This window comes from Janthinobacterium sp. TND4EL3, from assembly GCF_900156175.1.
GTDB lineage: Bacteria > Pseudomonadota > Gammaproteobacteria > Burkholderiales > Burkholderiaceae_D > Janthinobacterium.
Window position 1 is genome coordinate 230687 of record NZ_FTMV01000006.1, and the last position, 50956, is coordinate 281642.

At 62.3% G+C, this 50956-nt stretch carries 49 protein-coding genes and 3 tRNA genes (1 of these 52 only partly in view); 20 read left to right on the top strand and 32 right to left on the bottom strand.

From position 1 onward, the window contains the following. On the bottom strand, nucleotides 1-1028 hold the 5' portion of the coding sequence (locus BXA07_RS12145) for an MFS transporter (RefSeq protein WP_076568179.1). The gene continues 175 nt to the left of window position 1, outside the view; 1028 of the gene's 1203 nt are visible here — the first part of the coding sequence; its start codon is at nucleotides 1026-1028; its stop codon lies off the left edge, out of view. A 110-nt stretch (nucleotides 1029-1138) separates the two neighbouring features. On the opposite strand from BXA07_RS12145, the gene BXA07_RS12150 reads away from it, so the two are divergent. Next, the gene (locus BXA07_RS12150; protein ID WP_076568180.1) at nucleotides 1139-1939 is read left to right on the top strand and encodes a helix-turn-helix transcriptional regulator; all 801 of its coding nucleotides are present in this window, start codon (nucleotides 1139-1141) and stop codon (nucleotides 1937-1939) included. A gap of 47 nt (nucleotides 1940-1986) precedes the next feature. Here the strand turns inward: BXA07_RS12150 and BXA07_RS12155 are convergent. Together BXA07_RS12155 and BXA07_RS12160 are read right to left on the bottom strand one after the other, a co-directional pair. Further along, nucleotides 1987-2063 (bottom strand) — tRNA-Met (locus BXA07_RS12155). 141 nt (nucleotides 2064-2204) lie between these two features. Continuing rightward, a tRNA-Met gene (locus BXA07_RS12160) sits at nucleotides 2205-2281 on the bottom strand. Nucleotides 2282-2467: 186 nt separating this feature from the next. On the opposite strand from BXA07_RS12160, the gene BXA07_RS12165 reads away from it, so the two are divergent. Genes BXA07_RS12165 through BXA07_RS12175 form a run of 3 tightly spaced genes read left to right on the top strand, consistent with a single transcriptional unit; the run spans nucleotide 2468 to nucleotide 4576 of the window. Next, a complete protein-coding gene (locus tag BXA07_RS12165; RefSeq protein WP_076568181.1) occupies nucleotides 2468-3046 on the top strand; it encodes an NUDIX hydrolase in 579 nt (192 codons plus the stop codon). Nucleotides 3047-3076: 30 nt separating this feature from the next. Continuing rightward, the gene (gene aat, locus BXA07_RS12170; RefSeq protein WP_076568182.1) at nucleotides 3077-3793 is read left to right on the top strand and encodes a leucyl/phenylalanyl-tRNA--protein transferase; all 717 of its coding nucleotides are present in this window, start codon (nucleotides 3077-3079) and stop codon (nucleotides 3791-3793) included. Nucleotides 3794-3853: 60 nt separating this feature from the next. After that, nucleotides 3854-4576 (top strand): arginyltransferase, encoded by a 723-nt coding sequence (locus BXA07_RS12175; protein ID WP_076568183.1) that lies wholly within the window; start codon nucleotides 3854-3856, stop codon nucleotides 4574-4576. 30 nt (nucleotides 4577-4606) lie between these two features. Here the strand turns inward: BXA07_RS12175 and BXA07_RS12180 are convergent, their stop codons facing one another. After that, nucleotides 4607-7918 carry a S41 family peptidase gene (locus BXA07_RS12180; protein WP_076568184.1) on the bottom strand — a complete coding sequence of 1104 codons (3312 nt, stop codon included), beginning with the start codon at nucleotides 7916-7918 and terminating at the stop codon, nucleotides 4607-4609. Between the two features lie 203 nt (nucleotides 7919-8121). Between BXA07_RS12180 and BXA07_RS12185 the strand changes: the two genes are divergently transcribed. The 3 genes from BXA07_RS12185 to BXA07_RS12195 all read left to right on the top strand — a co-directional run bounded on the left by BXA07_RS12185 (nucleotide 8122) and on the right by BXA07_RS12195 (nucleotide 12980). Further along, complete coding sequence (locus BXA07_RS12185; RefSeq protein ID WP_076568185.1) at nucleotides 8122-9171, top strand: quinone-dependent dihydroorotate dehydrogenase; 1050 nt, start codon at nucleotides 8122-8124, stop codon at nucleotides 9169-9171. Then, complete coding sequence (locus BXA07_RS12190; RefSeq protein WP_076568235.1) at nucleotides 9171-10217, top strand: aldo/keto reductase; 1047 nt, start codon at nucleotides 9171-9173, stop codon at nucleotides 10215-10217. The genes BXA07_RS12185 and BXA07_RS12190 overlap by 1 nt, the downstream gene beginning before the upstream one ends. A 294-nt stretch (nucleotides 10218-10511) precedes the next feature. Next, nucleotides 10512-12980, top strand: coding sequence for a TonB-dependent receptor plug domain-containing protein (locus BXA07_RS12195; protein WP_076568186.1), 2469 nt, complete (start codon nucleotides 10512-10514; stop codon nucleotides 12978-12980). Nucleotides 12981-13071: 91 nt separating this feature from the next. On the opposite strand, the gene BXA07_RS31300 is transcribed toward BXA07_RS12195, so the two are convergent. Next, the gene (locus BXA07_RS31300; protein ID WP_244556256.1) at nucleotides 13072-13629 is read right to left on the bottom strand and encodes a PEP-CTERM sorting domain-containing protein; all 558 of its coding nucleotides are present in this window, start codon (nucleotides 13627-13629) and stop codon (nucleotides 13072-13074) included. Nucleotides 13630-14051: 422 nt separating this feature from the next. Here BXA07_RS31300 and BXA07_RS12205 point away from each other — a divergent pair, with 422 nt between their 5' ends. After that, nucleotides 14052-14405, top strand: coding sequence for an MmcQ/YjbR family DNA-binding protein (locus BXA07_RS12205; protein WP_076568187.1), 354 nt, complete (start codon nucleotides 14052-14054; stop codon nucleotides 14403-14405). Here the strand turns inward: BXA07_RS12205 and BXA07_RS12210 are convergent. From BXA07_RS12210 to BXA07_RS12245, 8 genes are all read right to left on the bottom strand, one after another. After that, a complete protein-coding gene (locus BXA07_RS12210) occupies nucleotides 14402-15334 on the bottom strand; it encodes a CysB family HTH-type transcriptional regulator (protein ID WP_076568188.1) in 933 nt (310 codons plus the stop codon). The genes BXA07_RS12205 and BXA07_RS12210 overlap by 4 nt on opposite strands. A 12-nt stretch (nucleotides 15335-15346) precedes the next feature. Next, complete coding sequence (locus BXA07_RS12215; protein WP_071075790.1) at nucleotides 15347-16417, bottom strand: sulfate/molybdate ABC transporter ATP-binding protein; 1071 nt, start codon at nucleotides 16415-16417, stop codon at nucleotides 15347-15349. A gap of 1 nt (nucleotide 16418) precedes the next feature. Further along, nucleotides 16419-17345, bottom strand: a complete 927-nt coding sequence (gene cysW / locus BXA07_RS12220) for a sulfate ABC transporter permease subunit CysW (RefSeq protein ID WP_083708185.1) — start codon at nucleotides 17343-17345, stop codon at nucleotides 16419-16421. Continuing rightward, the gene (gene cysT / locus BXA07_RS12225; RefSeq protein WP_083708179.1) at nucleotides 17342-18205 is read right to left on the bottom strand and encodes a sulfate ABC transporter permease subunit CysT; all 864 of its coding nucleotides are present in this window, start codon (nucleotides 18203-18205) and stop codon (nucleotides 17342-17344) included. Before cysT ends, cysW begins: the two co-directional genes overlap by 4 nt. Before the next feature lie 268 nt (nucleotides 18206-18473). Continuing rightward, nucleotides 18474-19112: a peroxiredoxin gene (locus tag BXA07_RS12230; protein WP_076568190.1), complete on the bottom strand. Its 639-nt coding sequence runs from the start codon at nucleotides 19110-19112 to the stop codon at nucleotides 18474-18476. A 43-nt stretch (nucleotides 19113-19155) separates the two neighbouring features. Beyond that, nucleotides 19156-19722: an RBBP9/YdeN family alpha/beta hydrolase gene (locus BXA07_RS12235; RefSeq protein ID WP_076568191.1), complete on the bottom strand. Its 567-nt coding sequence runs from the start codon at nucleotides 19720-19722 to the stop codon at nucleotides 19156-19158. 44 nt (nucleotides 19723-19766) lie between these two features. Beyond that, on the bottom strand, nucleotides 19767-20771 hold the full coding sequence (locus BXA07_RS12240) for a sulfate ABC transporter substrate-binding protein (RefSeq protein WP_076568192.1): 1005 nt from the start codon (nucleotides 20769-20771) through the stop codon (nucleotides 19767-19769). A gap of 130 nt (nucleotides 20772-20901) precedes the next feature. Beyond that, a complete protein-coding gene (locus BXA07_RS12245) occupies nucleotides 20902-21285 on the bottom strand; it encodes a diacylglycerol kinase (RefSeq protein ID WP_070281337.1) in 384 nt (127 codons plus the stop codon). Between the two features lie 154 nt (nucleotides 21286-21439). Here BXA07_RS12245 and BXA07_RS12250 point away from each other — a divergent pair, with 154 nt between their 5' ends. After that, nucleotides 21440-22219 carry an IclR family transcriptional regulator gene (locus tag BXA07_RS12250; protein WP_046685991.1) on the top strand — a complete coding sequence of 260 codons (780 nt, stop codon included), beginning with the start codon at nucleotides 21440-21442 and terminating at the stop codon, nucleotides 22217-22219. A 107-nt stretch (nucleotides 22220-22326) separates the two neighbouring features. Here BXA07_RS12250 and BXA07_RS12255 read toward each other — a convergent pair whose 3' ends face one another. From BXA07_RS12255 to BXA07_RS12265, 3 genes are all read right to left on the bottom strand, one after another. After that, the gene (locus BXA07_RS12255) at nucleotides 22327-23400 is read right to left on the bottom strand and encodes a serine hydrolase (protein WP_076568193.1); all 1074 of its coding nucleotides are present in this window, start codon (nucleotides 23398-23400) and stop codon (nucleotides 22327-22329) included. Nucleotides 23401-23577: 177 nt separating this feature from the next. Beyond that, nucleotides 23578-24297, bottom strand: a complete 720-nt coding sequence (locus BXA07_RS12260) for a nitroreductase (RefSeq protein WP_076568194.1) — start codon at nucleotides 24295-24297, stop codon at nucleotides 23578-23580. Nucleotides 24298-24311: 14 nt separating this feature from the next. Next, nucleotides 24312-25163 (bottom strand): DMT family transporter, encoded by an 852-nt coding sequence (locus BXA07_RS12265; protein WP_244556260.1) that lies wholly within the window; start codon nucleotides 25161-25163, stop codon nucleotides 24312-24314. 415 nt (nucleotides 25164-25578) lie between these two features. Between BXA07_RS12265 and BXA07_RS12270 the strand changes: the two genes are divergently transcribed. Then, the gene (locus BXA07_RS12270) at nucleotides 25579-26145 is read left to right on the top strand and encodes a phasin family protein (protein WP_076568196.1); all 567 of its coding nucleotides are present in this window, start codon (nucleotides 25579-25581) and stop codon (nucleotides 26143-26145) included. A gap of 143 nt (nucleotides 26146-26288) precedes the next feature. Here the strand turns inward: BXA07_RS12270 and BXA07_RS12275 are convergent, their stop codons facing one another. From BXA07_RS12275 to BXA07_RS12305, 7 genes are all read right to left on the bottom strand, one after another. Next, entirely contained in the window at nucleotides 26289-27011 is a 723-nt protein-coding gene (locus BXA07_RS12275) for an ABC transporter ATP-binding protein (protein WP_076568197.1), read from the bottom strand. Beyond that, entirely contained in the window at nucleotides 27008-27781 is a 774-nt protein-coding gene (locus BXA07_RS12280) for an ABC transporter ATP-binding protein (protein ID WP_076568198.1), read from the bottom strand. The genes BXA07_RS12275 and BXA07_RS12280 overlap by 4 nt, the downstream gene beginning before the upstream one ends. Before the next feature lie 15 nt (nucleotides 27782-27796). Beyond that, complete coding sequence (locus BXA07_RS12285) at nucleotides 27797-29014, bottom strand: ABC transporter permease subunit (protein ID WP_076568199.1); 1218 nt, start codon at nucleotides 29012-29014, stop codon at nucleotides 27797-27799. A gap of 22 nt (nucleotides 29015-29036) precedes the next feature. Next, on the bottom strand, nucleotides 29037-29966 hold the full coding sequence (locus BXA07_RS12290; protein ID WP_076568200.1) for a branched-chain amino acid ABC transporter permease: 930 nt from the start codon (nucleotides 29964-29966) through the stop codon (nucleotides 29037-29039). 301 nt (nucleotides 29967-30267) lie between these two features. Next, nucleotides 30268-31215, bottom strand: a complete 948-nt coding sequence (ispH, locus tag BXA07_RS12295; RefSeq protein ID WP_076568201.1) for a 4-hydroxy-3-methylbut-2-enyl diphosphate reductase — start codon at nucleotides 31213-31215, stop codon at nucleotides 30268-30270. A 9-nt stretch (nucleotides 31216-31224) separates the two neighbouring features. Beyond that, nucleotides 31225-31680: an FKBP-type peptidyl-prolyl cis-trans isomerase gene (locus BXA07_RS12300; RefSeq protein ID WP_076568202.1), complete on the bottom strand. Its 456-nt coding sequence runs from the start codon at nucleotides 31678-31680 to the stop codon at nucleotides 31225-31227. 153 nt (nucleotides 31681-31833) lie between these two features. Continuing rightward, a complete protein-coding gene (locus BXA07_RS12305) occupies nucleotides 31834-33075 on the bottom strand; it encodes a hypothetical protein (protein WP_076568203.1) in 1242 nt (413 codons plus the stop codon). A gap of 315 nt (nucleotides 33076-33390) precedes the next feature. Between BXA07_RS12305 and radC the strand changes: the two genes are divergently transcribed. The 3 genes from radC (at nucleotide 33391) to rpmG (ending at nucleotide 34738) form a co-directional block, all read left to right on the top strand. Further along, nucleotides 33391-34065, top strand: coding sequence for a RadC family protein (gene radC / locus BXA07_RS12310; protein ID WP_076568204.1), 675 nt, complete (start codon nucleotides 33391-33393; stop codon nucleotides 34063-34065). A gap of 246 nt (nucleotides 34066-34311) precedes the next feature. Then, nucleotides 34312-34548: a 50S ribosomal protein L28 gene (gene rpmB / locus BXA07_RS12315; RefSeq protein WP_010400928.1), complete on the top strand. Its 237-nt coding sequence runs from the start codon at nucleotides 34312-34314 to the stop codon at nucleotides 34546-34548. 22 nt (nucleotides 34549-34570) lie between these two features. Beyond that, entirely contained in the window at nucleotides 34571-34738 is a 168-nt protein-coding gene (gene rpmG, locus BXA07_RS12320) for a 50S ribosomal protein L33 (protein WP_010400929.1), read from the top strand. Nucleotides 34739-34881: 143 nt separating this feature from the next. Here rpmG and BXA07_RS12325 read toward each other — a convergent pair whose 3' ends face one another. The 5 genes from BXA07_RS12325 to BXA07_RS12345 all read right to left on the bottom strand — a co-directional run bounded on the left by BXA07_RS12325 (nucleotide 34882) and on the right by BXA07_RS12345 (nucleotide 40209). After that, nucleotides 34882-36090 (bottom strand): DesA family fatty acid desaturase, encoded by a 1209-nt coding sequence (locus BXA07_RS12325; RefSeq protein ID WP_076568205.1) that lies wholly within the window; start codon nucleotides 36088-36090, stop codon nucleotides 34882-34884. 133 nt (nucleotides 36091-36223) lie between these two features. Beyond that, entirely contained in the window at nucleotides 36224-37582 is a 1359-nt protein-coding gene (locus BXA07_RS12330) for a mechanosensitive ion channel family protein (protein ID WP_076568206.1), read from the bottom strand. A gap of 122 nt (nucleotides 37583-37704) precedes the next feature. Further along, the gene (locus tag BXA07_RS12335) at nucleotides 37705-39024 is read right to left on the bottom strand and encodes an RsmB/NOP family class I SAM-dependent RNA methyltransferase (protein ID WP_076568207.1); all 1320 of its coding nucleotides are present in this window, start codon (nucleotides 39022-39024) and stop codon (nucleotides 37705-37707) included. 21 nt (nucleotides 39025-39045) lie between these two features. Continuing rightward, nucleotides 39046-39654 (bottom strand): phosphoribosylglycinamide formyltransferase, encoded by a 609-nt coding sequence (gene purN, locus BXA07_RS12340; protein WP_076568208.1) that lies wholly within the window; start codon nucleotides 39652-39654, stop codon nucleotides 39046-39048. Nucleotides 39655-39810: 156 nt separating this feature from the next. Next, nucleotides 39811-40209: a barstar family protein gene (locus BXA07_RS12345; protein ID WP_034747450.1), complete on the bottom strand. Its 399-nt coding sequence runs from the start codon at nucleotides 40207-40209 to the stop codon at nucleotides 39811-39813. A gap of 401 nt (nucleotides 40210-40610) precedes the next feature. On the opposite strand from BXA07_RS12345, the gene BXA07_RS12350 reads away from it, so the two are divergent. The 5 genes from BXA07_RS12350 to BXA07_RS12370 all read left to right on the top strand — a co-directional run bounded on the left by BXA07_RS12350 (nucleotide 40611) and on the right by BXA07_RS12370 (nucleotide 44608). Further along, nucleotides 40611-41123: a glycine zipper 2TM domain-containing protein gene (locus BXA07_RS12350; protein WP_076568209.1), complete on the top strand. Its 513-nt coding sequence runs from the start codon at nucleotides 40611-40613 to the stop codon at nucleotides 41121-41123. A gap of 235 nt (nucleotides 41124-41358) precedes the next feature. Continuing rightward, complete coding sequence (locus BXA07_RS12355; protein ID WP_076568210.1) at nucleotides 41359-42147, top strand: class I SAM-dependent methyltransferase; 789 nt, start codon at nucleotides 41359-41361, stop codon at nucleotides 42145-42147. Nucleotides 42148-42194: 47 nt separating this feature from the next. Then, nucleotides 42195-43961, top strand: a complete 1767-nt coding sequence (locus BXA07_RS12360; protein WP_076568211.1) for a GspE/PulE family protein — start codon at nucleotides 42195-42197, stop codon at nucleotides 43959-43961. 69 nt (nucleotides 43962-44030) lie between these two features. Next, nucleotides 44031-44106 (top strand) — tRNA-Lys (locus BXA07_RS12365). A 103-nt stretch (nucleotides 44107-44209) separates the two neighbouring features. Continuing rightward, nucleotides 44210-44608 carry a hypothetical protein gene (locus BXA07_RS12370; RefSeq protein WP_076568212.1) on the top strand — a complete coding sequence of 133 codons (399 nt, stop codon included), beginning with the start codon at nucleotides 44210-44212 and terminating at the stop codon, nucleotides 44606-44608. Between the two features lie 14 nt (nucleotides 44609-44622). Here BXA07_RS12370 and BXA07_RS12375 read toward each other — a convergent pair whose 3' ends face one another. Both BXA07_RS12375 and BXA07_RS31070 read right to left on the bottom strand, forming a co-directional pair. Then, nucleotides 44623-45126 (bottom strand): hypothetical protein, encoded by a 504-nt coding sequence (locus tag BXA07_RS12375; protein WP_076568213.1) that lies wholly within the window; start codon nucleotides 45124-45126, stop codon nucleotides 44623-44625. A 3-nt stretch (nucleotides 45127-45129) separates the two neighbouring features. Then, nucleotides 45130-46176 (bottom strand): lysozyme inhibitor LprI family protein, encoded by a 1047-nt coding sequence (locus BXA07_RS31070; protein WP_083708180.1) that lies wholly within the window; start codon nucleotides 46174-46176, stop codon nucleotides 45130-45132. A 174-nt stretch (nucleotides 46177-46350) separates the two neighbouring features. On the opposite strand from BXA07_RS31070, the gene BXA07_RS12385 reads away from it, so the two are divergent. Further along, complete coding sequence (locus BXA07_RS12385; protein ID WP_076568215.1) at nucleotides 46351-48489, top strand: alpha/beta hydrolase family protein; 2139 nt, start codon at nucleotides 46351-46353, stop codon at nucleotides 48487-48489. Between the two features lie 157 nt (nucleotides 48490-48646). On the opposite strand, the gene BXA07_RS12390 is transcribed toward BXA07_RS12385, so the two are convergent. Continuing rightward, nucleotides 48647-49378: a BON domain-containing protein gene (locus tag BXA07_RS12390; protein WP_076568216.1), complete on the bottom strand. Its 732-nt coding sequence runs from the start codon at nucleotides 49376-49378 to the stop codon at nucleotides 48647-48649. A gap of 105 nt (nucleotides 49379-49483) precedes the next feature. Next, nucleotides 49484-50143: a hypothetical protein gene (locus tag BXA07_RS12395; RefSeq protein ID WP_244556257.1), complete on the bottom strand. Its 660-nt coding sequence runs from the start codon at nucleotides 50141-50143 to the stop codon at nucleotides 49484-49486. A 213-nt stretch (nucleotides 50144-50356) separates the two neighbouring features. Between BXA07_RS12395 and BXA07_RS12400 the strand changes: the two genes are divergently transcribed. Beyond that, nucleotides 50357-50956: IS1595 family transposase (locus tag BXA07_RS12400; RefSeq protein ID WP_139335542.1), on the top strand; the 600-nt coding region annotated here is incomplete at its 3' end.

The window sequence follows — 50956 nt, forward strand, 5'->3', positions numbered from 1 at the left end:
AGGTTGCCGTCGCCCTGCCGCGCGCGCGCGTCCAGCAGCTGCTGGTTCTGCGGCACTTGCAGGGCCCAGCCGGCCGCGCCCCACAGCACGATGGGCGCCAGCATCAGCCACGCCGACCAGCCGGCCGCCAGCGGCAGCGCGCACAAGGCCAGCGCCAGCAGCAGCAAGATGAACAAGGTCAGCTTCGGCGGCCGCACCTTGTCGGCCCATGGCCCGACCAGCACGCTGCCCGCGATTCCCCCCACGCCCCAGGCCCACAGGAAGGGCGTGGCGGAGATTGCCGTCCCCTGCGCGGACCACGCCAGCAGCGGCGCGATAAACGTGTACATGCCCAGGCTGGCGATGGCCGCCAGCAGCGACACGAGCAGGATGGCCAGCACCTGCCCGTCGGCCAGCAAGGCCAGCTTGCGGCGCAACGAGGTCGCCGCCACTTCCGGCAGCACCGGCAGCTGCCACAGCAAGCCCGCCAGCGCCAGCGCGCCGAGGCTGGCGACCAGCCACAGGGCCGCCGTCCAGCCCAGCTGCTGCGCCAGCAGCAGGCTCAATGGCACGCCCAGCACCGTGCCGCCCGCCATGCCGCCCATGATCACGGCGATAGCCTTGCCGCGCTGCGGCGCCGCCGCCACGCCCGCCGCCGCAGCGATGCCCAGCGCCAGGTAGACACCCGCGCCCACGCCGGCGACGGCCCGCCACAGCAGCAAGCCGGCAAAATCGCCGGCCAGCGCGCTGGCCCCGTTCGCCAGCACGAATACGCCCAGTGCGCCCAGCAGGCCAGGGCGCTGCGCACGCGCCGGCAGCAAGGCCACGACAAGAGGCGAGCCGAGGCCGTAGGCCAGCGTGAACGCCGTCACCAGCTGCGCGGCCATCGCCACGGACACGGAAAACGCGCCGGCGATCAGCGGCATCAGCCCCGCCGTCACATACGACGCCATGCCCAGCGCGAAGGCGCCCATGGCGATCAGGTAGACGGTGGCGGGCAGCGCGACGGCGGTCGCAACTGCGGGCGCGCGGGAAGAGTAATCGGACATGGGCACGCTTTCGGGAAGAAAGCAGGCATTCTGGAATACAATATAAACAATTACAATTTAACTGTTTATGCTATTACTGGCAGCAACAGGCTCACAGGAAAGACCGCACCATGCGCACTTTGGCCCGCACCCGCCACGAACTGGCCGCCTACCTGCAGGCGCGGCGCGCGCGGCTGTCGCCCGAGGACGTGGGTTTGCCCGGCGGCGGGCGGCGCAGGACGCCGGGCTTGCGCCGCGAGGAAGTGGCGGCGCTGGCCGGCGTGGGGCTGACCTGGTACACCTGGCTGGAACAGGGGCGCGACATCGGCGTCTCCAGCGCCTTCCTCGACAAGCTGGCCGAAGTGCTGAAACTGGACGCGGGCGAGCGCCGCCACCTGTTTTTGCTGGCCCATGCGCGCCCGCCCGCCGAAGAGGGCAAGACGTTTTGCGTGGTGCCGCCGCCCGTGCGCCGGCTGATGCACGAACTGGCGCATCCGGCCTATGTGCTCAACCTGCGCTGGGACGTGCTGGCGTTCAATGCGCAAGCGGACACCCTGTTCGGCTTCGGCGCGCATGTGCCGGCGCGGCGCAACCTGCTGTGGCTGTTGTTTACCGATCCCCTGCTGCGGTCACGCTTCGCCGGCTGGGAAGAGCAGGCGCCGCTGATGCTGTCGGGCTTTCGCCGCGACTATGCGCGCGCCACGCGGGAAGCGGACATCCACGCGCTGGTGCAGGAACTGGAAAAGGTCTCGCCCGAATTCAAGCTATGGTGGCGCCGCCACGACGTGCATGCGCCGTGTGACGGCGTGCGCCAGCTGGACGTCGGCGGCGAGCGGGTCGCGTATGAACACACCTCGCTGACCATCGATGCGGACCGCCACTTGCGGCTGGTCGTGTATGCGCGCCAGGTGGCGGAAGCGATCTCGCCGTAGAACGAAAAAACCGCTGGCCCCCTTGCGGGGAACCAGCGGCTTCGAATTGGTTGCGGGGACAGGATTTGAACCTGTGACCTTCGGGTTATGAGCCCGACGAGCTGCCAGACTGCTCCACCCCGCACTCGAATTATATACCAGATTGTTGCGCGGCGTAAAGGGCATGAATTGACAATGTCTTTCCTCCCCGTCCGGCGGATACTCTTTCTGGCCGGAAATGGAAAAAGCCGCCGATCTTTTGCAAGAATCAGCGGCTTTCCGGTATTGGTTGCGGGGACAGGATTTGAACCTGTGACCTTCGGGTTATGAGCCCGACGAGCTGCCAGACTGCTCCACCCCGCACTCGAATTATACGGGCAAACAGGCGGCTTAGGCAATAGCTATCTCAACTTAGGCTGCAATAGAGCCATTTAATTATAAAACCTGGCCAATTACCGGTTGGCATAGTGTCCGCTCGTCACGCCACACAGCGCGCAATCGGTGTACAGTAAGCGTTACACCCGACATCCATTTTTCCGAAGCCTGCCCATGAAATTCTGCTCCGAATGCGCCCACCCTGTCAGCCTGTCCATTCCGGAAGGCGACAACCGTCCCCGCTATGTGTGCGCCAACTGCGACGCCATCCATTACCAGAATCCGAAAATGGTGGTCGGCTCCATCCCCGTGTGGGAAGAGGATGGCCAGTTGCAGGTCTTGCTGTGCAAGCGGGCCATCGAGCCGCGCCTCGGCTACTGGACCCTGCCGGCCGGCTTCATGGAAAACGATGAAACGACGTCCGATGCGGCCGAACGCGAGACGGTGGAGGAAGCGGGCGCCAACATCGAGCTGGGCCCCCTGTTTTCGCTGCTCAACGTGCAGCGCGTGCACCAGGTGCACCTGTTCTACCTGGCGCGCCTGCGCGACCTCGACTTCGCGCCCGGCATCGAAAGCCTGGACGTGCGGCTGTTTACGGAAGCGCAGATTCCCTGGGATGACCTGGCCTTTCCCACCATCCGCGCCACCCTGGAACTGTTCTTTGCGGACCGCGTGAAAATCCGCGAAGGCGGCAGCTATGGCTTCCATACGGGCGACATCACGCGCCCGATGGCGCGCACGGATGCAGAGTAAGCCCCTATCACCTGCCACCTTTGACGCCGCATGATTCCCTGGCTCGACATCCACACCCCGTTTCCCGACGTCTCGCGCGCCCTCACCGACGAGGCGCCCGGCCTGCTGGCGGCCGGCGCCGACCTGTCGCCCGCGCGCCTGCTCGACGCCTACCGGCACGGCATCTTTCCCTGGTTTTCCGAAGGCCAGCCCATCCTGTGGTGGAGCACCGATCCGCGCATGGTGCTGATGACGGACGATTTCAAGGTGTCCGACAGCCTGGCCAAGGCGATCCGCAAGGTCGAGCGCAGCGCCGCCACGGACGGGCGCTGGCAGCTGCGCTTCGACGGCGATTTCGAGGCCGTCATGCGCGCCTGCGCGGCGCCGCGCAAGGATGGCCCGGGCACCTGGATCTCCGACGAGATCATCGCCGGCTACACGGGCTTGCACAAGCTGGGCTACGCGCACTCGTCCGAACTGTGGCTCGATGGCGAACTGGTGGGCGGCGCGTACGGCGTGTCGATCGGGCGCATGTTCTATGGCGAATCGATGTTCGCGCGCGTCTCGGACGGTTCGAAGATCGCGCTGGCGCAGCTCGTGCGCTTTTTGAAGGCGCGCGGCGTGGCCATGATTGACTGCCAGCAGGAAACAAAACACCTGGCCTCGCTGGGCGCGGCACCCATTTCGCGCGCCCGCTTCCTGGCCCATCTGCGCGTCGCTATTGAAGCAGCGCAAATCACGGACTGGCATGCTGCGCCACCCGCGTAAAAAAGCTATGATATCTCCAGCCACACTTCCATTGCTACGGACAGACCAGACAGGATCAGCATGACGCACCTGAACGAACTACCGTTTGCCACCCTGCAGTTCTACACGACGGCGCCCTACCCGTGCAGCTACCTGGACGACCGCCAGGCCCGCTCGCAGGTGGCCACGCCTTCGCACCTGATCAACAGCGACGTGTATTCGGAACTTGTGCGCAACGGCTTTCGCCGCAGCGGCATTTTTACCTACCGCCCGTATTGCGACGGCTGCCAGGCCTGCATCCCCGTGCGCGTGGTGGCCGGCGAGTTCGCGCCCAACCGCAACCAGCGCCGCGCCTGGACGCGGCACGCCGGCCTGCAGGCGGGCGTGGCCAGCCTGTCCTTCCTCGACGAACACTACGAACTGTATCTGCGCTACCAGAGCACGCGCCACGCGGGCGGCGGCATGGACCAGGACAGCCGCGACCAGTACGCGCAATTCCTGCTGCAAAGCCGCGTCAACACGCGCCTGGTGGAATTCCGCGATCCGGACGGCACCCTGCGCATGGTCAGCATCATCGACGTGCTGGCCGATGGCCTGTCGTCCGTCTACACGTTTTTCGATCCCGACGTGGCGGGCGCCTCGTACGGCACCTACAACGTGCTGTGGCAGATCGCCCAGGCGCGGGAACTGGGCCTGCCCTACATCTATCTGGGCTACTGGATCGAACAAAGCCCGAAGATGGCGTATAAAATCAACTTCAAGCCGCTGGAAGCGCGCATCAAGGGGCAGTGGGTGGTGATGTAAAAAAAGGGGCTTGCGCCCCTTTTCCATTGCCTACTTGCTCTTGTCCGGAAACGCCGGACGCGGCGGCCGCACGGGCGGGTTCTTCGCCAGTTCGGCCTGGATCACCTCGATCGCCTTTTCCAGCTGCGGATCGCGCCCCGCGATGACGTCGGCCGGCGTTTGCTCGACTTCGATATCGGGCGGCACGCCTTCGTTTTCCACGCCCCAGCCGTTTTCGCGCGTCCAGAACGCCAGGTTCGGCGCCGTGATGAAGCCGCCGTCCATCAGCACGGGGAAGCCGAGGATGCCCACCAGGCCGCCCCACGTCGCCTTGCCGATCAGCGGGCCCATGTTGTTCTTGCGGAACATCCACGGCAGCAGGTCACCACCCGAACCGGCCGTCTCGTCGATCAGCATGGCGCGCGGCCCCTGGATCGAGGCGGACGGCGTCTTCATGTCGGCGCCGTAGCGCATGGTCCACCAGGCGATTTCCTTCTTCTGCAGGATCTCGATGTAGTAATCGGCCACGCTGCCGCCGCCATTGAACCGCTCGTCGACGATGATGGCCTGCCTGTCCGCCTGCGGGAAGAAATAGCGTTTGAAGTAGGTGTGGCCCAGCCCCGCCGTATTGGGCACGTACACGTACGCCACCTTGCCGTTGGTGGCCGCATTGACCTTGCGCATATTGCCCTCGATCCAGTCGCGGTTGCGCAAGGCATCCTCGGTCGGCACGGGCACGACGGTGATCGTGCGCGCCCCCTTGCCGTCGGCCGACGGCCCCACGGTCAGGTCGACGGCCTTGCCGGCCGTGTTCTCGAAGGCGCTGTACAAGTTGGTCGGCGGCAACAGAGGACGGCTGTCGACGGCCAGCAGGTATTCGCCCGCCTTGACGTTCAGGCCCGGCTCCGTCAGCGGCGCGCGCAGGGCCGGATTCCAGTTCAAGCCGCCATACACCTTCTTGAAGCGGTAATGGCCGTCGCTCACGTCATAGTCGGCGCCCAGCAGGCCGCCCGGCACCTTCTTCGCCTCGATAAAGTCGTCGCCGCCGCCGCCGCGGTGGTGGCCCACGGCCAGTTCGCTGCACATCCACTGGATCAGGCGGTTCAGGTCCGCGCGGCTGGACAGCTCGGGCAGGAACACGGCGTACTTGTCGCGCATGGCCTTCCAGTCCACGCCATGCATGCCCGGATCATAGAAATAATCGCGGTTGATGCGCCACACTTCATTGAAAATCTGCGTCCACTCGGCGCGCGGATCGGCTTTCACTTCGATGGCGTCGACCTTGATCTTGCCTTCGCCCGGCGCCAGCAGCTTGCCCGTGGCGGAACCCATGGCCCAGTTGTCCTTGTGGCGGTACAGCAGCTTCTTGCCGTCGGCCGACACTTCGAAATCATCGGCTTCGGCCACCACGGTTTCGGCCTTGCGCTCCTTCAGATCGAAGCGCTGCACGGCCTTCTTGCCGTCGCTTTCGCGCAACAGGAAGATCTGCCCCGCGGCGCCGGCCGTCAGGCTGGAAAACTGCGCGGCCGGCAGCGGCAGGTCGACGATGCGCGTGGCGATGCCGTCGAAGTCGATGCTGATCGGCGCCACGGGGGCCACCGTCACTTTCGGGTCGTCGCGGCCCGTCTTCGGATCGATCTTCGCTTCGCTCTTCGGCTCCGCTTCCGCCTTCGCCGTGTCTTTCTTGCTCTCCGCGCCGGCGGCCTTTTCCTCGTCGCTTTCCTTGATCAGCGGCGACGGCAGGTCGCGCCGCAGCACGGCCATCCACACGGTGCGCGTCACCAGGTTGTCTTCGTTCTGCTGCGAGAACCAGTTGTTGCTGGGGCCTGCGTTGGTCGACGCGAAGAAGTACAGGTATTTGCCGCTCTTGTCGAACACGGGCTGGGCCACGTCGGACAAGCCGTCCGTCACCGGCATGGACTTGTTCTGCTCGACGGAATAGATGTAGGCGCTGCGCGTGTAGGTGGGCGAATTGAGCGTATAGGCCAGCCAGCGCGAATCGGGCGCCCACGAAGCGCGCATGCTCTTGTCGACGCCATACATCGGCTCCGTGGCGATTTTTTGCAGCTTGCCGTTGCCGACGTCGATCACGTACATGCTCCAGCCATTGTCGGCAAACGCGATCTTTTTGCTGTCGGGCGACCAGACGGCGTTGTCATAGAAGCCGCTGCCATTGAGCTTGAACTTGCGCACGGCGCCCTTGCCGTCCTGCGCCCGCACATGCAACTCGTATTCGCCCGACTCGTCCGAGAAATACGCGACCGAGCGGCCATCGGGCGACCAGATGGGCGTGCGCTCGTGGGCGCCGGCCGTCTGCGTCAGGTTGCGCACGTCGCCCTTGTCGGCGGGGATGGTGACGATCTCGCCCCGGTACTCGAAGGCGACCCTGGCGCCCGACGGCGAAATCGACGCGTCGCGGATGTATTTCGCGTTCTTCACCCAGCGGGGGCGCGCCTGGCCCAGGTCGCTGGCCACGCCGATGGTCAGCTTGCGCGCCTGGCCGCCGGCGATGTCGAACGAGTGCAGATAGCCGGCCTGTTCGTAGACGATGGTGCCGTTCGCGGCCGACGCGTTGAGCACTGGAAAGTCCTTGTGCTGCGTCAACTGGCGCACGGATTTCGTCTTGACGTCGTAGGCAAACAGGTTGAACTCGCCGTTGCGGTCCGAGCGGAAGTACACGGTATCGCCTATCCACATGGGGTCGACGTCGTTCGAGCGCGTCGTCGGCTGGGGGATTTTTTCGATGGATTTGTCGGCCGAGGAGAACAGCCACAGCCAGGAATTGGTGCCGCCCCGGTAACGCTTCCACTGCTTGAAGGCGGGCGCCAGCGGATTATAGGCGATGCGCTTGCCATCGGGCGAATACGTGGCGCGCGAGGCGTTGGGGATTTCCAGCTGCGTTTCCACGCCGCCCGCCACGGGCACCGTAAACAGCTTCTGGAAGCGGTTGTTGAAGGCGGCGCGGGGCGAGGTAAACATCACGGCGTGGCCATCGGGCGTGAACGATTGCGCCAGATCAACACCTGGATGAAAAGTCAGGCGGCGCGGCACGCCGCCGGCCGCCGCGATCACGTACACGTCGACATTGCCGTCGATGTTGGCGCTGTACGCGATCAGGCTGCCGTCGGGCGAGAACACGGGATTCGATTTGTCGCCCAGGTCCGACGTCAGGCGCCGCGCGCCGCCGCCGTCGAGGTTCGACAGCCACAGGTCGCCCGCATAGATGAAGGCGATATGGCGGCTGGAGACGGCCGGCTCGCTCAGCATGCGGGTATCTTGCGTATTGGGCAGGGCCAGGGCCGGGTGGCTCAGCAGCAGTGCGCTGGCGGCCGCGATGGCGGTCAGGATGCGTGTCTTTTTCAATCGATGTCTCGCTTATGCAGTAAAGGGAACAGGGAAGAAACAGGATAGTCCACGGCCCGATGCGGATTATCAAGGGATCAATATTGCATTAGGCCAACAAGAACTATACACCCGTCCGCCGCGCGGAACACGGTAAAATACGGCACTTATTTCGCGCGCCGCCAGCCCTTCCCGGCAGCCCGCACACCTACTCAAAGCGCCCCATGTCTGAAAAATTCCTGTACTCCCTCGCCCGTCCCCTGCTGTTTTCGATGGATGCCGAAGCGGCCCACCACTTCACCCTGCCCGCCCTGAAACGCGCCAGCGCGCTGGGCCTGACGAAGCTGGCCGGCAAACCGGCACCTGACCCGCGCACGGTGATGGGCATCACCTTCCCCAATCCCGTGGGCCTGGCCGCCGGCCTGGACAAGGATGGCGCGTACATCGACGCGCTGGCCGACCTGGGTTTCGGCTCCATCGAAGTGGGCACCGTGACGCCGCGCGCACAGGCGGGCAATCCGAAACCGCGCATGTTCCGCCTGCCGCAGGCGCAGGGCATCATCAACCGCATGGGTTTCAATAATGGCGGCGTGGACGCGTTTGTCGCCAACGTGCAGGCGTCGAAGTTCTACCAGAACCGCGCCGGCGTGCTGGGCCTGAACATCGGCAAGAACGCCGACACGCCCATCGAACGGGCGGCCGACGACTACCTGCTGTGCCTGGAAAAAGTCTATCCCTACGCCAGCTATGTGACGGTGAACATCTCGTCGCCGAACACGAAGAATTTGCGCCAGCTGCAGGGCGCGTCCGAACTCGACGCCCTGCTGTCGCAATTGAAGGAGGCCCAGGCGCGCCTGGCGGACAAGCACAAGCGCTACGTGCCGCTGGCCCTGAAGATCGCGCCGGACATGGATGGCGAACAGGTGAAAAGCATCGCCGAGTCGCTCACGCGCCACCGCATCGACGGCGTCATCGCCACCAACACGACCCTGTCGCGCAGCGCCGTCGAAGGCATGCCGCACGGCGCGGAAGCGGGGGGCTTGTCCGGCGCGCCCGTGTTCGAGCTGTCGAACAATGTCATCCGTTTGCTGAAGGCGGAACTGGGCGACGCCCTGCCCATCATCGGCGTGGGCGGCATCATGCAGGGCAGCGACGCCGTGGCCAAGTTCGAAGCGGGCGCGCAACTGGTGCAGCTGTACAGCGGCCTGATTTACGCGGGTCCCGCCCTGATCAAGGATTGCGCGCGCGCGCTGCGCGGCAAACAGGCGAAATGATCAACAAGATCAAACTGGGTTCCAGCGACCTGGAAGTGAGCACGATCTGCCTGGGCACGATGACCTTCGGCGAACAGAACAGCGAAGCCGAAGCGCACAGCCAGCTCGATTACGCGCTGGAACGGGGCATCAACTTCATCGACACGGCCGAGATGTACCCGGTGATGGCCAGCGCGCAGACGCAGGGCAGCACGGAGCGCTACATCGGCAGCTGGCTGAAGAAAAGCGGCAAGCGCGGCGATATCGTGCTGGCCAGCAAGGTAGCCGGACCGAACTCGCGCATGCACTGGATACGCAAGGGCAAGACGGACCACGACGCGGTCAACATCCGCGCCGCCGTCGAAGACAGTTTGCGCCGGCTGCAGACGGAGCACATTGACCTGTATCAATTGCACTGGCCCAGCCGCAACCTGCCCATCTTCGGCGCCAGCGTCTACAACCCGCGCAAGGAGCACAATTGCATCGCCATCGAAGACACGCTGGCCGTGCTGGGCAAGCTGGTCGACGAAGGCAAGATCGGCCACATCGGCGTGTCGAACGAATCGTCGTGGGGCGTGTGCGAATACATCAAACAGGCCGAGCTGAAAGGCTTGCCGCGCATCGCATCGATCCAGAACCTGTACAACCTGACGGCGCGCCATTTCGAGACGAGCTTGCTCGACGAGACCTGCCACCGGGAAAACGTCAGCTTGCTGGCCTACAGCCCGCTGGCGTTCGGCCAGCTGACGGCGAAATACCTCGACGATCCGCAAGCTCCGGGCCGCCTGACGCGCTTCCCGGCAGGCTGGAGTCCCCGCTACGTGCGTCCCGCCACCATCGAGGCGGCCCGGCAATATGCGGCGCTGGCCCGCGCGCACGACCTGACGCCGGCGCAGCTGGCGCTGGCCTGGTGTTACTCGCGCTGGTTCGTCGCCTCGACCATCATCGGCGCCACCAGCGTGGCGCAGCTGCAGCAAAATATCGATGCGCATGACATCGAATTGTCGCCGGAACTGGTGGCGGCCGTCGACGCCATCCACGCCAAGCTGCCCAATCCGGGGCAATAAGCCCCGCCGCCTGGCGGCCCGTGCCGCCGCCAGGTTTCCCGTCCTCATCGTGATAGTTGTATTTATACAACAGCCGGCAATTTACTGCTGTGCAGCATTGCGGCCTTGTCCTGCCCGGTCGTATGCTGGAAACGAGGCCATATGCGCTACGCGCACCATGTTGACGTCTTTCAGATATTTATTGCATATCGATAGACAGAACGATTCGTAAGCTCGCCGCGTGCCCACTGTTAATCTGATTGCATCACCGGACCGCCATGGTCCGCGCAACCACCAACCGAAGAGATATCGTCGATGAGTTCAAGCACTGCCCGCCAACACGTTCCCGCCCTGCCCGTGAAAACCGTTATCGCCGCCAGCCTGGTCGCCTGCTTCAGCCTGCCGATGCAGGCGCAAGCGCAGCAAGAACTGCCGGCCGAAGGCGAATTGCAGTCAGTGGTCGTCACCGGCACCTTCGCCAAGAACCGCCGCACCATCGATTCCGAATCGCCGATCGACATCCTCACCTCGCGCGACCTGCAAAGCACGGGTTCGGGTGAACTGGCCACCGTGCTGGCGCGCCTGCTGCCGTCGCTGAACTTCGCCCGCGCCACGGGCGCCGACGCCAGCGACGCCGTGCGCCCGGCGCAATTGCGCGGCCTGTCGCCGGACCAGACCCTGGTGCTGGTGAACGGCAAGCGCCGCTACACGTCCGCCGTGGTCAACGTCAACGGCTCGCTGGGCCGCGGCTCGGCGCCCGTTGACCTGAACGCCATTCCCCTGGCCGCCATCGACCACGTGGAAGTGCTGCGCGATGGCGCGGCGGCCCAGTACGGCTCGGACGCGATTGCCGGCGTGATCAACATCATCCTGAAAAAAGGCGCGGCTGGCGGCGACATCGAAGTGGGCTATGGCCAGACGCAGGAACGCGACGGCAAGCAAAAGTCCATCAAGGGTTCGGCCGGCTTCGCCCTGGGCGAGGACGGCTGGGTGCGCGTCTCGGCCGAAGTGGCGGAACGCGACCCGACCAACCGCGCCGGCGCCGATTTCCGCAACCCGCTGGAACCGCGCTACGGCAAGGTCAACCAGCGCTATGGCGACCCGGAAAGCAAGCCGGCGACGATTTTCCTCAACAGCGAATACCACATCAGCGATAACCTCGACTGGTATGCCTTCGGCAATTACGGCAAGCGCGATACGTCGGCCGCCGCCACCTGGCGCACGGCGCTGATCGAAGTGACGATACCTGCCACGCCCACCGTTCCGGCCCACAAGGAAATTGTGCAGCGCACGCCAATCTATCCGGAAGGCTTCTTGCCGTTGCAAAACAGCACCCTGACGGACCAGTCCATCGTCACGGGCTTGCGCGGCGAAGCGGCCGGCTGGCGCTGGGATGCCAGCATCAACTATGGCAGCAACAAGTTCGAACTGGACCTGGACAATACGGTCAACCAGTCGCTGGGCGCTGCCAGCCCCACGCATTTCTATGCCGGCTCGCTGAAAAACGAGCAGACCGTCTTCAATCTCGATGCGGCGCGCGAATTTCCCGTTGCTTACTTCACGGGACCGCTGACGGTGGCCGTCGGTGCCGAAGCGCGCCATGAAAAATACTCGATCGGCGCCGGCGAGGAAGCGTCCTACGTCACGGTCGTTACCACGCCCCCCAGCGCAGGCGGCGCGCAAGGCTTTTCCGGCTTCCAGCCCGCCAATGCCGGCAGCCACTCGCGCCACAACGAGTCGATCTATGTGAACCTGGAAGCGGAAGCGACGAAAAAGCTGTCGGGCGGCGTGGCCCTGCGCCATGAGCGCTACAGCGACTTTGGCAGCACCACTTCGGCCAAGGGTTCGGCCCGCTATGCGTTCACGGACACCCTGTCCCTGCGCGGCACCGTGTCGAGCGGCTTCCGCGCGCCATCGCTGGCGCAGCAGTACTACACCATCACCACCACCAACTTCCAGGTCATCAATGGCAACAATACGGCCATCGAGACGGGCACCTTTGCCGTCAATACGCCGCAGGCGCGCGCCCTCGGCGCACAGGACCTGAAGCCGGAAAAGGCCCGCAACTACAGCCTGGGCCTGCAGTTCCAGCCCAACCGCAACTTCACGACGACGGTGGACGCCTACCGCATCGACATCGATGACCGCATCCTGTTCTCGGCCAACCTGGCGCTGAACGACAAGCTCAAGGCCCAGCTGGCGACGCAAGGCTCGACCGTGGGCGCGGCGCGCTACTTCACCAACGCCGTCGACACGCGCACGGAAGGCGTGGACATCGTCAGCACCTACCGCATCGACCTGCAGGACAAGGACCGCCTCGACCTCACCGTGGCCTACAACCACAACAAGAGCACGGTGCGGAAAATCGCCGACAATCCGGCCATCCTGACGGCCAACAACCTGAAACTGATCGACCGCCAGAGCATCGACCGCATCACGGTCGCGTCGCCGAAGGACAAGTTCAGCCTGGCCGCCGACTATGGCTTCGGCATCTGGAACGTGCACGGCGTCGTGACCCGCTACGGCAGCTTCACCGTGCCGCAGAACGACGTCAAGCTGGACCAGACCTATGATCCGCAATGGGTGCTGGACGTGTCCGGTTCCGTAAAACTGGGCAAGAACTGGCGCCTGGTGGCCGGCATCGACAACGTCACCAACCGCTATCCGGCGCAAGTGACGAGCGCGGGCAACCTGAACGTCAACGGTACCCAGCCTTACAGCATCTTCGCGCCGAACGGCTTCAACGGCCGCTATTACTATGCCAAGGCTGGCTATAGCTGGTAAATACCGCTCCTCCATGCAAAAAGCCCGGAACGCATCGCGTTTCCGGGCTTTTTTTTGTGCTTTAGAGCAAGCGCCCGTGGGCGCTGCCAGCTCAGGCGCGGCGGCGGCGCGCGGCAAAACCGACCAGGCCCAGGCCCAGCATCAGCATGCCGTAGGTCGCTGGTTCTGGCACGGCCGAGACGGAACTGTAGGCGCGGAAATTGCTCAGGCCGCGCGGCAGGTTGGCAATGCTGAACAGCGTATTGGCGGCCAGCGGCGTATCCCAGTGGAACAGCAGTTCGCCACGGCCATAGTGCACGGCCAGGTAGTCGAAGCTGGAGTTGACGGTGAACGAACCGGACTTGCCGCTTTCCAGGTCGCCCTGGGCGGCAACGACCAGCGAGCCGGTACCGCTGGAAGGCAGACCAAACTTGCTGCTGACCAAGTTCAGGATGGCGGCAGCGCTTTGCGCACCGGGCGGGTTGGCGCCGTCATAGACCCAGACCGAGTCCGCTGCCACGCTGCCGTAAGTGACGGTATTGCCGCCCACCAGGAAGCCGCTCTTGGCGGGATCGGTGATTTCCACCCAGCTTGCCGCCTGGGCCAGTGGCGCCAGGCCAGCCGTAACGGTCAGGCACAGGCCCAGCAACGCGTGTTTGGTCATGTTCATATAGTTCCCCAATCTAGGTATTTCAATAAATGCAATCTTGATTATTTTTTTGTCATATTTCGTACCGCTGAGCAAAAGATATCATCGGGGAAATCAAAGTGCAATAAAAGAAACAAATTTTACCATTGGCATTTTCAATCGGCCTCATCAATTTATTGGCGCGACCGGCTATCGTGGGGCTTGCCGCCATTCAATCCATGGCCGGCTGCCGTTCGGGGAAACTGGATTGTTGTAAATCGGCACATATCTAGCAGTGGTGTAGCCCTGCGGTAATGGCCGGCATGACGCCAGGCGTGGTCATCCTCACACGCAATCGGCTGGCATCGGTGTTACGCTTCCTGATGACGGCTCACCATGCCCTGCTGCGGCCTGGCGCAGCCTATGCCTTTGACTACGACACGCAACAATATGGCGCTTGATGAATGACAACAGATGAACTGAAGGACTTTTGCGCAGCGCAGCCCGGCACGCAAGCCGTGCTGTACGGCCCGCCGTCGAACATCCTCGTGTATGAAGTGGGCGGCAAGAAGTTTGCCTACTTTAAGACCAGCACGCCCGAGCAGTGGCGCTTCAGCCTGCGCGCCAGCGCGGAACGCTTTATCGAACTGACGGACATGCCGGGCGTCAAACCGGCCCGCTACATGGGCCGCTTTCACTGGGTGAGCATCGTCGATGTCACCCACTTCCCCTCCGATTATCTGACGGAGCTGGTGCAGGATTCCTACGCCCGCGCCGTCGCCAGCCTGACGCGCGCGCAGCGCGCGGCCATAGCCTAGAGGGCTTCTTCCCCGGCCATGGCGCGGTCGATGTCGGCGCGCGTCAGGTCGGGCGCCAGCTGCAAAATGAATTCATAGGCATACGAGCGCAGGTAGGCGCCGCGGCGCACGGCCAGGCGCGTCGTATTCGTGGCGAACAGGTGCGACGCTTCCACGGCCCGCAGCCCCTTGTCGCGGCCATGGTCGAAGGCCATCGAGGCGACGATGCCCACGCCCAGGCCCAGCGCCACGTATTGCTTGATGACGTCAGAATCCATGGCCGTCAGGATGATGTCGGTGGCCACGCCCGCCTTGGCGAAGGCGTCGTCGATATGGCCGCGCCCCGTAAAACCCTTGTCATAGGTAATCAGCGGATACTTGGCCAGGTCTTCCAGGCGGATCGGCGAGTGTTCGAGCAGCGGGTGGCCGTCCGGCACGACGATCAGGTGGCTCCAGCGGTAGCACGGGAAGGACACGAGGTCGGGGAACTGGCTCAGGCCTTCCGTGGCGATGCCGATGTCGGTCTTGCCCGACAGCACCCATTCCGCGATGTGCTCGGGTGCGCTTTGTTGTAGCGCAATACGCACATCGGGATAGGCAGCGCGGAAACTCTGCACCACTTTCGGCAGCGCATAGCGCGCCTGCGTGTGCGTGGCCGCCACGGACAGGGTGCCGCTGGTCTGGCCGCTGTATTCGAGGCTGGCCTGCTGCAGGTTTTCCGCCTCGATCAAGAGGCGGTCGACGATCTTCAAAATGCCCTTGCCCGGCTCCGTCAAGCCCGTCAATCGCTTGCCGTTGCGCTCGAAAATCACCACGCCCAGCTCATCTTCCAGTTCGCGGATCTGCCGGCTCACGCCCGGCTGCGACGTGAACAGGGCGTTGGCCACTTCCGTCAGGTTATAGCCGCGGCGGGCCGCTTCGCGGATCGAACGCAGTTGTTGAAAGTTCATGGCTATCCTGTATCAAGTTCGGGTGGGTTCAACAAAGACGTGGAGGCGTTTCGGACGGACAACTAATGTCTCGCCCTCCTTCAGCTGCAGATGGCTGAAACGCTCATTCGACATCACCGCTTCGATCAGTTCGCTGTTATCGACGCGCTGCAAGTCCAGCTGGGCCAGCGGGCCGATCGCATGGGCGCGGCTCAGTTTCACGACGATGCCTTCGGCGCCCTGCGTGTAACGGTCGATTTCCAGGTCGTGCGGACGCACATAGGCCGTGCCCTTGCTGTCACTCACGCCCGCATAATCGGGCACCTCGAAGCTGGCGTCGCCGGTGGCCATCACGCCGTCATGCACGCGTCCATGGAACAGGTTGACGTTGCCGAGGAAGCCGTAGACGAAGGGCGAGGCCGGATGGTTGTAGACTTGCTCCGGGGAACCGAGTTGCTCGACCGTGCCCTTGTTCATCAGCACCACCTGGTCGGCCACTTCCAGCGCCTCTTCCTGGTCATGCGTGACAAAAATGCTGGTGACGTGCAAGTCGTCATGCAGGCGGCGCAGCCAGCGGCGCAATTCCTTGCGCACCTTGGCGTCGAGCGCGCCGAACGGTTCGTCGAGCAGCAGCACGCGCGGCTCGACGGCCAGGGCGCGGGCCAGGGCGATGCGCTGGCGTTGTCCGCCCGACAGCTGCGGCGGATAGCGGTCGGCCAGCCAGTCCAGCTGCACCAGTTCCAGCAAATCTTTGACTTTACGGCGGATCTGGTCTTCCGACGGGCGCTCGCTGCGCGATTTCACGCGCAAGCCAAAGGCCACGTTTTCGAAGACCGTCATGTGCTTGAACAGCGCATAGTGTTGAAACACGAAACCGACCTGGCGTTCGCGCACGTGGCGGTTCGACGCGTCTTCCGCATCGAGCAGCACCTGGCCGCTGTCCGGATGTTCCAGACCGGCAATAATGCGCAGCAAGGTTGTTTTACCGCAACCCGACGGGCCCAGCAGGGCCGTCAGTTCGCCGGCGGGAAAGTCCAGCGAGATATTGTCGAGGGCGACGAAATCGCCGAAGCGCTTGTGGATGTTCTTAACTGCGATGGTCATATCAGTGCTCCGTGGAACGTAAGGCGGAATCGTCGGCGTCGCTCTCGTTCAAACGCCACTCAATGAAGGCTTTCAGGGCCAGGGTCACCAGCGCCAGCAGGGCCAGCAGCGAGGCGACGGCAAACGCGGCGGCGAAGTTGTACTCGTTGTACAGAATCTCCACTTGCAGCGGCATGGTGTTGGTTTCGCCGCGGATATGGCCGGAGACCACCGAGACAGCGCCGAACTCGCCCATGGCGCGGGCATTACACAGGATCACGCCATACAGCAGACCCCACTTGATATTTGGCAAGGTGACTCTGCGGAAAGTGTTCCAGCCCGACGCGCCCAGCACGATGGCGGCCTCTTCCTCCTCGCTGCCCTGCGACTGCATCAGCGGGATCAGTTCGCGCGCCACGAAGGGGAAGGTAATGAAGATGGTGGCCAGCACGATGCCGGGCACAGCAAACAAAATCTTGATGTCGTGCGCCTGCAGCCACGGGCCGAACCAGCCCTGGGCGCCGAACATCAGCACGTAGATCAGGCCGGAAATCACGGGCGAGACGGAAAACGGCAAGTCGATCAGGGTCAGCAGGATGCTCTTGCCGCGGAACTCGAACTTGGCGATGCACCACGAAGCGGCCACGCCAAAGACCAGGTTCAGCGGCACGGCAATGGCGGCCGTGATCAATGTCAATTTAATGGCGGAAATCGCATCCGGGTCGATGATGGCGGCGATATACGCTTCCCAGCCCTTCTTGAACGCTTCCGCGAACACGGCCACCAGGGGCACGATGAGGAAAGCCGTCAAAAACAGCAGGGCGATGCTGATCAATACCGTGCGCACCCACAGCGGTTCCAGCACCACGGGGCCGACATTCGGCTCGAAGCGGCGCACTGTTGGCGGCGCAGTGTCCACGCCAGCGGCGGCAGTCGTATTCGTACTCATGATTTCTTCGCCTTTCCGCGCGTCCATGCTTGCAGCAGGTTAATCGTCAATAACAGCAGGAAAGACACCACCAGCATCACCACGGCGATGGCCGTGGCGCCCGCGTAATCGTATTGCTCCAGCTTGGTAATAATGAACAGCGGCGTGATTTCCGACACCATCGGCATATTGCCGGCGATAAAGATCACGGAACCGTACTCGCCCGTGGCGCGGGCAAAGGCCAGCGCAAAGCCCGTCAGCAACGATGGCAGAATCGTGGGGAAAATGACGCGGATAAACGTTTGCAGCGAGGAAGCGCCAAGGCTGGCGGCCGCCTCTTCCAGTTCCTTTTCCGCGTCTTCCAGCACCGGCTGCACGGTGCGCACGACGAAGGGCAAGCCGATGAAGGTCAGCGCCACCACCACGCCCAGCGGCGTGAACGCCACCTTGATGCCCAGCACGCCTTCGATGAACTGGCCGAACCAGCCGTTCGACGAATACAAAGCCGTCAGGGTGATGCCGGCCACGGCCGTCGGCAAGGCGAACGGCAAGTCGACGAGCGCGTCGATGATGCGCTTGCCGGGGAACTTGTAGCGCACCAGCACCCAGGCCAGGATGCCGCCGAACACGACATTCAACAGGGCGGCGATCAGCGAGGCGCCGAACGTCAGGCGGTATGAGGCCATCACGCGCTCGGACGTGACGGCGCTGAAGAAGGCGTCCCATGTCATGGTGAAGGTTTTCAGGAACACCGACGACAGCGGGATGAGGACGATCAAGGCCAGGTAAAAGAGCGTGAAGCCCAGTGACAGCTTAAACCCCGGCATGACCCGAAACGGCGCTCCGCGCGCCTTGGGCGGCGCTAGTGTTGCTTCAGACATGGAAACCCCTTCTTATTACATTTTTGAGTTATAGGGCGCAATAATCACATGCAATCGTTATAAAAAGAACTAACCATTTCTCATTTGCTTAGATGGATTTTGCATACTTGCCGGCAGAATCTATGGGCGAAAAAAAACGCACCGGCGAGGTGCGTTTTTTAGGAACAAGAGTGCCGAATAAAACGTTCAGGGCTAGGCGCGTTGCCGAAGACAGTACGAGTGTACGGCGAGGCAATGCAACAACGCCATGGACGTTTTTTCGGTGCTCTTACTTGTTGGGCTGTGGCGTCAAGCGCAAGTATGGCTTGGCGGCCGTAAAGCCCTTCGGATATTTCTGCTTGATCACCTCCGGGTCTTGCACGGTCAAGGGAATGATGACGTCGTCGCCGTCTTGCCAGTTGCCGGGCGTGGCCACCGTGTAGCCGTCCGTCAGTTGCAAGGCGTCGATGACGCGCAGGATTTCATTGAAGTTGCGGCCCGTACTGAGCGGATACGTGAGGATCAGCCGCACTTTCTTGTTCGGGTCGATGATGAAGACGGAGCGCACGGTGGCCGTGACGGACTGTTCCGGATGGATCATGTCGTACAGCACCGACACTTTCTTGTCGACGTCGGCGATGATGGGGAAGCCCACGACCGTGTTTTGCGTCTCTTCGATATCCTTGATCCAGCTCTTGTGCGACTCGGCCGCGTCCACGGACAGGGCGATGGCCTTCACGTTGCGCTTGTCGAATTCCGGCTTGAGCTTGGCCGTCAGGCCCAGTTCCGTCGTGCACACGGGCGTAAAGTCGGCCGGGTGGGAAAACAGCACCACCCAGGAATTGCCCGCCCACTCGTGGAACTTGAGCGGGCCGATCGAGCTGTCTTGTTCAAAATCAGGGGCGACATCGCCCAGGCGTAAAGTCATCGTGATCTCCTTGAGAGGTTGTGTAGCGAAGATGTTCGTCGTATCAGGCTGCCTGACGGTGACGTTTGTCGCTTTGCGCCAGATCAAACAGCGTTTGCAGTTGCGCCTGGCCGTAAATCCAGTCGCCCAGTCCCGATTCGGCATTGATGTGGCCGAGTTCACCGCCATCAATATACTTGCAATTCCAGCGCCGCGCCCATTGCGTGGCGTGCTCGGCCGTCATCCACGGGTCCGTCCGGCTGGCGATCAGGATGCCGGGGCAAGGCAGCCGCTTTTGCGGCAAGGCCTTGGCCACGCCAAACTTGTCCGGGTCGGCCGGCCCCACCAGCAGCACGCCGGCCACGCCCTGCGGGTCGCGCGCCAGGCTGTGTGCCGTCGTCAGGCAGCCGAAGCTGTGGGCGACGATCAGGGTGGGGCGGCCATCCTGGCGCCGCACCTGGTCCAGCCGCGCCGACCAGGTGGCCAGGTCAGGAGCGTTCCAGTCGTCCTGCTCGACCCGCTCGAATTGCGGATACAGGCGCTGCCAGCGGCTCTGCCAGTGCTCGGGTCCGCTGTTATGCAAGCCCGGCACGATCAGTACGCGGTAATCGGAAAAGCTGCGCAGCGCCATGATGTGTCCTTTTAGTAACGGTGTGGCAATCGTGCCATCCGGTATTACTTAGGCTGGTAGATCTGGTCGAAGATGCCGCCGTCGGCAAAGTGCGCCTTCTGCGCGGCCGTCCAGCCGCCCGCCACCTGCTCGATGGTGAACAGATTGACCTTGGCGAACTGCGACGCGTATTTCTTCGCTGCCTTGTCGGTTGCCGGACGGTAGTAGTTCTTGGCGATGATGTCTTGCGCCTCGTCCGTGTACAGATAGTTCAGGTAAGCCTCGGCCACCTTGCGCGTGCCATGCTTGTCGGCAAATTTGTCGACGACGGCGACGGGCGGCTCGGCCAGGATGCTGACGGACGGCGTGATGATGTCGAACTTGGTCGGCCCCAGTTCCTTGACGGCAAGATAAGCCTCGTTTTCCCAGGCGATCAGCACGTCGCCGATGCCGCGTTCGACGAAGGTGGTGGTGGCGCCGCGCGCGCCGGAATCGAGCACGGGCACGTTTTTATACAGTTTGCCGAGGAAATCCCTGGCCTTCGCTTCGTTGCCGCCCGGCTGGCGCAAGGCATAGCCCCAGGCTGCCAGATGGTTCCAGCGGGCGCCACCCGAGGTTTTCGGATTCGGCGTGATGACGGACACGCCCGGCTTGATCAGGTCGTTCCAATCCTTGATGCCCTTCGGGTTGCCCTTGCGCACCAGGAAGACGATGGTCGAGGTGTACGGCGAGCTGTTGTGCGTCAGGCGCTTTTGCCAGTCGGCGGCCAGCAGCTTGTGCTCGGCCAGCGCGTCGATGTCGTAGGCCAGGGCCAGGGTCACCACGTCCGCTTCCAGGCCGTCGATGACGGCGCGCGCCTGCTTGCCGGAACCGCCGTGCGATTGCTTGATCTTGACGTTGTCGCCCGTCTTGCCTTTCCACTCCTTGGCAAACGCCGTGTTCACGTCCTGGTACAGCTCGCGCGTCGGGTCGTACGAGACGTTGAGCAGGGTGATATCGGCGGCCTGCGCCGTTTGCAGAACGGCAAACGCGCTGAGGGCGGCGGCAATGATGATTTTTTTCGACAGCATCTAAGATCCCCGTATGGTTGAACTTTCAGAGCCACCAGATTACGGCGCCGCAGCCGCAAAGAGAACGAAGCGTTTCGCCGTTCGATATGCGATTTTCGCATATGGACGGAGCACAACGGGGGTAAAGCGGTTAATAGAAGCGGTTGAAGAGGACGACGGCCCAGGTGGCGAAGGCCAGGATGCAGGTCAGCAGCACGGCGGCGCTGCCGAAGTCCTTGGCGTTCTTCGACAGCGGATGGCGTTCCAGCGAAATGCGGTCGACCACGGCTTCCAGCGCGGAATTGATCAGTTCGACGATCAGCACCAGCAGCAGCACGCCGATCAGCACCAGTTTTTCAAACGCGGAAATGCGCAGCAGCAAGGCGATCACCGTGCCGACGACGAACAAACCCAGTTCCTGGCGGAACGCGTGTTCATGGCGCCAGGCCGCCTTCAAGCCGTCGAGCGAATAAAAAAAGGCGGAAAAAATCCGTTTCAGGCCGCTTTTACTCTTGAATTCATTTACAGGTTGCATAGTTTTCCATGGTTCAAAGCCTATCCGGTGCCCCCATTATGACGGGCGGCGTAGGGATTGTGACAATTTAATCGCTTTATATCTCGGAACATTTCACTATTTTTTCACATCATGGTATAAAGAAGGATGAATACTGCATTGCACCAAATCCATCATGAAAATTGAACCGGTCGCAGCCCCGAAGACGACGATCCAGGTCATCGAACGCATGGTCGCCCTGCTCGACGCCCTGGCCAAATATTCCGACCCTGTCAGCCTGAAGGAATTGTCCAAAGTGTCCGGCCTGCACCCCTCGACGGCGCACCGCATCCTCAACGACATGGTGCTCACGCGCTTCGTCGACCGCATCGAGCCGGGCACCTACCGCCTGGGCATGCGCCTGCTGGAACTGGGCAATGTGGTGAAAAGCCGCCTCAGCGTGCGCGAAGCGGCGCTGGACTTCATGCGCCAGTTGCACAAGAAAACCCAGCAAACGATCAACCTGTCCGTGCGCCAGGGCGACGAGATCGTCTACATCGACCGCGCCTTTTCCGAGCGCTCGGGCATGCAGGTGGTGCGCGCCATCGGCGGCCGCGGCCCGCTGCACCTGACCTCGACAGGTAAATTATTCCTCTCCGTCGACGAGCCGAAAGCCATCCGCGCCTACGCCACGCGCACGGGCCTGGCCGGGCACAACAAGAATTCCATCACGGATCTGCAAAAGCTGGAGCGCGAGCTGAGCCTGGTGCGCGAACGCGGCTATGCGCGCGACAATGAAGAGCTGGAACTGGGCGTGCGCTGCATGGCCGCCGGCATCCGCGACGACTCGGGCAAGCTGATCGCCGGCCTGTCGATCTCCGCCCCGGCCGACCGCCTGCAGGATGAGTGGCTGGTGGACCTGGTGGAAACGGCGAACCAGATTTCCGTCACCCTGGGATTCATTCCCCAAGACTGAAGCACTGCCGTATAAAAATGTTCAGGGCAAGGCGCACTAACGAAGACAGTACGCCCAGTACGGCGAGTTAGTGCAACGCAGCCCTGGACATTCGCATTGAAACTTAATCAGCCGCCGGGCAGGCTCATGTGGGCGGGTTTGAGTGCCTCCAGCCACTTGCGCATGCGTCCCGCGTCGGCCGTGCGCGACTGTTTCCCCTTGGAATCGAGGAAGACCATGATCACGGCCCGTCCTTCGATGACGGCCTGCATCATCAGGCAGCGCCCCGCCTCGTTGATGAAACCCGTCTTTTGCAAGCCGATCTCCCAGCCCGGATTGGCCACCAGGTGATTCGTATTGCCAAATTGCATGGGCTGGCCGCTCGCTTCGACGATGGCTTTCGGGTCCGTCGAGTACTCGCGCAGCAGCGGATGGCGGAAGGCGGCCATGGCCAGCTTGCCCAGGTCGCGCGCGCTGGCCACGTTCATTTTCGACAAGCCGCTGGAATCGACGTAATGCGTATCCATCATGCCCAGCTGGCGCGCCTTGCTGTTCATGGCGTCGACAAAGGCGGGCAAGCCGCCCGGATAATTGCGGCCCAGGGCCGAGGCGGCGCGGTTTTCCGAGCTCATCAGGGCGATATGCAGCATATTTCCGCGCGTCAATTGCGAGCCCACTTTCAGCCGTGAGCTGCTGAACTTGGCGCGGTCGACGTCCTCGTCCGTGATCGTCAGCAACTCATCCATGTCCTGGTGCGCTTCGACCACCACCAGGCCCGTCATCATCTTGGTGATGGAGGCGATGGGCAGGGCCACATTGGAATTCTTTTCAAACAACACTTCCGAGTTGGCCTGGTCCAGCACCAGCGCCACGCTCGATTTCAAGTCAAGCGGATCGCGCGTCAGGTTCAGGCCCGCCAGGTCGCCCATGGTGGGCATCGGGGCGGCCATGGGCACGGCCACGCTGCTCACTTTCTGATAGATGACCTTGCGCTTGCCGCGCACCATGACGACGCGGCGCACGGTCTTTTCGCGTGGCGCAGCCGTCGCGCCCTTGCGCAGCACGACCTTGACTTTCTTGGTGTTGTGTTTCTTGGAGGCTGAGGATTTGCCATTCGCGTCCCTGGCGTGCACGGCCGCAGCCGGCGCCAGCGCAAACAGCAGGGAAGCCAGGACACCCAGCGCAAGTTTAAACTTAGCCATTCGATAATTCCCCGTGAAGCTGTTGCCTTATTGCAGTGTAGCGAAATGCAGAGTAATCGCAAGCCCATTTAACAGTTGGGACATTATTTATTGCGGCAATGAAAGACAAATCGTTGGCGTTCCGCAAACAAGCTCATCCTTAATCCGGCATTTACTTGTGCATACCGCTATGCATGACTAAACATCCATGAATTTAACAAAACCGGACACGGGCTCGCGTTCCGTATTGAGGCGGTTTTCAACCTTGTCCGGGTCCGCATGGCCCAGCGCCATGCCGCACACCACCATTTCGCTGGCAGGCAGGCCCAATTCATCACGGATGATGTCATGGTAATGGATGAAGGCCGCCTGCGGGCAAGTGTCGAGTCCGCGCGCCCGCGCGGCCAGCATGATATTTTGCAAGAACATGCCATAGTCGAGCCAGGAGCCCTGCTCCAGCACCCGCTCGATGGTGAAGATCAGGCCCACGGGCGCATCGAAGAACTGGAAATTGCGCCCGTGCTGGGCCGCCATGCCGGCCGTATCGCCCCGTTCCAGGCCCAGCAGCTGATACAGGTCCAGGCCGATCTTGCGGCGGCGCTCGATGAAGGGCGCCGTCCACTGGCGCGGATAATAGGTGTACGAGGCCGTGCGCGCGGGCGCGTCGGGCGCTTTCGGCGCGTCGTAGGCGGCGAGGATGCGGCGCGACAGGCGCAGGCGCGCTTCGCCCGACAGCACGTAGACTTTCCACGGCTGCATGTTGGCGCCCGAGGGCGCGCGCGCCGCCACTTCCAGGATGCGCGCGATATCGTCCTGCGCCACCGGCGTGGGTAAAAAGGCGCGGATCGAACGGCGCGACAGGATGACGCTATCGACGGCTTGCTGCGCCGACGGTGTTTCAAATGCTTGCTTGCTCACTGCCCTGCTCCCTGCTATTTCTTGACGACAAATACCACGCCGACCACGGCCACCAGCATGCCGGCAATGCCCAGCATATTAAACGCTTCGCCAAACATCAGCCAGGCCATCACGGCCGTCGTGGGGGGCGTCAGGTACAGCAAGCCCGTCACTTTTGTCGCGTCGCTGCGGCGGATCAGGGCAAACAGCAGGAAGATGGCGCCGATGGACAGCACGAGTACCGACCACAGCAAGGCGCCGATAAAATTCGCCGTCCATTGCACGTTGCTGAAATGCCAGTCCAGGCCTTCGTAGTACAGGGCGAACGGCAGCACCACGACGATGGAGGCGGCAAACTGCACCACCGTGCCGGTGCGCAAGTCGAACTGCGGACAGTGGCGTTTTTGATACATGGTGCCGGCCGTCATCGACAGCAGGGCAAACACGCACAGCAGCACGCTTTCCACCGTCAGTCCCACGAGGTTGATCTTCGCATACACGACGAGGGCCACGCCCAGCAGGCCGAAAAACAGGCCCAGCCACTGGCGCGGACGCACGGATTCACCGATCAGGGGCGCGGCGCAGGCCGTCAGCACGGGCTGCATGCCGACAATTAATGCTGACAGGCCGGCCGGCATGCCCAGCTTGATGGCGCACCAGACGCCGGCCAGGTAGCCGGCCTGCATCAGGATGCCGGCCACGGCGATCTGGCGGAACTGCCCCACGGGCCACGGCGCGCGCAACAGCAGCACCAGCGGCAGCAGGATCACCAGCACGCCCAGGAAGCGCAGCAGCAAAAAGGTCAGCGGCGGCGCATACGGCAGGCCGAACTTGGCCACGATAAAACCTGTGCTCCATAACAACACGAAGAAAGCGGGCAAGGCCATCGGCGCCACGGTGGTCAGGAAGGGGGCTTTGCCGCTGGCGCCAGCGGCGGCGGGAGGATTGGACATGGTAGCAACTCGGGAAACGGGGTCGGCACCGGGCGCTGCGCCAGTGCGGGAGGCAAAGTCTAGCATGCTGCGCCGCACCCGTCCCGAAAGGCGGGGAAATAATAGTTTAGAGTTAAACCATTACTACGCTGCGAACAAACATTTCTCTTTAGAAACAATGGTTTTTGATGCAAATCTATTCAATTGTTGCATCGCACAAGAATCGCTTGACTTGATTTTTTTTCGCCGTAGAATAGGGTTTGTTGCGTTGCACAATTCTTGTTCAGCTTGAAAAATTTAGATTCACCTGCTTTCCCAAACGGTACACGCAGCATCAAATTAACCAGATTTCGATTTTTTGGAGATTTATATGTTTTCAATTCCTGAGCAATTTTCGTCCGCTACCAAAGCCAACCTGGAAGCCCAGTTCGCCCTGTTCTCGTCGCTGACGGGCAAGGCCTTCGAAGGCATCGAAAAGATCGTCGAACTGAACCTGACTGCCGCCAAGGCAACGCTGGAAGAATCGACCGCTGCCGCCAAGCAATTGCTGTCGGCAAAAGATCCGCAAGAATTCTTCTCGCTGAGCGCAGCGCAAGCCCAGCCTAGCGCCGAAAAGGCCATCGCCTACGGTCGTCACCTGGCTGCCATCACATCCGGCACGCAAGCTGAATTCAGCAAAGCGGCTGAAGCGCAAATCGCTGAAACCAACCGCAAGGTCATTTCGCTGGTCGATGAAGTCACGAAAAACGCGCCAGCCGGTTCGGAAAACGCCGTCGCCATCCTGAAAAGCGCCATCGGCAACGCCAATGCCGGCTACGAGCAGTTCACGAAAACCAGCAAGCAAGCCGTCGAAGCCATCGAAGCGAACCTGGCGTCGGCCGTGAACCAGTTCACGCAAGCGGCTGAAAAAGTCGTGCCACGCACTGCTGCCAAGTAATTGTTTTATGGACCGTCGATGACGGTCCCGCACGCCTCCTCAAGGCATCCATGCCGCTACTCGCCCACGGATGCCAGCATGCCCCAGCCCAGCTGGGGCATTTTTTATGCCTGAACGCTTCCTGACGGCGCTTGCTCGCCCGCTTACTCGCCCAGGTACGCCGCCTTCACGCGCGGGTCGTCGAGCATGTCGGCCGCGTTGCCGCCCATGGTGACCAGGCCGGAATCCATCACATAGCCGCGGTGCGCCGCCTGCAGGGCCAGGCGGGCATTCTGTTCGACCAGCAGGATGGTGATGCCTTCGGCCGACACCTTGCGGATCACCTCGAAGATTTTCTCGACCATGATGGGCGACAAGCCCATCGATGGCTCGTCGAGCAGCAGCAGCGTCGGGTGGCACATCAGGGCGCGCGCCATGGCCAGCATCTGCTGCTCGCCGCCCGACAGGGTACCGGCCATCTGCGCCGCCCGCTCCTTGAGGCGGGGAAACACGTCGAACCATTTGGCGATGTCATCCTCGACACCGGCCTGGTCCGTGCGCGTGTAGGCGCCCATCATGAGGTTTTCGCGGATCGACATGCGCGTAAACACGCCCCGCCCTTCCGGCACCATGGCCAGTTTTCTTTCCACCAGGTGGAACGACTTCGTACCCTTGAGCGTTTCGCCCAGGTAGCTGATCGTGCCTTCGACCTTGCATGCGGGCAACGTTCCCGTGATGGCTTTCAGGGTCGTCGTCTTGCCGGCGCCGTTCGCGCCGATCAGGGCGATCAGCTCGCCCCGGTTCACTTCCAGGTCGATGCCCTTCACCGCCTTGATGCCGCCGTAGGCCACGTGCAGGCCCGCCACTTTCAGTACGGTATTGCTCATGCGTGCGACCCTCCCAGATAAGCCTCGATGACGGCCGGGTTTTGTTGTATTTCGGCCGGCAAGCCTTCGGCGATGCGCTTGCCATATTCGAGCACCGTGATGCGGTCGCACAGCCCCATCATCAGTTTCACGTCGTGCTCGATCAGCAGCACGGTCTTGCCTTCCGCCTTGATTTTCACCAGCAACTCGCGCAGGGCCAGCTTTTCCGTCGCATTCATGCCGGCCGCCGGCTCGTCCAGGGCCAGCAGGGTCGGGTCGGTGGCCAGCGCGCGGGCGATTTCCAGGCGCCGCTGGTCGCCATACGACAAGAAGCGCGCCGTGCGGCTGGCGAACTGGGCAATGCCAACGAAATCGAGCAATTCCATCGCCCGCTGGCGGATGGCCGCCTCTTCCTCGCGCGCCGCCTTGTGGCGGAAGATGGCGCCGAACACGCCCTGGTGCGAGCGCACGTGGCGCCCCACCATGACGTTTTCCAGCGCCGTCATGTCGCCGAACAAACGGATGTTCTGGAAGGTGCGCGCGATGCCCGCCTTGGCCACCTTGTGCGGCGCCGACGGCGAATACGGCTTGCCGGCCAGCTCGAAGGTGCCCGTGTCGGGCTGGTACAGACCCGTGATGACGTTGAAGAAAGTGGTCTTGCCGGCGCCGTTGGGGCCGATCAAGCCATAGATTTGCCCTTGCTTGATGGTAATGCCCACGTCGGTGAGCGCCTGCAGGCCGCCAAAACGCTTGTTCACGCCGGCGATATTGAGAATGATCTGGTCGCTCATGGTGCTTTCCCTTCCTTAGGCGGACACGACGCCGGTCGACTTGCCGGGCTGGTCGATGTCGTTGTCGGGCCGGTCCTCGTGCTTGGGTGCGGGCCACAGGCCGGCCGGACGATTGAGCATGATCAAGACCAGGGCCAGGCCATACAGCAGCTGGCGCAGCACTTCCGCTTCGATCACCACGTGGCCGAACAGCGCCTGCTGGGCCGGCTCGACGACGTGGCGCAGCACTTCCGGTATCGAGGCCAGGATCACGCCGCCGAGGATGACGCCAGGAATATGCCCGATGCCGCCCAGCACCACCATGGCCAGCACGGCAATCGATTCCGTCAGGGCAAACGATTCCGGCGAAACAAAGCCCTGGAACGAGGCGAACATGGCGCCGGCCACGCCGCCGAACGAGGCGCCCATGGAAAAGGCCAGCAATTTGACGTTGCGCGTATTGATGCCCATGGCTTTCGCGGCGATCTCGTCTTCGCGGATGGCGACCCAGGCGCGGCCCAGGCGCGAATGCTGGAGGCGCTTGGTGACGAACACGACGGCGATGCACAGGAACAGGAACAGAAAGTAATAGGCATTGACGGACGGCATGGAAAAGCCGCCGACCACGACCGTGCTGTTGCTGCCCGCCTCGCCCGCCAGGTTGACGCCGAAAATACGGATGGGGTCGATCAAATTGATGCCTTGCGCGCCATTCGTGAAATTGATGGGATCATTCAAATTGTTCATGAAGATGCGGATGATCTCGCCAAAGCCCAGCGTCACGATGGCCAGATAGTCGCCGCGCAGTTTTAATGTAGGCGCGCCCAGCAGGGCGCCGAAAAATCCCGCCACGGCGGCGGCCAGGGGCACGATGGCCCAGATCGACAGATGGATGCCGTGCTCGCGGATTTCCGGTCCCATCAGCTGCACCAGCGAGTCGCCCAGCAGCGGATACTGGTTCACCACCGATTCGAGCAGGATGGCGAACTGCGGCGAGGCGAGCAAGGCCGTCAGGTAGGCGCCCACGGCATAGAAGGCGATGTAGCCGAGGTCGAGCAGGCCGGCAAAGCCGACGACGATGTTCAGGCCCAGGGCCAGCATGATGTACAGCAAGGCCATGTCGATGATGCGCACCCACGAGTTGCCGAACTGGGCGGCAAAGAAGGGGAACACCACCAGCAGCGCGGCCAGGCCCAGCATGCCGGCGTAGGCCTTGATCGGATTTTTCTTAGTGTCAAAATCGAGTAGTGCCATGATTTAATCTCCCAGTGTCACATCAGGCACGGTCGGCCACGCGTTCGCCCATGATGCCGGACGGGCGCAGGGTCAGCACGATGATCAGTACGACGAAGGCAAAGATGTCCTGGTAGTGGCTACCGAGGAAACCACCGGTGAAGTCGCCGATGTAGCCGGCGCCCAGGCTCTCTATGATGCCCAGCAGGACGCCGCCCAGCATGGCGCCATAGATATTGCCGATGCCGCCCAGCACGGCCGCGCAAAAGGCCTTCAGGCCGGGAATGGCGCCCATCGAATATTGAATGGACGAATAGTTGGCGCCCCACATCACCCCGGCCACGGCCGCCAGCAAGGCGCCGATGGCAAACGTGGCGACGATGACCTTGTCGGAATCGACACCCATGAGTCCGGCCACGCGCGGGTTTTCCGCCGTGGCCCGCATGGCGCGGCCCATGCGCGTTTTTTCCACCAGGATCACCAGCGCGCCCATCGACAGCGCGGCCAGGGCCAGCAGCAGCACTTGCGTTTGCGAAATCACCGCGCCGCCTATATTGATGGGGTCGGTCGACAGCAGTTGCGGGAAGGGCAAGGGATTGCGCGTCCAGATCATCATGGCAAAGGTTTGCAGCAGGATGGACACGCCGATGGCGGTAATCAGGGGGGCGAGACGGGGGGCGTTGCGCAGGCGGCGGTAGGCGACCCGCTCGATGAGAATGTTGACGAGGATACAGACGGGAATGGCGCCGAGGATGGCGGTGGCCAGTTTCAGGTAACCGGGCCAGTCCGGCACGTAGATGCCCAGCAGCTTGAGAATGCTCAAGCCCACCATGGCGCCGATCATGAGCACGTCGCCGTGGGCAAAGTTGATCAGGTTCAAGACGCCGTACACCATCGTGTAACCGAGGGCCACTAAGGCATACATGCTGCCCAGCACCAGGCCGTTGATGATTTGCTGGATGAATGTATCCATGGTCAGATTGCCCTATCAAATATACATTTTTCGGGAACAACTTCCGCCGGAACATGGGTCGCTGATACAAAAACGGCACCGGAGGAAAATTCCTGCAGTGCCATCCCTGGACCGTTCTCACCAGCATGGTGCACGCACTCAAAAAGGGCGTGACCGTGCTTGGCTATAACGACAACACATTCAAGCTTGAGGCAATCATAACGATCTTTTGCAAAAACTAAACTTGGAATAAGTTGATCATTTCCGAATTAAATTCGGTTTTGAGGTGACTATTTCATCGATACTCAATCACCCCACCGACTCAGGCGACGTCGCGCTTGATGCCGTCCAGGCCTTTAGGCATCGGGAAGGTGACGGCCTCCTGCACGCCGTCGAGCGGACGCACGCTCTTCACGCCGCACTCCTTCAGGCGGTCGATGACGGCTTGCACCAGCACCTCGGGCGCCGACGCGCCGGCCGTCACGCCCACGCGCAGCTTGCCTTCCAGCCAGGCGGGGTCGATCTGCGAGGCATTGTCGACCATGTAGGCGGGCGTGCCCATCTTCTCGGCCACTTCGCGCAAGCGGTTCGAATTCGAGCTGTTCGGGCTGCCGACGACGATCACCACTTCCACTTGCGGGGCCATGAATTTCACGGCTTCCTGGCGGTTCGTGGTGGCGTAGCAAATGTCGCCTTTTTTCGGCTCGGAAATATTCGGATATTTCTGTTTCAGGGCCTCGATAATGTCGCGAGTGTCGTCAACTGACAACGTTGTTTGCGAAACATAGGCCAGGCTGTCCGGATTGGCGACCTGCAGTTTCGCCACATCGTCGAGCGTTTCCACCAGGTGCATGCCCATGTCGGCCTGACCCATCGTGCCTTCCACCTCGGGATGGCCGTCGTGGCCGATCATGATGATCTCGCGGCCTTCGCGGCGCATCTTGCCCACTTCCATGTGCACCTTGGTGACCAGGGGGCAAGTCGCGTCAAAGATGCTCAGGCCGCGCGCTTCGGCCTCGGCGCGCACGGCTTTCGACACGCCATGGGCGGAAAACACGAGCGTATTGCCGGCAGGCACGTCATCGAGGTCGTCGATGAAGATGGCGCCCTTGTTGCGCAAATCGGCCACCACGTAGGCGTTATGGACGATTTCATGGCGCACGTAGATCGGCGCGCCAAATTGCTGCAGGGCGCGCTCGACGATTTCGATCGCCCGGTCGACGCCAGCGCAAAACCCGCGGGGCTGGGCCAGTAACAGTTCCTTATCCATCGCTACTCCTTACAGGACCGAGATGAGCTGGACTTCAAAACGCAGCGGCTGGCCGGCCAGCGGATGATTGAAGTCGAACAGGGCCGAATCGTCGCGCATTTCGCGCAGCACGCCGGCAAAGCGGCCGCCGCCCGGGGCGGCGAAGTCGACCAGGTCGCCGATCTTGTAGTCGGCGCCCGGCACGGAGTTTTCGTCCAGGGTGGCGCGCGAGACGGACTGCACCAGCTCGGGATTGCGCTCGCCGAAGCCTTCGCCGGCGGCCAGTTCGAACGTCTCGTGCGTGCCTTCAGGCAAGCCCAGCAGGCGCTGCTCGAGGAATGGCGCCAGCTGGCCCTGTCCCAGCATCAGGGTCGCGGGATTGCCGCCAAAGGTGGTGACGATATCAGTACCGTCAACAGTGGCAAGACGATAATGCAGGGTGAGGTAGGCCGCTTCGGTGACGACTGCTGGTTGCTCGTTGGACATGGTGGGTTTTCAAGTAGCTGGTGCAAAACGATATTGTAAGCCACACTGGCCGCGCCTGCCCCATGGCTTCGTCAAAGAACGGCGGACGCGTGCACAAGCAGGAGAAAAACGGGAACAGGCAGGCGCGCCGCGGCGCCCGCCTGGAGGGAAGCATCAGTTGGCGGCAAGCTCGGCAACATTGGGCAGGCTGTCGAGCAAGGCGGCCACGTCCTGGCGGGACTCGCTGGAAAAGCCCATCTGCGCCGTCACGTTGATCTTGCCGTCGGCCTCCTGCGTGGCCGCGAAGCTGGCAATGCCCAGCGCGCGCTCGAACAGTATCACCTTCTTGCCGCTATTGAGATCGGTGGCCGACACCTTGCCCAGCCCGCCTTCCTGCGACACGAGGATAGGCCGTCCCGGCACATTGAACCAGTTAATGCGCCAGAAATAATGGCTCATGTTGCGCGTGCCATTGGGTTCGAAAGCGCTTTCAAAGGAATCCATCTGCGCGCATTTGGCGATAAAGTAATTTTTTTGCTTGCACGCGCTCATCACCTGCACCTGCTTGCTTTCCAGCGAAATATTGACTGGAACGAGGCGGCTGTTCTGGATATTGAGCAGCGCATAATCCTCTTTCTTGTTCATGCCCACCGTGGCGCCCAGCGACTGCACGGCGCTGAACAGGCCCGCCAGGGAGTTGCCGCCTTGCGTGCCATTCGAGGTGGGCGTGCGTTCGAGCAGAATATAGCCCGTATTGGCAATATCACCATTTTGCAGGGCGGCAATAGAAAACGCCTCCGGTGCGATGATATTCGTCGTGCCATTGCCGGGGATATAGCGGAATCCCGTATTGTCGCGGGCGATCACGAAGCCGCGCGACGACGGTATCAGGCGGTAGCCATTGAATTTCTTGCCCGTCACCGTGGTGACTTGCCACAACATCCCCTGCTTTTGCGCGGTGGCAATGGTAATCGGATCGGCATTGGACAGGGCACGGCCGACCTTCACTACATATTCACCGGGACTGGTTTCCGCCAGATACGTAAAATCGCCCGACTGCGCATCAAATCCGTAGGTCGTGATCTTGCCTTCGGGATCGATATAGCGTTGACCATTGATGGCAAAACCGTCGCGGAAGCGCTCGAACTGCACGCCGTGCGTCAAGGTCGGGAACTGCTTGAAAGCAGTTGCCAGGTCCGCGTCACTGCGTTGCGGCAACAGCGTGGCCGGTGCAGCCTGCTGCGCCATGGGCTGCGGCGCCATGCCCTGCGCCTGCAGGGCGCGCCCCATTTGCTGCTGCAACAGCATGGTCAGCATCTGTTTTTGTTGTTCCGGCGTCAGGGCGTCCAGGTTTTGCGCTTGCACCGGCTGGGCGGACATCAAGGCGGCGAATAACAGGGTGATACTTTTTTTCATGAGGTCGTCGTCGATTCATCAGGAAGGTCAAAATTGCAGCCCGACTGCACTGCTCGGCATTACCGGCTACCACATGGGCATGACTAAATTGGCAATAATCAATATCATAAGTCATACATGATTAAATTGCCAACAGGAAATAATATGGCCCCCATGGCAATTCATGCCGGCACGTCGCCACGGCGCGTCTTAGGCCCATATCAGTACGCCACGCCGCGCCGTGACGATAATGCAGTGTGAGGCGGCGATCACGGCGCTGGCCGGGACGGGACGTCCCACTGGCACACCCGCCAAGGCGCGACGAAGGAGGACAGCATGGGCATCAAGGATTGGCCGGCCGGCGAGCGGCCGCGTGAACGCCTGATCGAAGATGGCGCGCACACGCTGTCGGACGCGGAATTGCTGGCCGTCTTCCTGCGCACGGGCGTGCGCGGCAAGAGCGCCGTGGAACTGGCGCGCGACACGGTCGAGCACTTCGGCTCGCTGCGCGGCCTGTTTGGCGCCAGCCTCGTGAGTTTTTCCGCCGTGCATGGCATGGGCAGCGCCAAGTTCGCCCAGCTGCAAGCGGTGATGGAGCTGGCGCGGCGCGCCATCATCGAGGACTTGCAGGCCGGGCAAGCCCTCAATTCGCCGCACGCCGTCAAGGACTACTTGCGCCTGGCCCTGGGCCACCTCGCGCATGAAGCGTTTCACGTGTTGTTTTTGGACGTCAAGAACCGCCTGATCGCGACCCAGGAAATGTTTCGCGGCACCCTCACCCACACCAGCGTGTATCCGCGCGAAGTCGTCAAGCAGGCGCTGCTGCACAATGCGGCCAGCGTCATGCTGGCCCACAACCACCCGTCCGGCACGCCGGAACCGAGCGAAGCGGATTTATTGCTGACGCGCGCGCTGGCGCAGGCCTTGTCCCTCGTGGAGGTGCGCATCCTCGACCATTTCGTCGTGGCCGGACGCCATGTGCATTCGTTCGCGGAACACGGCCAGATCTAGGCCCGATCCGATGCCAGCGTAGTTAACCATGTGTAAACAAGGACATACGTGACAACGCCCGGCAACTTATCTAGCAGTAAACACACTGGTTTACAAGCGCGCGCCCCATGAAAACACCTGGAAATCAAATTGTTAAATTAGTTCGCAACAACAAGACACAATTGTTTTTCGCAAGTCATTGATAAATCGGCTTATTTTGGATATACTCTCGTTTTTCCAATTTGGAATATCTTTAAGGAGTGCGCCATGGCACGTGTTTGCCAAGTCACTGGGAAGAAGCCGATGGTCGGCAACAATGTTTCCCATGCAAACAACAAAACCAAACGTCGTTTTTTGCCTAACTTGCAGAATCGTCGTATTTTTGTTGAATCTGAAAACCGCTGGGTCTCCCTGCGTTTGTCCAACGCCGGTCTGCGCGTCATCGATAAAGTCGGCATCGACGCCGTATTGGTCGATATGCGCGCTCGTGGCGAAAAAGTCTAATTAGCAGAATAAGGGAGCTATCATGGCAAAATCAGGCCGCGACAAAATCAAGTTAGAATCGACCGCCGGTACGGGTCACTTCTACACGACCACCAAAAACAAGCGTACGACGCCTGCGAAAATGGAGATCATGAAATTCGATCCTAAAGCACGCAAGCACGTAACGTACAAAGAAACCAAGATCAAGTAATTGATATTGTGTTCTGTAAAAAGAGCCGCTCCAATGAGCGGTTTTTTTTCGCCCTGCTTTTTACACCGCCCCCCCCTGTCCTTGTGCCGGGACGAAAAAAAGGCCCTGGAATCCAGGGCCTTGCATCAGCGGCAGCGAGCTGCTTACGCGTAGCTGCGCAGGCGCAATGAGAAATCCTGCAGCGACTTGATGCCCGACGCTTCGGCGCGCGTGCACCAGTCTTGCAGCTTCTGCAGCAATTGCTCGCGCGTAAAGTGCGAACGCTCCCAGATGGCGCCCAGTTCCACGCGCATGTGGTGCATGGTTTCCAGCGCCTTGCTGTGCTGGAACAATTCCGACAGCTGCTCGTGGTGCGCATCGGCCAGCTTGGCCGGTTCGCGCTGCATCAGCTTGCGCGACGATTTCAGGAAGCGCTTTTCCAGTTCGGCCTTGTGCTTCAGGTGCTCCAGCTCTTCCTTCCAGGCATGCTTGATCGATTTCGCGTACTTGGCCATCACGTCGTAGCGGTTGGCAATGACGGACTGCAAGGTCTCGAAATCCGCTTCCAGCTTGCCGTGCGAAAACTTCGGCGCCGGCGCCAGTTTTTTCACCTTGGCCAGGCCCAGCATTTCCAGCGCGCGGATATACGCCCAGCCGATATCGATCTCATACCATTTCGACGACAGCTTGGCCGACGTCGCATATGTATGATGGTTGTTGTGCAACTCTTCGCCGCCGATCAGTATGCCGAAGGGAATGATGTTGGTGGCCGCGTCGGCGCAATCGTAGTTGCGGTAGCCCCAGTAGTGGCCGATGCCGTTGATGATGCCGGCCGCCGTGATGGGGATCCACATCATTTGCACGGCCCACACGGAAATGCCGATCACGCCGAACAGGATGAAATTGATGAAGAACAAGGACACCACGCCCAGCCAGCTGTACTTGGTGTACAGGTTGCGCTCGATCCAGTCCGTCGGCGTGCCGTGGCCATATTTCGCCATGGTTTCCATGTTCTTCGATTCAGCGCGGTACAGCTCGGCGCCTTCCCAGAAGACTTTCTTGATGCCGCGCGTTACGGGGCTGTGCGGATCTTCTTCCGTATCGCACTTGGCGTGATGCTTGCGATGGATGGCCGCCCATTCCTTGGTGACCTGGCCCGTCGTCAGCCACAGCCAGAAACGGAAGAAATGGCTGGGAATCGCATGCAATTCCAGCGCGCGGTGGGCCTGGTGGCGGTGCAGGTAAATCGTGACGCTGGCGATCGTGATATGCGTGACCACCATGGTGTACAGGAAAACTTGCCATGCGGACAGATCGGTAATGCCAGTGGCCATGAACTGCAAAACGTCGTGTAAAACGGAACTCAATGTCATTACTGCTACTCCAAGTGGACAGGGCGTGCGCACGGTCGCTCCAGTGACTCTGGAGGTCCGGCAGAGTTAATTTTAGGCGTGATTGTACGCCCTAATGGGTGCTATCAGGCAAAAACGGAGGCAGGCAGCGAGGTTAAGGCTGGGTGCCGGATGGCGGGGACTCACCGTCTGCCGCGCTGGCGAGCGGGGCAGGAGGCGTACCAACAATACGCAATTCGCGTTGCGGAAACGGTACAGTGACCTTATGTTCCTGCAAGGTGCGCCAGATGGCGCGGTTCACATTCGACTTCACGCCGCCCGTGCCGTTTTCCGGATCCGCGATCCAGAAACCGATCTGCACGTCGAGACCGTCGGCGCCGAAACGCACGAGGGTGGCCGAAGGCGGATTGCTTTGCGACACACGCGGCACCTTGGCCGTCGCCGCTTCCAGCAAGGGGAAGATGACATCGAGATCCGTTTCATAGCCCACCGACACGGCCGTCGACAGCCAGACCATGCGGTTGCTCAGCGACATGTTCTGCACGCCGCCGGAAATCAGCATTTCATTCGGCACGATGGATTCCACGCCATCGCCACCCAGTAGCACAGTATAGCGCGTATTGATCTGCGTCACCTTGCCCGTGAATTGACCGACGGTGATCATGTCGCCGATGGTCAGGCTGCGGTCGAGCAGGATGATGAAGCCGGACACGAAGTTGGCGGCGATCTTCTGCAAGCCGAAACCGAGCGCCACGCCGAAGGCGCCGCCGAACACGGACAGCACCGTCAGGTCGATGCCCACCAGCGACAGGCTGACCAGCACGGAAACGAGGATCAGCACGGCGCGGCCCATGCGCGACAGCACCACGCGCAGCGAGGTGTGCAAACCCTGCATTTTCATCAGGCGCTCGTCGAGCGAGGTGCCGGCCCACATGGCCAGCACCAGCAGCACGGCCACGGAAATAGCGGCTTGCAAGATGGCAGCCACGGAGACCTTGTTGCGGCCCAGCGGCACGATGATGCCTTCAAGGAAGGCATGCAAATCCGGCCACAGGCCCGTGATGTACAGGGCCATGCCGGCCCACACGACCACCGTGAAAATCTTTTCCAGCAACAACATCGTGGGGCTGACGTTGCCATGGTGGGCAAAAATGCGGCGCAGCACATAAAAACCGAAGCGCACCAGCGCCATCGAGGTGCACAGGGGGATGGCAATGCTGAGCAGGTTCACCGACTGGAACTTGGCCAGGAAATGCTGCGCAATGCCCAGCAGCATGGCCGCCAGCACGGGCGTCAGGATGCGGATGAAACTGTCCGTGCGCTGCAGGGTTTCCGGCGTGGCCGGCGTGGCCGCCGCTTCCGCCCGCTTGTGCAGGAATTCGCGCAACTGCCGCACCAGCAGCCAGCTCAGGGCCAGGCAGGCGAAGATGACCAGCGCCTGCCACAGGATGGCCGGTTGGCGGAAATCGTCGACAAAATCAGTGATCAGGTTGAGCAGCGGGGTTTCATTCATGGCGGATGCGGTCCGGAAGGTGGGGCGAAGGTGGTACGGATGGGGAGTGATCCCATGCCGCCAGGCGGGCTGGCGGCATTGAAGGCCGCCACTGCAGGGTGCAGCGGCGGACCGTGACAGGCTTACTCGGCGGGTTCAGCGTCAACGTCGTCGGCCGGCTTTTCATCGGCGTAGACTTTTTTCGGCATGACCTTGCGCTCGAACACGGCGGCGAAGAAGCCGTCGGTCTGGTGCAGGTGCGGCAGCAATTTCAGGTAATCGCCCATTTCCAGCTCGATCTTCTGTTCGGCCAGCACCTTGTGCATCGGCACCAGGGTGAAGTCGGGGTTGGCGGCCAGGAATTGCTCGGCGATCTGGTCGTTTTCTTCATTCAGGAAGCTGCAGGTGGCGTACACGAGACGGCCGCCGCCCTTGACCAGGCGCGCCGCGCCGGCCAGGATGGCTGCCTGCTTGGCTTGCAGCTCGACGATGGAGTTCGGCTGCTGGCGCCATTTGACGTCCGGATTGCGGCGCAGGGTGCCCAGGCCGCTGCATGGCGCGTCGACCAGCACGCGGTCGATCTTGCCGGCCAGGCGCTTGATCTTGGCATCGCGCTCATGCGCGATCTGCACCGGATGCACGTTCGACAGGCCGCTGCGGGCCATGCGGGGCTTGAGCTTGGCCAGGCGCTTTTCCGACACGTCGAAGGCGTACAAGCGGCCCGTGTTGCGCATCAGCGCGCCCAGTGCCAGGGTCTTGCCGCCCGCGCCGGCGCAGAAGTCGACCACCATCTCGCCGCGCTTGGCGCCGACGATCTGCGACAGGATCTGGCTGCCTTCATCCTGCACTTCGATGGCGCCGCTCTGGAACAATGGCAGGTTTTGCAGCGACGGCTTCTTGATCACGCGCAAACCCAGCGGCGCGTACGGCGTCGGGGTGCTGAGGATCGGCGCCTCGGCCAGGGCCAGCATCACGTCGTCGCGCGTGGCCTTGAGCGAGTTGACGCGCAGGTCCAGCGGCGCCGGCGCGTTCAGCGCATCGGCCAGCTTCATGGTTTCCGCTTCGCCGAACTGGGCGATCAGCTTGTCGAACAGCCATTTCGGCATGTTGGCGCGCATGTTCGCAGGCATCAGGCTGCGGTCGATCTGCTTGATGCGCTCCAGCCATTCCACTTCTTCTTCCGTCAGGCCGCCCAAGGAGTCGGCGCCCACGGCTTCGGCCAGGCCGAGGATGGTCAAACGGCGCATGGTGGGCCCATTGCCCGCTTCGGCGAAGTCCGTGAAGAACGATTTGTTGCGCAGTACGGCATAGATGCCTTCGGCGATGGCGCCGCGTTCGCGCGAACCGAGGCGCGGATGGTCGCGGAAATAGCGCGACAGGGTGGTGTCGGCCGGGGCCGTGAAACGTAAAATTTCGCGCAATACTTCTTCAGCATTGGCAAGTATCGCTGGTGGCAATCTCATTGTTATTCTTCCTGTAATATTTTATTGAGGGTCCACGCGGACCTGGCCATGCTCGACCGACAGTTTATCGTCAATGAACAGGCGGATGGCGCGCGGGTAAAGCAGATGTTCCTGTACCAGCACGCGCGCCGATAAGCTGTCTTCTGTGTCGCCCGGCAAGACGGGGACCGTCGCGCTCGCCACGGCCGGGCCATGATCGAGCTCGGCAGTCACGAAATGCACGGTCGCGCCGTGTTCCGTCACGCCCGCCTCGAGCGCCTGGCGGTGCGTCGCCATGCCCGGGAACAGCGGCAGCAGCGACGGGTGGATATTGAGCATGCGGCCCGCGTAATGCTCGACGAAGGGTGGCGTCAGGATGCGCATGAAACCGGCCAGCACGACCAGGTCGGGGGCAAAGCCGTCGATCACGGCTTGCAGCGCCGCATCGAACTGTTCGCGGCTGGCATAATCCTTGTTGGCAACGACAGCCGTCGCTATCCCGTGTTCCGCGGCAAAAACCAGTCCCTGGGCGTCGGCCCGGTTACTGATGACGGCGGCAATACGGGCTGGCCATTGCTCGGCTTGCGCCGCGCGCACGACCGCTTCCATGTTGCTGCCGCGTCCGGAAATGAGGATAACGATATTTTTCATAGCGCGCATTGTACCCGCTATGGCTAGGCGAATCTAGAAAGGCCGGTATTATTGTTGCGGCGCAACATGTCCGCCGGGCCGCCGCCGCTGCCGGCCTGGTGCGCCCGCTAGCGGCAGGGCAAGCCGGCTTGAGGCCGCCATGGCGAGAGTGAACGCTTACTCGAACGAATAGAAGACGCGGAACGGGACTTTCTTCTCGGCCCAGTAATCGGCCGCATCGCGGAACACGTCGAGCAGGATCTCGCGCGCTTCCTTGTCGAATTTTTGCGTATTTGGCAATTGCTCGAGCACGACCAGGAAGCCCGTCTGCGTGCCGGCCTTGAACATGGTATCGGTCAGGCACAGGCGCAGTGCGTCGAAATTTTTCGCCAGATTTTTCGGAAACAGGAATGCTTCTGCAATAATGCCGATGACTTGTTGTTTGGTCTGCCCAGCGTTGCAATGCGCATATAAAAAGTGCTGCCCGAGACGGATCGCCTCGTCTTGTAATTCGGTCACGCGAAAGGCACGGATGGACTGGACAAGGTTGGGCGGCACGGTTAGTAACAAACTCATTTTTCCCTCAAATCGACCTGTTATGTATGGATCTGTTCTAATTGCTCGTCTTATTGCATCCCCGCACGCGGGTCAATGCGCACGCGGTGATTCGATCTGTATCAACTTTTATGCGATTCAGTGCGATTTTGTATAAGCCATACGCGTATTAGGGTAACGTGTTGTCTTGCATGAATCAACCCGAATATGATGTCAAACGCAAGATTTGTTACAAACCGCCGGTTTCAAGCCATTTCAACATCTTGTATCGATTGAAAGTGCATGTTACAGACTGTGGGGCAAGGGGCTTGGGCTGTTACATTTTGTTGCCATGCAGACGACAGCCGGTCATCGAGTCGGATTACTATAGGCTCAAGTTGTAAAAAATACCCTGAAAGATTCTCTAGATAACGAGGTTAGAAATGAACTTGCAAGCCAAATTGATGATGTCAGCCCTTTGTATCGGTGCATTGCCACTCGCCCAGGCCGCCGACTTTGAAGATTTCGGCAAGGTCGTACGCGTCGTGCCGCAAGTGGAACAGATCAATCGTCCACGCCAGGAATGCCGTACGGAATACGTGCAAGTGCAGGCGCCGCCGCAACAGCGCAGCGCTGGCGGCTCCATCGTCGGCGGCATCGCCGGCGCCCTGCTCGGCAGCCAGGTCGGCGGCGGCAATGGCCGCACGGCCGCCGCGGCCGCTGGCGCGATTGCCGGCGCCGTCGTGGGCGACCGCGTCGACAACCAGAACAACTACCAGGGCGGCGTGCAGGAACAAGCCGTCAAGCAATGCCGCCAGGTCGATCACTGGGAGTCGCGCAACACGGGCTACCAGGTCACCTACGACTACCGCGGCCGCAACTACACGAGCATCATGTCCTACGATCCGGGCGAACGCATCCGTCTGCGCGTCTCCATCGAACCAGCTCAGCAGTAACGCTAGCCACACGCTGCTGCGCGTCGGCACAGGCGGCCTGCGATGCTCACCGGCTCGGCGCCCCCGTACTAAGCACGGTTGCGCTTCTCGGCCACCTCTGCCTTCCGCTCGCGACGCTTCTGTCAGGCGTTGTTACTCAGTATTAAAATGCCGGCCCCATATCATTCTCATGCGGCTGGCATTTTTTATGGCGCCCCGGCACGGGCTATAATGCGGCACACTTTCAGGCCGCCTTATGCTTATCAAACGAAAATCCATCGAACAAGTCGAATCCTCGCGCCCTGCGCGCAAGCCCCGCTACGCCCCTGTCACCCTGTCGGAAATGGATGGCGTGCGCTATCTGCATTTCGGCACGGAATGGGTGCAGGGCGCCATGCGCATCCGCAAGCCGGACTGGCCCGAGCTCGAATACGCGCAGCAGATGATGGCGTGGATGCTGTGGATCGGGCAACCGCAGCGCATCGCCCAGCTGGGCCTGGGCACGGCCGCGCTGACCAAGTTCTGCTACCGCCAGTTCCCGCAGGCGCAAGTCGAGGCCATCGAACTGAACCCGGCCGTCATCACCATCTGCGCCTCGATGTTCAAGCTGCCGCCCAATGACGAGCGCCTGCACGTGCGCGAGATGGATGCGCTCGACTACGTCAACGACGAGGCCAACCACGGTACCCTGGACGCCCTGCAGGTGGACCTGTACGACGCCACGGCGCGCGGCCCCGTGCTCGACAGCGCCGATTTCTATACCGCCTGCTGCGCCTGCCTGGCGCCGCACGGCATCATGACGGTCAACCTGTTTGGCGACCACCCCAGCTATGCAAAAAACATCAAGGCGATGAAGTTTGCGTTTGAACAGGTGATCTGCCTGCCGGAAGTGCATGATGGGAACGTGGTGGCCATCGCCTTCAAGACCAAGGTGGCGCTCGATACCGAAGCGCAAGCGGCCTTGCTGGAACGGGCCAAACAGATCGTCGCCGAGACCAAGCTGCCCGCCAAGACCTGGGTCAAGGGCATCGCCAGCACCCTGTAAGCGCCGGCATTCCCAGGCCAGGCCGGCAGCCCTGAAAGGCGCCGGCCATGCCCGCTTCCCCTCCTGCCTGTCCCATCTCGCCCGACACACCGCTGGAACTGCCGCAACTGCTGGCCTGGCTGCAGGAAGACGGCTTGCTGGATGCAACGCAAGCGGCCGCCATCAGCGCCCAGGCCGCCCAGCTGCCAGCACCCGCCTTGCATCCGCTGTGCAGCATCGCCCACGGCGCACTGACGCTCGACACCCTGTGCGCCTGGCTGGCGCGGCGCGCAAGCTTGCCGTATCTGCGCATCGATCCCCTGCACATCGACTTCAGCCAGGTGGCCGACGTCATGACGGCCGGCTATGCGGCCCGCTTCAACATCCTGCCCGTCGAATGCACGCTTGACCGCATCGTCATCGCCACGGCCCAGCCCTACGCGCTCGCCTGGCAGGCGCAGCTGGGCAACCTGGCGCCGCGCAAGCTGAGCCTCGTCATCGCCAACCCGCTGCACATCGCCGACGCCATCGCGCAGTTTTTCAGCCTGGCCAGTGCCGTCAAGGTGGCAAAACTGGCGTCCACGCAAGACCTGGCGCTGCGCCAGAATGTCGAGCAGTTGGTGGAACTGGGCCGCAACAAGTCCAGCCTGGACGCCAACGACCAGCACGTGGTGCGCATCGTCGACTGGCTGTGGCAATACGCGTTTGCCCAGCGCGCGTCCGACATCCACCTGGAACCGAAGCGCGACGCGGGCCTCGTGCGCCTGCGCATCGACGGCATGCTGCACCAGGCTTACCAGGTGCCGCCCGTGGTCATGCTGGCCATGACGGCGCGCATCAAGTTGCTCGGGCGCATGGACGTCGTGGAAAAACGCCGCCCGCAGGATGGCCGCATCAAGACGCGCAATGCGCAGGGACAGGAAATCGAGCTGCGCCTGTCGACCCTGCCGACGGCCTTCGGCGAAAAACTCGTCATGCGCATCTTCGATCCGGAAGTGGCCGTCAAGAGCCTGGCGGAGCTGGGCTTTCCTCCCGCGGACGCCGAACGCTGGCGCCAGCTGACGTCGCGCACGCATGGCATCGTGCTGGTGACGGGCCCCACCGGCTCGGGCAAGACCACCACCCTGTACAGCACCCTGAAGGCGCTGGCCAGCAGCGAAGTCAACGTGTGCACGGTGGAAGACCCCATCGAGATGGTCGAGCCCGCCTTCAACCAGATGCAGGTGCAGACCCAGGCCGGCATCGAACTGTCGTTTGCCGATGGCGTGCGGGCGCTGATGCGGCAAGACCCCGACATCATCATGGTGGGAGAGATCCGTGACCTGGCCACGGCCGAGATGGCCATCCAGGCGGCGCTGACGGGCCACCTGGTGCTGTCGACCCTGCACACCAACGATGCGCCGTCGGCGGTCACGCGCCTGCTGGAACTGGGCGTGCCCGCCTACCTGCTCGAAGCGAGCCTGGCCGGCGTGCTGGCGCAGCGGCTGCTGCGCTGCCTGTGTCCCGGTTGCAAGCAGCCGGGCGCGGCGCCGACGCAAGCGCAATGGCAAGGCCTGGCGGCCGGCCAGCTGGAACGGCCGCAGACCATGTACCGCGCCGTTGGCTGCGCCCTGTGCCGGCAAAGCGGCTACCGTGGCCGGGCCGGCATCTACGAGCTGCTCTGCGTGACGCAGGCGTTCAGTCAGCTGATCCGCGCCGGCGCCGACCTGCACGCCTTGCGCCGCCAGAGCCTCCTCGACGGCATGACGCCGCTGCGCCTCGCCGGCGCGCGCAAGATCGCCGACGGCACGACCAGCTTCGACGAAGTGCTGAAGCTCACGGCAGCCCTGCATTGATGCAGTTCACACTTTCTGACAGGAATACTTTGCATTCCTTTTCAACTGATATATAATGCGGCCTCTTTCGGGTCGTTAGCTCAGCTGGTAGAGCAGCGGACTTTTAATCCGTTGGTCGCAGGTTCGAATCCCGCACGGCCTACCACGAATGCGCAGTACTAAAAAGCCTATCCTCACGGATGGGCTTTTTTCGTTTCCGGCCCCGCGGTTATACTGGCGCTTCGTCTTGCCAGCCCTGAAAGAACCGCATGAAACTTGCCGCCGCCCTCCTCCTGGCCACCGCCTGCCTGTCCGCCCGGGCACAGCCACCCATCGTGCTCGACGGCCAGTACAGCCTGCGCACGGACGAGATGAGCCTGGAAATCATCGGCAACCGCGTCTGCTTCGCGCCCGACAAGGCGCAGTGGGGCCGCTTGCCCCGCCCTGCCGCCACGCACGATGCGTGGTTTTGTTTCAGCAACGATAGCCAGGCGCGCCGCCTGCTGCGCGTGCCCGCGCGCCAGGCCGACAATTGCGGCTGGCAGGCGCGTGCGCGCATCGTCATTGACACGTATCAAGCGTACATGGAACAGGGCGACGGCAACGACATGGCGCGCCTGGCGTCCGTCGTGAAGGTGGCGCAGCCGAACGCCATCGCCTGCGAGTAATCAGTTCAGTTCGATCAGTCCAGTTCATACTCCTGCAGATAACGGGCGAACAGTTCCCCATCGGCCAGCGGACACGCAAACCCCGCGCCCCAGTCGGCCAGCAGCAACTGCTCCTTCAAGGGCAGCAGCAACAGTTGTGGCATGCCGTCGCTGCACCACAGGTCGCACACGATGCCCTGGTCATCCAGGCCGGCAAACAATGTTGCCGTCTTGTCGCCGCCAAAGGCCAGCACGTTCTTGCATTCCACGCGGTAACTGCCGTAGCCCGTGTAGACGGCGTCATACGGCGGCAAGGCTTCGGCCAGCGCCAGCCGCAGCCGGTCGGCCGTGAGGCCCAGCACGCGCATCTGCGACGGCGGTGCCTCGGGGACGAACATGTCCGTCCAGCCGGCGCCGCTGCGGTGCGCATCGGCGAACGCCTGCTGCTCGCCCATCTGCGTCAGACAGTGCTGCAAATTATCCAGCGGCAACAGTTCGATCATGCAGCAATCGTCTTCGTGGTAATAGGCTTCGCGCATGCGTCAATTCTCCAGCAAGTCTTGCAATTGCGCATTGCGCCGCGCCGTCAGCAGGCCGGCCCAGGTCTCGCCCGTCACGGATGGATAGCGCACGGCGCCAAAGTTCATCCAGGCATCGCGGTAGGCCAGCCACAGGCGCTGGGTGGCGCGGATGCCGTCCTTGTCCACGGCGCCCGCATAGGTGGACGCGGGCTTTTTCATCAGCTTGCCGTAGATGGCGTTGAGCTCCTTGTCCAGCGCCGCCGCCTGCGCCTGCGACAGGGCCGGCGGCAGCTTGCCCGCTTCGTACTGGCGCAAGTCCTGCGCCAGCAGGTCCAGCTCGGCCGTGCGGGCGGCGATGCTCAGGGCGGCCCGCGCCGTGCCGCTCAAGTCCGTCTCATGGGCCGCGCGCGCGTCGGCAAACTTGCTGGCGGCCGCCTGCAGCTTTTGCAGCGACGCTTGCGCCACGGCCGGCATGCTTGCGCTGACCTTGCTTGTCGCCTGCGCGCGCACGCGCTGCTTTTGCCGCGCATCGATGGCGCTGCACACGCCCATCATGTAGCCGCTGGTGATGTCGTCGCACAAGTCGATCATGCCGCGCCCGCTGGCATTGATCTGCTGCAAGTGTTCGATGCGGCCCCGCATCTCGGCCGGCGCCGCGTCGATGCTGCACGCATACTTGAGGGCCAGCAACGGGTCTTTCTGCACGCCCTGCCCATTCTGGTACAGCATCATCAGCACGGCGCTGTTCTGCGTTGCCATGGCGCAATGACGCACGGGACGCCAGTCGGCCGGCTTGGGCGAGGACATACTCTTGGTATCGTAATACAGGTCTGTCGCCTGGCATTGCTGCAAGGCGGCCACGGCGGACGGCGCCGGCAGGTCGGCCGGCGGCGGCGCCGCATCCTTGACCTTCAGGCAGCCCGCATACCAGGCCGTGCTTTCCGCGTGGCCCACGCCCATGGCGCTGGTGTTCGGGTAGGGAGCTGCCGCAGCGGCAATGCCGTGGCCGGCAAGCAGCGCGCCTGCGCCCAGCAATGCCGTTTTCAATAAGGAAAGACAAATTTTCATGTTCAGGCAGCGCCAGCGTGAGTAAAGCGGCAAGTTTAACTGATCAGCCAGTAGCCACCCGCCCGATACGTGGCTGTCCGGCCTGGTAAGTAACGGTCCATGGCCTTGGCAGTGGCCGAATCGATGGGCAATAATGTTGCTCGCTTTACTTTTTTCACTACCCGGACCACGCCCATGACCTTACCCCGTCTTCGCCGTTCCCTCGGCTCCCTGCTGATCGCAGCGGCCTGCGCCTCGCTTGCCCATACCACCGCCGCCGCGCCTGCCGCCACCCCGCAAACGCCAGCCAGACACGCCATCACGCATGAGGATGTATGGCTGATGAAACGGGTGGGCGCGCCCGTCGCCAGCCCTGACGGAAAGTGGGCCGTGTTTTCCGTCGTCGACAGCGCCTACGACACCAAGGATCAATGGTCGGACCTGTGGATCAAGTCGCTGCTTGACGACAGCCCCGCGCGCCGCCTCACGTACTCCAAGGGCGGCGAAGGCGCCGTAGCCTGGTCGCCGGACAGCCGCCAGCTGATATTCGTCGCCAAGCGCGACGGCGATGATGCGGGCCAGCTCTACCGTCTCGACGTGGCCGCGGGCGGCGAAGCCCAGCGCCTGACCTCGCTCACCCTGGGCGCGCGCATGCCCAAGTGGAGCCCTGACGGCAAGCAACTGCTGTTCATCAGCGACATCTATCCAGGCAACAAGACGGAAGCGGACGTCAAGCAAAGCGCGAAGGAGCGCAAGGAGCGCAAGGTCAGCGCCCGCTCGTATGAAACGACGGCACCCCGCTATTTCGACAAATGGCTGACGGACAAGCAGGTGCGCCTGTTCGTCGTCGATGCCGAAACTGGCGCAGTCCCGCGCGACATCCTGTCGGGCACGCAACTGGTCGCGCTGCCAGGCTTTGGCGGCGGCCAGGGCGACGAGGGACAATCGCTGGACGCCCTCTGGACGCCGGACGGCAAGGCCGTCGTCTTCAGCGCGGCCACCAACCGCGACGCGGCGCAGCGCGAAGCCGTCTACTCGCAACTGTATCTGCTGCCCGTGGCCGGCGGCGAAGCCCAGCGTTTGACACAGGACAAACACAGCTACGGTTCCCTGAAATTTGCCGCCGACGGCAAGACCCTGTTTGCCTTGAGCGACGCGCAAACGCCCGGCAAGGTGTATGACGTGAAACGCCTGGCCAGCTTTGCCTGGCCGATGAGCAACCCTGCGCCGACCATCCTGACGGCCAGGCTGGACCGTTCGATTTCGCGCTTCGTGCTGCCCGAAGGCGGCAAGCGCGTCATTTTCAGCTATGAACATGCGGGCCTGGAAAAGCTGTATTCGATCGACGCCAGGGGCGGCGACGTGCGCGAGGAGCCATCCTTGCCGACCGGCACCATCAATTCGCTGAGCAGCGGCGGCAAGTCGCTCGTGGGCGTATGGGAGTCCGCCATCAACCCGCCGGAAATCTATGCCTTCAACGGCAAACAGCCGAAGCGGCTGACGGCTTTCAATACGGACAAGGCCGATAAAATCGACTGGCAGGCGCCCGAGCACTTCTGGTTCACGACGGCCGACGGCCGCCGCATCCACAATATGCTCGTCAAGCCCGCCAACTTTGACCCGAACAAGAAATACCCGCTGTTTACCGTCATCCACGGCGGCGCGGCCAGCATGTGGCGCGACCAGTTCGTGTTGCGCTGGAACTATCATTTGCTGGCCAAGCCAGGCTATGTCGTGCTGCTGACCGACTACAAGGGTTCCACCGGCTATGGCGAGGAATTCTCGCGCTCGATTCAGTTCGACCCGTTGAAGGGGCCGGGCGATGAAGTCAACCAGGGCGTCGATGAAGCCATCAAGAAATACCCATTTATCGACAGCACGAAACTGGCCGCCGGCGGCGCCAGCTATGGCGGCCACCTGGCCAACTGGCTGCAGGCGACCACCACGCGCTACAAGGCCATCGTCTCGCACGCGGGCGAAATGGATTTGATCATGCAGTGGGGCACCAGCGATGGCGGTTTCGGCCGTGAAACGAATGCAGGCGGCCCCGTCTGGTCGAACCTGCCCGTGTGGCGCGATCAAAGCCCCGTCATGCAAGCGGGCAACCACGAAAAAGGCACGGGCTTTACCACACCGATCCTGATCACCGTGGGCGAACTCGACTACCGCGTGCCGGCCAACAATGCCCTGATGAACTTTGCCGTGCAACAGCGCCTGAACGTACCGGCGAAATTGCTGGTGTTTCCGGATGAAAACCACTGGATCTTGAAGGGCGAGAACAGCCGTTTCTTCTATAGCGAAGTCGAGGGCTGGCTGGCGAAGTATCTGAAATAAGCGCCTGACGCAAGCGCCGCTCCCGCTGGGAGCGTCGTCGGCCGGCCGCGCATCAGGCGTGCGCCCGCCCCCCAGGAAACAGCCAGGCGCCGCCTACGCGGACCTGGCTGTTTTCATGCGGGCAGTCTCCCTGCCGCCATGGCAGGCGCAGCCAGGCTTACTTCACTTTCAAGCCATTCTTCACGTCCTTCACGCCTTCCACGCCGCGGGCCAGGTCACCCGCCTTCTGCACTTCATTTTGCGATGGCACAAAACCGCTGAGCATGACGACGCCGTTGACGGTTTCCACATGGACATCCAGCGCTTTCAGGGTGGAATCCTTGACCAGGTCCGCCTTGATCTTGGTGGTGATGACGGAATCGGCCACGGCCGTCTTGGTGCTGCCGGCCGCATTGCGCGTCATGCAGGCCGCCTTGGCCGTCGCATCCATGGCGTCGCAGTTTTCCTTCATGGTGGCGGGCGGATTCTGCGCCACATTGGTGCCGGCCTTGGCGCCCGTGCTGGCGTCCGCCAGGGCGGCGGTTTTTGCTGCCTTGGCATCGTTCATGCATGTGGTCTTGTCGGCGCCCGTGCGGTCGCCGCACTTGGCCTTGGCCAGGTCATATTCGGCTTTGGCCACGTCCTTGCGGGCCTTGCTCAGCTCGCGCGGCGTGTTGCGGTATTGCGCCACGGCATCTGAATCGGCCTTGGCGCGGGCCACCCGGGCCTCTTCCACGCAGACTTTTTTCGCGTTGCCGCTCTGGGCGTCGCAGGCGGCCTTGGCCTGCTTGTAATCGGCTGTTGCCTTGTCGGTCAGGCTCTTGTACGAGGTGTCCTGCGCATAGGCCGGTGCGGCGGCAAGCAGGGCGCTGGCACTGGCGGCCAGCACGAAGGCGATCATTTTGTTCATGATGGTTCCTCTCTGGTTTGGTGGATGCCCAGATTAGACCCCTGCCGCGCCCAAAGCTCCGTGCGACAACACACGCTGGCAGGCTATCGCGGCACAAATTCGCCTCTATTTGTCGCCGCTCAAGCCCATCCGCCACAAAACTTGCGCCTGTTCAAATGGTGAAGCGGTCCCATCAAATACGCCCTCGCCGTCCGCCAGCGCCAGCCATGCCTGCGTGGCGTGCGAACCGCCCGCGCTGTCGCCGCCGGCGCGCACGCGGCGCATCCAGGCCAGCACGTCGCGGTACCGTTCCCGGTGGCGGCCATGCATCCATGCCAGCGCCACCAGGTCTGCATAGCTCTCCTCGCGGCGCGTGTCGCGCAACTCCTGGTCCAGCACTTTCAGCTTGCCCTGCATCCTGCTGGGCGGCTCGACAAAGCCGCGCGGCAGCGCATGCCAGTCGCCCTGGGCGTAGCGCCGGCAATGGCCGACTTCATGCGCCGTCATCGCTTCGATCATCAGGTCCTGCTGCGCGGGCAGTGCTTCTTGCAGGACGCCTTGCGCCTGGGCATTGCCGCGCAACGACAGCACCAGCTTGCAGCGCCCCGCCTCGAAACCCAGCGCCAGCGGCACGGCCCCGGGCGCGTCCTGCGGCTGGACAATGATGTCGAGCGGCAAACCTTGCGCGCGCGCAAATGCGATAACGGGCTGGCCCGCCTGCAGCCAGCGCGCTTCCAGCGCGGTGAGGCCGGATGCGGCCGCAGGCGAGACGATACATACAGTCAACAGTGAAAGCAGTTTCAGCATAGGAACAGGAATGGACGTGGCGGTGTGCTCATGCAGAGTAAGCGCCAGAGATATTTCCACAAGGAAAAACTGGCAACTTTTCGCAAATAAAGACGAAAAAAAAGGCTCTGTCTCCGTTAAGTAGGGGAACGCCAGGAATTTTGCTCTGCCCCGGCTGTCTGACTGTCTATATCAGACAAACAGGAGCCTTCCATGCAGCACGCCAAATGGATCCGTTTTATCGCGCAGTTTTCCCAGCTGAGCCGCCGCCAGCGGCAGGCAGGCATCGCCCGGCTGCGTGGCAACACGCCACAGGACGCCACCGTCGCATTGCTTGAAAGCGTGGCGCAGCCGCATTTGGTTTGTCCCGCCTGCCACAGCAGCCATGCTCACCGGCACGGCCATGCGCACGGACTGCAGCGCTACCGCTGCGTGCCGTGCGGGCGCACCTTCAATGCGCTCACCGGCACGCCGCTGGCCCGCTTGCGCCATAAATCGCTGTGGCTAGCCTACGCCGATTGCCTGCTGGCATCGGCTTCCGTGCGCCAGGCAGCACGCCAGCTGGGCGTGCACCGCAACACCGCCTTCCGCTGGCGCCACCGGTTTTTGACGCTCGCCAGGACGGACCGCCCGCTGTGCCTGCACGGCATCGCCGAGGCCGACGAGCTGTATCTGCTGGAATCGGAAAAGGGATCCAGGCATCTGACGCGTCCGGCACGCCGCCGGGGCGGCCACGCCCGCCAGCGCGGCATTTCCAGTGAACAAGTCTGCATCCTGGTGGCGCGCGACCGCACGGGACAAACCCTCGATTTC

Excerpts from the sequence above, each read along its gene's own strand:
- BXA07_RS12150 (WP_076568180.1), top strand. The coding sequence starts at position 1,139 with ATGCGCACTTTGGCCCGCACCCGCCACGAACTGGCCGCCTACCTGCAG.
- BXA07_RS12165 (WP_076568181.1), top strand. The coding sequence starts at position 2,468 with ATGAAATTCTGCTCCGAATGCGCCCACCCTGTCAGCCTGTCCATTCCG.
- aat (WP_076568182.1), top strand. The coding sequence starts at position 3,077 with ATGATTCCCTGGCTCGACATCCACACCCCGTTTCCCGACGTCTCGCGC.
- BXA07_RS12175 (WP_076568183.1), top strand. The coding sequence starts at position 3,854 with ATGACGCACCTGAACGAACTACCGTTTGCCACCCTGCAGTTCTACACG.
- BXA07_RS12185 (WP_076568185.1), top strand. The coding sequence starts at position 8,122 with ATGTCTGAAAAATTCCTGTACTCCCTCGCCCGTCCCCTGCTGTTTTCG.
- BXA07_RS12195 (WP_076568186.1), top strand. The coding sequence starts at position 10,512 with ATGAGTTCAAGCACTGCCCGCCAACACGTTCCCGCCCTGCCCGTGAAA.
- BXA07_RS31300 (WP_244556256.1), bottom strand. The coding sequence starts at position 13,629 with ATGAACATGACCAAACACGCGTTGCTGGGCCTGTGCCTGACCGTTACG.
- BXA07_RS12205 (WP_076568187.1), top strand. The coding sequence starts at position 14,052 with ATGACAACAGATGAACTGAAGGACTTTTGCGCAGCGCAGCCCGGCACG.
- BXA07_RS12210 (WP_076568188.1), bottom strand. The coding sequence starts at position 15,334 with ATGAACTTTCAACAACTGCGTTCGATCCGCGAAGCGGCCCGCCGCGGC.
- BXA07_RS12215 (WP_071075790.1), bottom strand. The coding sequence starts at position 16,417 with ATGACCATCGCAGTTAAGAACATCCACAAGCGCTTCGGCGATTTCGTC.
- cysW (WP_083708185.1), bottom strand. The coding sequence starts at position 17,345 with ATGAGTACGAATACGACTGCCGCCGCTGGCGTGGACACTGCGCCGCCA.
- cysT (WP_083708179.1), bottom strand. The coding sequence starts at position 18,205 with ATGTCTGAAGCAACACTAGCGCCGCCCAAGGCGCGCGGAGCGCCGTTT.
- BXA07_RS12230 (WP_076568190.1), bottom strand. The coding sequence starts at position 19,112 with ATGACTTTACGCCTGGGCGATGTCGCCCCTGATTTTGAACAAGACAGC.
- BXA07_RS12235 (WP_076568191.1), bottom strand. The coding sequence starts at position 19,722 with ATGGCGCTGCGCAGCTTTTCCGATTACCGCGTACTGATCGTGCCGGGC.
- BXA07_RS12240 (WP_076568192.1), bottom strand. The coding sequence starts at position 20,771 with ATGCTGTCGAAAAAAATCATCATTGCCGCCGCCCTCAGCGCGTTTGCC.
- BXA07_RS12245 (WP_070281337.1), bottom strand. The coding sequence starts at position 21,285 with ATGCAACCTGTAAATGAATTCAAGAGTAAAAGCGGCCTGAAACGGATT.
- BXA07_RS12250 (WP_046685991.1), top strand. The coding sequence starts at position 21,440 with ATGAAAATTGAACCGGTCGCAGCCCCGAAGACGACGATCCAGGTCATC.
- BXA07_RS12255 (WP_076568193.1), bottom strand. The coding sequence starts at position 23,400 with ATGGCTAAGTTTAAACTTGCGCTGGGTGTCCTGGCTTCCCTGCTGTTT.
- BXA07_RS12265 (WP_244556260.1), bottom strand. The coding sequence starts at position 25,163 with ATGGCCTTGCCCGCTTTCTTCGTGTTGTTATGGAGCACAGGTTTTATC.
- BXA07_RS12270 (WP_076568196.1), top strand. The coding sequence starts at position 25,579 with ATGTTTTCAATTCCTGAGCAATTTTCGTCCGCTACCAAAGCCAACCTG.
- BXA07_RS12275 (WP_076568197.1), bottom strand. The coding sequence starts at position 27,011 with ATGAGCAATACCGTACTGAAAGTGGCGGGCCTGCACGTGGCCTACGGC.
- BXA07_RS12280 (WP_076568198.1), bottom strand. The coding sequence starts at position 27,781 with ATGAGCGACCAGATCATTCTCAATATCGCCGGCGTGAACAAGCGTTTT.
- BXA07_RS12285 (WP_076568199.1), bottom strand. The coding sequence starts at position 29,014 with ATGGCACTACTCGATTTTGACACTAAGAAAAATCCGATCAAGGCCTAC.
- BXA07_RS12290 (WP_076568200.1), bottom strand. The coding sequence starts at position 29,966 with ATGGATACATTCATCCAGCAAATCATCAACGGCCTGGTGCTGGGCAGC.
- ispH (WP_076568201.1), bottom strand. The coding sequence starts at position 31,215 with ATGGATAAGGAACTGTTACTGGCCCAGCCCCGCGGGTTTTGCGCTGGC.
- BXA07_RS12300 (WP_076568202.1), bottom strand. The coding sequence starts at position 31,680 with ATGTCCAACGAGCAACCAGCAGTCGTCACCGAAGCGGCCTACCTCACC.
- BXA07_RS12305 (WP_076568203.1), bottom strand. The coding sequence starts at position 33,075 with ATGAAAAAAAGTATCACCCTGTTATTCGCCGCCTTGATGTCCGCCCAG.
- radC (WP_076568204.1), top strand. The coding sequence starts at position 33,391 with ATGGGCATCAAGGATTGGCCGGCCGGCGAGCGGCCGCGTGAACGCCTG.
- rpmB (WP_010400928.1), top strand. The coding sequence starts at position 34,312 with ATGGCACGTGTTTGCCAAGTCACTGGGAAGAAGCCGATGGTCGGCAAC.
- rpmG (WP_010400929.1), top strand. The coding sequence starts at position 34,571 with ATGGCAAAATCAGGCCGCGACAAAATCAAGTTAGAATCGACCGCCGGT.
- BXA07_RS12325 (WP_076568205.1), bottom strand. The coding sequence starts at position 36,090 with ATGACATTGAGTTCCGTTTTACACGACGTTTTGCAGTTCATGGCCACT.
- BXA07_RS12330 (WP_076568206.1), bottom strand. The coding sequence starts at position 37,582 with ATGAATGAAACCCCGCTGCTCAACCTGATCACTGATTTTGTCGACGAT.
- BXA07_RS12335 (WP_076568207.1), bottom strand. The coding sequence starts at position 39,024 with ATGAGATTGCCACCAGCGATACTTGCCAATGCTGAAGAAGTATTGCGC.
- purN (WP_076568208.1), bottom strand. The coding sequence starts at position 39,654 with ATGAAAAATATCGTTATCCTCATTTCCGGACGCGGCAGCAACATGGAA.
- BXA07_RS12345 (WP_034747450.1), bottom strand. The coding sequence starts at position 40,209 with ATGAGTTTGTTACTAACCGTGCCGCCCAACCTTGTCCAGTCCATCCGT.
- BXA07_RS12350 (WP_076568209.1), top strand. The coding sequence starts at position 40,611 with ATGAACTTGCAAGCCAAATTGATGATGTCAGCCCTTTGTATCGGTGCA.
- BXA07_RS12355 (WP_076568210.1), top strand. The coding sequence starts at position 41,359 with ATGCTTATCAAACGAAAATCCATCGAACAAGTCGAATCCTCGCGCCCT.
- BXA07_RS12360 (WP_076568211.1), top strand. The coding sequence starts at position 42,195 with ATGCCCGCTTCCCCTCCTGCCTGTCCCATCTCGCCCGACACACCGCTG.
- BXA07_RS12370 (WP_076568212.1), top strand. The coding sequence starts at position 44,210 with ATGAAACTTGCCGCCGCCCTCCTCCTGGCCACCGCCTGCCTGTCCGCC.
- BXA07_RS12375 (WP_076568213.1), bottom strand. The coding sequence starts at position 45,126 with ATGCGCGAAGCCTATTACCACGAAGACGATTGCTGCATGATCGAACTG.
- BXA07_RS31070 (WP_083708180.1), bottom strand. The coding sequence starts at position 46,176 with ATGAAAATTTGTCTTTCCTTATTGAAAACGGCATTGCTGGGCGCAGGC.
- BXA07_RS12385 (WP_076568215.1), top strand. The coding sequence starts at position 46,351 with ATGACCTTACCCCGTCTTCGCCGTTCCCTCGGCTCCCTGCTGATCGCA.
- BXA07_RS12390 (WP_076568216.1), bottom strand. The coding sequence starts at position 49,378 with ATGAACAAAATGATCGCCTTCGTGCTGGCCGCCAGTGCCAGCGCCCTG.